The organism is Butyrivibrio sp. LC3010 (assembly GCF_000424385.1).
In the GTDB taxonomy this organism is placed as follows: domain Bacteria; phylum Bacillota; class Clostridia; order Lachnospirales; family Lachnospiraceae; genus Butyrivibrio.
In genome coordinates, this window is sequence record NZ_AUJU01000006.1 from 115,344 (window position 1) to 173,014 (window position 57,671).

At 39.8% G+C, this 57,671-nt stretch carries 41 protein-coding genes, 1 other RNA gene and 1 pseudogene (1 of these 43 only partly in view); 6 read left to right on the forward strand and 37 right to left on the reverse strand.

The annotated features are described in order from the left end of the window. Positions 1 to 55: 55 nt before the first annotated feature. The 7 genes from G622_RS0106445 to G622_RS21940 form a co-directional block, all read right to left on the reverse strand. Positions 56 to 1,195, reverse strand: a complete 1,140-nt coding sequence (locus G622_RS0106445) for a hypothetical protein (RefSeq protein WP_026510019.1) — start codon at positions 1,193 to 1,195, stop codon at positions 56 to 58. A 259-nt stretch (positions 1,196 to 1,454) separates the two neighbouring features. Further along, positions 1,455 to 1,901: a hypothetical protein gene (locus tag G622_RS0106450; RefSeq protein ID WP_026510020.1), complete on the reverse strand. Its 447-nt coding sequence runs from the start codon at positions 1,899 to 1,901 to the stop codon at positions 1,455 to 1,457. Between the two features lie 18 nt (positions 1,902 to 1,919). Next, positions 1,920 to 2,726, reverse strand: a complete 807-nt coding sequence (locus G622_RS21935) for a class B sortase (RefSeq protein ID WP_196814186.1) — start codon at positions 2,724 to 2,726, stop codon at positions 1,920 to 1,922. 65 nt (positions 2,727 to 2,791) lie between these two features. Next, entirely contained in the window at positions 2,792 to 3,961 is a 1,170-nt protein-coding gene (locus G622_RS0106460) for a pectin acetylesterase-family hydrolase (protein ID WP_026510021.1), read from the reverse strand. 19 nt (positions 3,962 to 3,980) lie between these two features. Further along, positions 3,981 to 4,700, reverse strand: coding sequence for a DUF6320 domain-containing protein (locus G622_RS0106465; RefSeq protein WP_026510022.1), 720 nt, complete (start codon positions 4,698 to 4,700; stop codon positions 3,981 to 3,983). After that, on the reverse strand, positions 4,700 to 6,001 hold the full coding sequence (locus G622_RS0106470; RefSeq protein ID WP_026510023.1) for a hypothetical protein: 1,302 nt from the start codon (positions 5,999 to 6,001) through the stop codon (positions 4,700 to 4,702). The genes G622_RS0106465 and G622_RS0106470 overlap by 1 nt, the downstream gene beginning before the upstream one ends. A gap of 19 nt (positions 6,002 to 6,020) precedes the next feature. Next, a complete protein-coding gene (locus G622_RS21940; RefSeq protein ID WP_081675205.1) occupies positions 6,021 to 8,705 on the reverse strand; it encodes a right-handed parallel beta-helix repeat-containing protein in 2,685 nt (894 codons plus the stop codon). A gap of 204 nt (positions 8,706 to 8,909) precedes the next feature. On the opposite strand from G622_RS21940, the gene G622_RS24435 reads away from it, so the two are divergent. Further along, positions 8,910 to 10,058, forward strand: coding sequence for a GGDEF domain-containing protein (locus G622_RS24435; RefSeq protein ID WP_049945722.1), 1,149 nt, complete (start codon positions 8,910 to 8,912; stop codon positions 10,056 to 10,058). Between the two features lie 524 nt (positions 10,059 to 10,582). On the opposite strand, the pseudogene G622_RS0106485 reads toward G622_RS24435, so the two are convergent. The 7 genes and pseudogenes from G622_RS0106485 to G622_RS0106515 form a co-directional block, all read right to left on the reverse strand. Next, positions 10,583 to 11,299 (reverse strand): annotated as a pseudogene (locus G622_RS0106485) (amino acid ABC transporter ATP-binding protein); the annotation flags it as partial. Further along, positions 11,292 to 13,616, reverse strand: coding sequence for an ABC transporter permease subunit (locus G622_RS0106490; protein ID WP_026510025.1), 2,325 nt, complete (start codon positions 13,614 to 13,616; stop codon positions 11,292 to 11,294). The pseudogene G622_RS0106485 and the gene G622_RS0106490, both read right to left, overlap by 8 nt. A 465-nt stretch (positions 13,617 to 14,081) precedes the next feature. Further along, on the reverse strand, positions 14,082 to 16,073 hold the full coding sequence (locus G622_RS24440) for a hypothetical protein (RefSeq protein WP_049945723.1): 1,992 nt from the start codon (positions 16,071 to 16,073) through the stop codon (positions 14,082 to 14,084). Between the two features lie 631 nt (positions 16,074 to 16,704). Further along, the gene (locus tag G622_RS0106500; RefSeq protein ID WP_026510026.1) at positions 16,705 to 16,977 is read right to left on the reverse strand and encodes a hypothetical protein; all 273 of its coding nucleotides are present in this window, start codon (positions 16,975 to 16,977) and stop codon (positions 16,705 to 16,707) included. 102 nt (positions 16,978 to 17,079) lie between these two features. Next, entirely contained in the window at positions 17,080 to 17,781 is a 702-nt protein-coding gene (locus G622_RS0106505; RefSeq protein WP_026510027.1) for a YggS family pyridoxal phosphate-dependent enzyme, read from the reverse strand. A 45-nt stretch (positions 17,782 to 17,826) separates the two neighbouring features. Next, positions 17,827 to 18,438 carry an NUDIX hydrolase gene (locus tag G622_RS0106510; protein ID WP_026510028.1) on the reverse strand — a complete coding sequence of 204 codons (612 nt, stop codon included), beginning with the start codon at positions 18,436 to 18,438 and terminating at the stop codon, positions 17,827 to 17,829. Continuing rightward, positions 18,425 to 18,604, reverse strand: a complete 180-nt coding sequence (locus G622_RS0106515; protein WP_026510029.1) for a hypothetical protein — start codon at positions 18,602 to 18,604, stop codon at positions 18,425 to 18,427. The genes G622_RS0106510 and G622_RS0106515 overlap by 14 nt, the downstream gene beginning before the upstream one ends. A 195-nt stretch (positions 18,605 to 18,799) precedes the next feature. On the opposite strand from G622_RS0106515, the gene G622_RS0106520 reads away from it, so the two are divergent. Continuing rightward, a complete protein-coding gene (locus G622_RS0106520; protein WP_026510030.1) occupies positions 18,800 to 19,909 on the forward strand; it encodes a cation diffusion facilitator family transporter in 1,110 nt (369 codons plus the stop codon). Positions 19,910 to 20,024: 115 nt separating this feature from the next. Here G622_RS0106520 and G622_RS0106525 read toward each other — a convergent pair whose 3' ends face one another. Next, positions 20,025 to 21,386, reverse strand: a complete 1,362-nt coding sequence (locus tag G622_RS0106525) for a sodium-dependent transporter (RefSeq protein ID WP_026510031.1) — start codon at positions 21,384 to 21,386, stop codon at positions 20,025 to 20,027. Positions 21,387 to 21,615: 229 nt separating this feature from the next. Between G622_RS0106525 and G622_RS0106530 the strand changes: the two genes are divergently transcribed. Beyond that, positions 21,616 to 22,368, forward strand: coding sequence for a helix-turn-helix domain-containing protein (locus G622_RS0106530; RefSeq protein WP_026510032.1), 753 nt, complete (start codon positions 21,616 to 21,618; stop codon positions 22,366 to 22,368). An 84-nt stretch (positions 22,369 to 22,452) separates the two neighbouring features. Here G622_RS0106530 and G622_RS0106535 read toward each other — a convergent pair whose 3' ends face one another. The 4 genes from G622_RS0106535 to G622_RS0106550 form a co-directional block, all read right to left on the reverse strand. Further along, positions 22,453 to 24,225 (reverse strand): MATE family efflux transporter, encoded by a 1,773-nt coding sequence (locus G622_RS0106535; RefSeq protein ID WP_026510033.1) that lies wholly within the window; start codon positions 24,223 to 24,225, stop codon positions 22,453 to 22,455. Between the two features lie 247 nt (positions 24,226 to 24,472). Next, positions 24,473 to 28,333, reverse strand: a complete 3,861-nt coding sequence (locus tag G622_RS24445) for a carbohydrate binding domain-containing protein (protein ID WP_049945724.1) — start codon at positions 28,331 to 28,333, stop codon at positions 24,473 to 24,475. Positions 28,334 to 28,578: 245 nt separating this feature from the next. Continuing rightward, on the reverse strand, positions 28,579 to 29,004 hold the full coding sequence (locus G622_RS24450) for a PepSY domain-containing protein (protein ID WP_026510034.1): 426 nt from the start codon (positions 29,002 to 29,004) through the stop codon (positions 28,579 to 28,581). Between the two features lie 210 nt (positions 29,005 to 29,214). Further along, entirely contained in the window at positions 29,215 to 30,324 is a 1,110-nt protein-coding gene (locus G622_RS0106550; protein ID WP_026510035.1) for a cation diffusion facilitator family transporter, read from the reverse strand. Between the two features lie 210 nt (positions 30,325 to 30,534). On the opposite strand from G622_RS0106550, the gene G622_RS0106555 reads away from it, so the two are divergent. Next, positions 30,535 to 31,215, forward strand: a complete 681-nt coding sequence (locus G622_RS0106555; RefSeq protein ID WP_026510036.1) for an NUDIX hydrolase — start codon at positions 30,535 to 30,537, stop codon at positions 31,213 to 31,215. A 3-nt stretch (positions 31,216 to 31,218) separates the two neighbouring features. On the opposite strand, the gene G622_RS0106560 is transcribed toward G622_RS0106555, so the two are convergent. From G622_RS0106560 to thrC, 13 genes are all read right to left on the reverse strand, one after another. Continuing rightward, positions 31,219 to 31,764 (reverse strand): hypothetical protein, encoded by a 546-nt coding sequence (locus G622_RS0106560; protein ID WP_026510037.1) that lies wholly within the window; start codon positions 31,762 to 31,764, stop codon positions 31,219 to 31,221. A gap of 226 nt (positions 31,765 to 31,990) precedes the next feature. Next, the gene (gene mnmA / locus G622_RS0106565; RefSeq protein WP_026510038.1) at positions 31,991 to 33,070 is read right to left on the reverse strand and encodes a tRNA 2-thiouridine(34) synthase MnmA; all 1,080 of its coding nucleotides are present in this window, start codon (positions 33,068 to 33,070) and stop codon (positions 31,991 to 31,993) included. A 74-nt stretch (positions 33,071 to 33,144) separates the two neighbouring features. Next, positions 33,145 to 33,522, reverse strand: a complete 378-nt coding sequence (locus tag G622_RS0106570) for a metal-sensitive transcriptional regulator (RefSeq protein WP_044914846.1) — start codon at positions 33,520 to 33,522, stop codon at positions 33,145 to 33,147. Between the two features lie 67 nt (positions 33,523 to 33,589). After that, complete coding sequence (locus G622_RS0106575; RefSeq protein WP_044957241.1) at positions 33,590 to 34,336, reverse strand: energy-coupling factor ABC transporter ATP-binding protein; 747 nt, start codon at positions 34,334 to 34,336, stop codon at positions 33,590 to 33,592. Between the two features lie 28 nt (positions 34,337 to 34,364). After that, a complete protein-coding gene (gene cbiQ / locus G622_RS0106580; protein ID WP_026510041.1) occupies positions 34,365 to 35,138 on the reverse strand; it encodes a cobalt ECF transporter T component CbiQ in 774 nt (257 codons plus the stop codon). 49 nt (positions 35,139 to 35,187) lie between these two features. Beyond that, the gene (locus G622_RS0106585) at positions 35,188 to 36,195 is read right to left on the reverse strand and encodes an energy-coupling factor ABC transporter permease (RefSeq protein WP_026510042.1); all 1,008 of its coding nucleotides are present in this window, start codon (positions 36,193 to 36,195) and stop codon (positions 35,188 to 35,190) included. Between the two features lie 538 nt (positions 36,196 to 36,733). Next, positions 36,734 to 38,722 carry a YgiQ family radical SAM protein gene (locus G622_RS21965; RefSeq protein WP_081675207.1) on the reverse strand — a complete coding sequence of 663 codons (1,989 nt, stop codon included), beginning with the start codon at positions 38,720 to 38,722 and terminating at the stop codon, positions 36,734 to 36,736. After that, a complete protein-coding gene (locus tag G622_RS0106595) occupies positions 38,719 to 40,020 on the reverse strand; it encodes an aminotransferase (protein WP_026510043.1) in 1,302 nt (433 codons plus the stop codon). The genes G622_RS21965 and G622_RS0106595 overlap by 4 nt, the downstream gene beginning before the upstream one ends. Before the next feature lie 189 nt (positions 40,021 to 40,209). Beyond that, complete coding sequence (locus tag G622_RS0106600; RefSeq protein WP_026510044.1) at positions 40,210 to 41,439, reverse strand: EAL and HDOD domain-containing protein; 1,230 nt, start codon at positions 41,437 to 41,439, stop codon at positions 40,210 to 40,212. A gap of 189 nt (positions 41,440 to 41,628) precedes the next feature. After that, positions 41,629 to 41,838, reverse strand: a non-coding RNA gene (gene ssrS / locus G622_RS25200) — 6S RNA. A 180-nt stretch (positions 41,839 to 42,018) separates the two neighbouring features. Next, positions 42,019 to 43,836, reverse strand: a complete 1,818-nt coding sequence (locus G622_RS0106605) for an aminopeptidase P family protein (RefSeq protein WP_026510045.1) — start codon at positions 43,834 to 43,836, stop codon at positions 42,019 to 42,021. A 74-nt stretch (positions 43,837 to 43,910) separates the two neighbouring features. Continuing rightward, positions 43,911 to 45,290, reverse strand: coding sequence for a citrate/2-methylcitrate synthase (locus G622_RS0106610; protein ID WP_044914853.1), 1,380 nt, complete (start codon positions 45,288 to 45,290; stop codon positions 43,911 to 43,913). Between the two features lie 163 nt (positions 45,291 to 45,453). Then, positions 45,454 to 46,938: a threonine synthase gene (gene thrC, locus G622_RS0106615; protein WP_026510047.1), complete on the reverse strand. Its 1,485-nt coding sequence runs from the start codon at positions 46,936 to 46,938 to the stop codon at positions 45,454 to 45,456. Positions 46,939 to 47,159: 221 nt separating this feature from the next. On the opposite strand from thrC, the gene G622_RS0106620 reads away from it, so the two are divergent. Both G622_RS0106620 and G622_RS0106625 read left to right on the forward strand, forming a co-directional pair. Then, positions 47,160 to 47,954, forward strand: coding sequence for a hypothetical protein (locus G622_RS0106620; protein WP_026510048.1), 795 nt, complete (start codon positions 47,160 to 47,162; stop codon positions 47,952 to 47,954). Continuing rightward, the gene (locus tag G622_RS0106625; RefSeq protein WP_049945725.1) at positions 47,951 to 49,066 is read left to right on the forward strand and encodes an FAD:protein FMN transferase; all 1,116 of its coding nucleotides are present in this window, start codon (positions 47,951 to 47,953) and stop codon (positions 49,064 to 49,066) included. The genes G622_RS0106620 and G622_RS0106625 overlap by 4 nt, the downstream gene beginning before the upstream one ends. On the opposite strand, the gene G622_RS0106630 is transcribed toward G622_RS0106625, so the two are convergent. The 5 genes from G622_RS0106630 to G622_RS0106650 form a co-directional block, all read right to left on the reverse strand. Further along, on the reverse strand, positions 49,063 to 49,722 hold the full coding sequence (locus G622_RS0106630; protein ID WP_196814187.1) for a flagellin: 660 nt from the start codon (positions 49,720 to 49,722) through the stop codon (positions 49,063 to 49,065). The genes G622_RS0106625 and G622_RS0106630 overlap by 4 nt on opposite strands. A gap of 251 nt (positions 49,723 to 49,973) precedes the next feature. After that, positions 49,974 to 52,001 carry a methyl-accepting chemotaxis protein gene (locus tag G622_RS21970; RefSeq protein ID WP_049945726.1) on the reverse strand — a complete coding sequence of 676 codons (2,028 nt, stop codon included), beginning with the start codon at positions 51,999 to 52,001 and terminating at the stop codon, positions 49,974 to 49,976. Positions 52,002 to 52,210: 209 nt separating this feature from the next. After that, positions 52,211 to 54,670: an EAL domain-containing protein gene (locus tag G622_RS24455; protein ID WP_155831428.1), complete on the reverse strand. Its 2,460-nt coding sequence runs from the start codon at positions 54,668 to 54,670 to the stop codon at positions 52,211 to 52,213. 299 nt (positions 54,671 to 54,969) lie between these two features. Further along, positions 54,970 to 57,282: a DUF6449 domain-containing protein gene (locus G622_RS0106645; RefSeq protein WP_026510051.1), complete on the reverse strand. Its 2,313-nt coding sequence runs from the start codon at positions 57,280 to 57,282 to the stop codon at positions 54,970 to 54,972. Then, positions 57,257 to 57,671: the end of an ABC transporter ATP-binding protein gene (locus G622_RS0106650; protein ID WP_026510052.1), read on the reverse strand. The gene runs 488 nt beyond the window's last position; 415 of the gene's 903 nt are visible here — the last part of the coding sequence; the start codon falls outside the window, past its right edge; its stop codon occupies positions 57,257 to 57,259. Before G622_RS0106650 ends, G622_RS0106645 begins: the two co-directional genes overlap by 26 nt.

Sequence of the window (57,671 nt, forward strand, 5' to 3'; positions counted from 1 at the left end):
CAGCCTCATCATATAAAACGCAGTCCAACAAATGTCCAACACATTTCAGAAAATTTCAGGAATTTTCATTTTCTGAATTAACACTTTCAATGAGCTCTCTCCTATCCCAGTATGAAAGGTTGTCCATTGTTCTAAAACCTCCTGCCATCTGGGATTCATCCTGTCCTACTAAGCTTTCTTCTTTTAGCTTTTCTATTTTTCCATCGAGCCTGCTGTAGTAAATATCTGATGAGTAAGGATCAATGTTTCTCGGAACATTCCTATCATCTTCCACATAAGCAAATAAACCGTAAAGTTCTGTTTTGGATGCTGATTCAGGATCAACCTCATTTACATTAACCTTGTAGAGACTTTCCTGCCCGTTTCCGGTGACATATACCTCCACTACAGGATTTACAGGATCATAATCATCCGGATACTTTGCCTTTAAATCATGTTCCTCGCCATTCTCTGACACGGTCGTCGTCTCATGGAAAAAGGCACTTCCATAATAATTTTGAGGAACATCTGACTTCTCTGATACAGTGCTGTCATCCTGTGGGAACATGTCCTGATTATTTTTATTCATTCTGTCAAAAGTACTAGAGCTACCAGGTACATAGCTGCCATCCTTTAAGCCATTCAGTTTTTGAAGGAAGGAGTCATAAAAGGCATTTTCTTTAGACACATAAGCCTTATTTGCAGATGTTATCTCCGAATTATTTCTCTCATATTTGGCTACATTAATTGCATCTATTGCAGAATCTACCGTGCCGCCAAGTATGTCCTGAACGCCTGATATGTTATTATCAGTCATCTTCGCGCTCTCTTTCATTTCTCCATAGAGACTGGTAGCGACTGATTCCTTATTGCCATCAACATATCCCAAGCCGTTATATCCGGTTTCTCTTGCAGCGTCTATCCAGGCGCTTTTTACAGCCTCTGAAGCATTAGGTGCAACCCTCTCCAATGCAGCTACATCTCCATCTATTCTTTGGAGCTTGCCTATTGCGGTATTCTTTTTTCTCTGAGCTTCCCACTCCGCCTTGGAATAATCTGATTGTGAGGTCTTTTGTGCAGTATTTGCAGCATTATTAAAACAGATTGCAAAATTATCGGTTCGTGTATTTTTTAAATCATTTATCTTTGCATTAACAGCCTTATATTTATTGGTGTAAATATCCTGCCCATGCTTAAGCTCTGTCAAATTCAGCATCCGCAATTCCCTCCTCTCCGTAAACCGGGATTCTCACTAGACTCGTTAATACCTCGTCAAGTGTTCACCCATGGCTCGCACTAAGCTCGAAAATACCTCGCTAAGTGCTCTGCTCAAAAAAAGCCTAATATCAGTAGATATCACTCCATTGATATTGGGCTTTTCTGTTATATCTGGTATATCGGATTGTTTTTACAGATACTTTATAGCAAAAATAATATTTTTAGCACAAAAATTCATTTTAATTATTTTATTGATTTTAGTCGCGTGTTTTACCTATCTTTTTCCCTGACATAAGTGCCAATAAGAATACTGAAAAGCTTGCAAGCATTCCTATAAATGTCATCGTTATACGATCGTCATCACCTGTCCTTGGCAGATCATTAGTCTGATCGGGTGTCGTTGCTGTATCTGTAGGAGTTGTAGGAGTAGCAGGCGTCACAGTCTGTACCGTAGATGCAGCGTTCGCAGCATCGGCAGCATTGGTAGCGCCTGCCGGTTCACTTGCCGCTGCGTTTGCATTATCGTTTGCAGGCGTCTGTTCATCCCCCTGATCTCCTCCGGAATTACTCTCTTCACCAAGTAGTCCTGCGTCATAATTATCATTTATATCGACTGTAACTGCACCTGCTGTGATAGATGTGGCAGGTGTAAATAAAAGCATCGCACATAAAGGCAACGCCAATAGAAATTTAAATTTTCTCATAATCCTGTCTCCTTCCTGTCAGCCGACCCTTTTGGCAACCACAAGCAGTCTTCCGTTTTTCATGGTGTAATCACAGGTCGATAGTGTCAAAAGCTGGTCTCCATAAGTTGCTGTAGCTGCAATCTTGTGCATGGATCTTGCTTTTAGATTGGCAACATATTTATCAAAGGATTCCTCATCACCTATATTTATGTAGTCTGCATAATTAAAGCCATTCTTTTCGCCATTCGCAGTTGTATCAACAACAGCTATTATTTCATAAAATCTCTGCTCTGACGGTGTATCCAGTTCAATAGCCTGATGCTTTCTAAGATAGTCATCCTCCTTGTAGTATTTAAGCGTTCCAAACAGTGCACCTGATTTCATGTTATGACCATGTATGAGCAGATGATTATCAGACATATCAAAACTGCATCTCTTATCCAAAACCAGAAGTCCGTTCCTATCTTCATTTCCAAAGAAATCGTGCTGAAGATAAAAATCATTATCTCCCTCTTTGTACATTATCGGATAGTCGATTTCTGAGCCATTAATCCTTAGCCAGCCGCTTAAATCTCTATTCTTTTTATAAAGGTATTCTATTTTCAGAGAAACAAGATTCGTAATCTGCTCTTCGGAAGATTTGCTTTTTTCCTCCATGACAGTCTTTGAATTTGAAACTGAGACTGCTGCCATGGCCTGAACTTTTCTCATATTAGAAGTGCTTCTATGCTCCTGGTATATCTCGATAGCAAAAATACCTGTCATTACCAGAAAGGTAATGCAGGATAACGTAAGGATAGTATTTCTTATTGTCTTTTTTAAATTCCCCCTACGCCTTCGCATAAGCAAAATTCCCCATACCATTTTAATAACTACAATACTTATATCGGCGAAAAACCTCTAAATGTTTATAGCAAATCCATCCCTATATCATATACATTGCCATTAACTGCATCATAAAGCCATCTTGCCATAGTCACATTATCCTGTGTGAATTTAGTAAAATATGGCTCTCTCACAGCCGTATGGACAGTTCCTCCTTTTGTAACTATAGGAAGGATCCAATTATCTATATACATTCCAAAGGATGGTGTCAGCTTTTTTAACTCCAAAACCATCTCCTTCAGCTGAAGATAATATGCATCCTGAACATCGGAATCAGTTTTATATTTCTTCTTGGTAATATCATTGTAATATGCAGTAAGAACATAGTCCCTCGTAGAACTTGAATAAAGATATCTGATTCTGTCGCCGTACTTTGCATAAAGATTTCTATACCAGGACAGCGTAATATTATCTGATTTTATGGCATCGCAGATAGAAGAAGGCGCCTTCCAGACTTCTCTGGCAGTGTATGCCCATTTCTCATATAATAGAAGCGCACTGTCAGAAAGAAGTGTTACATCTGCTGCCTCCGGATACCATTTTGACATTATTTCATCAGCAAGGGCAGGTACAGCAAAAGCACCAGCGCTATTACCTGCAATAAGGAGTTTTTCAGGATTCTCAAACAGCTCCTTTGATATTTTCATTGCTTCCAGGAAATTCCTGTAACCATGAAAGTGAAGAACATGCTGCTCTCCATCCTCTCCCTCATAGGGAAAATCATTATTCCCAATATGAAAATCTCCCGTAGCATAGGCTATATCAATAATACTCCAGTCCCTGAAAGGATTCTCCGCATCGCGAAGATTCATGATACCCATATCGATATTCATGATCTGTGTAAAAGGCCTTAGATTATTCCAGTAGTAATTAGGAAGATCCGCCGCCATTTTTCCACCAGTGATAGGCCTTGCCGCAGTATATTCATTATAGGCAACGCCGCCTCCTGAAAAGAAAATACACAGCTTCTTGGGATCCGCAATTTTCACATAAACATGATACTGTGATCCATCACCTGACATTCCTTCAGGAATAATGACCCTGTACCACTTTTTATTTTCAGGTTCCTCCGGAAGCTCAGGAGCAATAAGATCCATATCAACGATTGTCTTACCTATTGAGTTCTCTACAAAATCGCCAAACTGCTGCCCAAGCTTCATCTTGGCAAGTTTTCTTCTTTCCTTGTAACTCATACACCCCTCGTAAACTTTTTTATACGTTAAACATTCTCTGAGTAGCACTTCTCAGCTGCCTGAATCCAAACAGGAATGTTGCCACCAGTGCGATCGCAAATCCGGCCATAACAAATACCGCTGTATATGGAAATGTATTTTCTCTGGTCCAGATAAAGTATGCCTGTAAAAAGGCAAGTATGGCATCCAGCACAATATAAATTATGTATTCCTCGATTCTGAGCTTTATTGCTTTAGCAATGACCCAACATGTAACGGCATGCATAACCAGTGCCAAAGGTATCATCCACATGACGCTCCAGCCATAGAACCCCGTCACCTTATCAATGTAATAGGCTACTATATTGGTCAATAACATTTCTATAAAAAGAACCTTTAATACGTTATAGCGATATCTCATGATCGCCAGAATATCAAACCATAAAACCACACTGCCAAGCACTACCATTCCTACCCAGTTAACCGCATCTCCAAACAGGTACTTAATTGCAGTTCCCATTACGATGATAATTGCCAGAAGGAATGTGCATATCTTGACGAAGGTTACTCCATTGATCCTTCTCTCAGGAAGAGTCGGATAGGGCTCATCAATTTCATCCGAGAAATCATCGATATCATACATCTTTTCATCAATGCCGGTTCGCAAAATATCCTGCCGGCTAAGTATCTTACCTTCACATAAAGGACAGCAGGTTTTGTCTCCCCTTATAGTTATCTTACATTTTGGGCAATAGTACATTACTTACTCTCCTTACTCTTCTTTTCATGATGCTGTACATTAAAATCATTAGTGCTGATCTCTACGCCGATTCCCTCTGAAGTAAGTCTTCTGCATAAATTAAGCATCGTGGGATGTGAAGTGAACGCCGAGCATTCACCAAATACCATTTTATCCCTGAAGCTGCAGATGGTTATCTGTTCTTTAGATGCCGTCATAAATGCTGAAAATCTCTCAATAAAAGGAGTAACCTCTGCCGGCATCCTGATCATTCCCATGTTTGATATTGATGTGGTAACACCTTTCTTGGCAGCTGCGTCAAATTGTCCTACAACATAATCCTTTATAAAAAGCGGAACTACCTTAATTGCAATATTATGCTCAAGTGCCGCATATGAATTCATGGTCTCGTTTATTCGTGAAGGCTCCAGCTGTTCCCTGAAAGCATTATTCACAACCTTTATAATGCTTTCTAATGTGCTGTCAAAATCCATGGGATCAAATTTGATACTTATAACCCCAAAGAAATTCCTTGCGGTATATGACTGAAAGTACTGTCTCAAATTCACAGGGACACTGACTACGATAGGCTTTTTCTTCTGCGCAGTTGACATGGTATCTATTATCGCTGCAATATATACCGACGTGCTAAGTACTCCCACTGTAGAATTATACTTTTCAGCAAGCTTTTTGAACGCCTTGGCTGATACACATGCTTCAACAATATGAGATTCGTTATTACTGTCAACTTCACCGTGTAGCTGATATGCATCATTTGAAGACAGGCTCTTTAGCTGCTTAAGCCCCTTCTGATTTTGGTAAAAATGTTTGAATGAATCGTTATTCTTTTCCTGAAGAGATGCTATTTCAGCAGCAAAGAAATCGCTGTCCACATGAAAATCATGAGCAATTTCAAGGTATCTCGTGACAAGACGCCTGAAAAACATAAGTGCCCCCGTACCATCTGCCAAAACATGGAACATCTCAATACTAATTCTTCTTTTATAATAAAATACTCTGTAGAGAAGATTCTTTTTACCCGGAAGATACAGAGCACTGCAAGGAGGAAGATGTTCCTCCTCTACAATGCATTCCAGATTACTGTCCTCAAGGTAATACCAGAACAGACCTCTTCTCAAAATACAGTTAAAGAAAGGGTATTCGACGATGGATTCGTCAAGTGCCCTTTGTAGTATGACAGGATCTATTTCCTCCAATAGTTCGCAGGAAATACGGAATACTCTCGTATTAGCTCCGCGAACCGTTGAAGGAATAATCTTTGCCGCATTATCAAGTTTGTACCAATTAGAACTTCTTTCCATTACCTTGCATCATCTGCTGTCAGAGATTCTCTACTGTCTCTGTGACAGGCTCAATTGGTGATGTCTTTACCCTGTATATGACATCCTCAAGTGAGATGAACTTTTTCTCCTGTATAAATTTTAGATATTTAGGCGTAAGCCTCATTGTAATCCTGGGCTCAAGCGCTTTATTCACTCTCTCGCTTATGGTCTTGCAGGCATCGGTGGGATCATGCGACATACTCTTACTCAGAACACAAAGAAGTGTTCCTACAGTCTGCACAAGACCGCTCATATTCATATCTTTTCCTGCATCAACAGTCTGAAGAGAATTGACACTCCACTTTTTCTTTTCAGAGTATATGCCATATTCGCAGTCAACTTCAACAAGCTTCTGAGTTTTCAGATCACGAAGCCATGCTGTGTTACCGTTTACGAATATATCCTGCACCTGGAACAGTGTTCCATTGTAGGGAAATGAGATATTCTCACATCCGGTCATGGTGATATTAGCCTGTATCCTTGCAACTTCGTCAACCTTTTCAGAAGCTTCCCAGCTTCCCTCTCCCTCAGGACCGTTTACAAAGTCACCCCATTCCTCTGTCTCGCGAATCACTTCATCCGGCTCTCTTTGAGAAATGCGTTTTCGTGTTCTCCCCTCAAGGCGATGTTTCCTGTGATGATAAATCGCACGACTTCCCATAGAAGGCATTGCAACGGTAAATCTGTCAGCAGCACCTTCCTCAAAAGGTCCGCATAGCGGATGTATACTTCTTTTTCTTCCAAAATAGTCAGAATCCATGATGATCTCTGACCCGTCCCTGTTCTCAAAGCGCTGTTCAGGCTCAAATGCTTCTCCCAACACTACAGAGGATATCATACGTGTCATGCTTCTTGGAAGATATTCATAAAGATTGGTATGAAGTCTGAAATGACCATCCTCTTCTTCAACTATGATCTTTACGATATGATTTTTCTCTATATATGCTCCCATCTCAGAGTCACAGGGCTGTGCACCGTTAAAGTAAGCATTACCTCCGGTGTAAACAGGAAGATGATCATAATATTTATCATTATATCCCTCTTCCCGTATTGCTGATGGATCCGGCTGCAGCGAAGCAAAATATTTCTCCTTCGTAGGATAGCCGTCATAGGGCTTTGTTCCGCAGATAAAGTTAATGAGTGACAGGGCTTCCATTCCTGAGGAATGAGCATAATCCCTTAAATCCTGCCTGATCTCTTTCTGCACGAAAATATTATTATAAAATCTGGCATCGCCGTGAAGTATCGTCATAAAGCCGGCGATCTTCGTTGAATGCGGCACATGGTAAGGCGTATATCTGCAGCTTTGGAACTTTTTACCGCCGTTATCAGTTCCCTCACCAACAAATGTAAAGGATCCGTGTATCATATTGTGAACAAGCGCAATCCCCTGCGTACTTAATCTGCATGAAATATCTGACAGCAGCAGGTTATGGTCAATAAGTGTGGGACCGTGTGAAACCTCCACAAAAATATCCTCACCCAGTGAAAGCCCGCTGTCTATTTCACAGCCTTCCGGAGGAGTATTGTCGTGGAAAAAGTTCTGGGTAACCCTTGTTCCCTGTGCCTGCCAGTCAAGCCACAGTCCTCTCGTACAGTGGTGAATATGATTTCTTCTGATAACGGTATCTATAGCTGCATGAATCTTAATGCCGCCTATCTCGGCACCTGCAAGATTATGCTTATTGTTTATCCTGTAAATATGATTATCTTCAATGGTTGAAAAAACGGCGCCCAAATGCCCGACTATTCCGGTCTGGCCACAGTCGTGTATCTCACACCTCCTGATGATATGTGAGCCAATGTTTTCTTTGTCCCATCCTTCATTTACTGCCTGACAGATTGCATCTCTCTCAGTCTGCGTTCCATCCTTGATAAAGGTTTTGGTCCACTTGTTATTATTTGCAGGCTGTAGATATTTTCCAAGAGAAATACCGCTGCACTTTGACTCCGAGATTTCACAATCCTCAATGATCCATCCCTTTGCCCAATGAGGTCCAATAAGACCGTCCTGATAAGCTGTGGGCGGTGCCCACTGAGTTGCCGCCTGGCAAAGAAGAAAGCCTGATACGGTAATATAGTTTATTCCGTTAACAAGCGGCATAAAGCAGTTTCTTCTGACGCTTATCTCAACATTTTCCTCGTTGGGATTTTTGCCCTGGAAGTTGGCAAAAATAACAGTATCGTTCATTTCCTGAGCTGAAAACCAGGTATATACACTAAACTCCGGCTCCCAGGATGAACGCCTTATCTGAGGATTCTCAACCTCCTCCAGAGATCCTGCCTCATACATGGATTTGCCGTTTAAATACACATCCCCTGTATGACCTGTCTTACCGCCAAAATACCAGTCGCCTTCAATGTATGTAGTGAATGGATTGTAATCACCAAAAATATTATTTGGAACATTGACCTTCCATACATCACCTTTAAAAGGTTCCCACTCTTTAATCTGTTCAGCTCCCGTTATGGTAGCGCCCTGAGGCTCTGTGGAGCAATAAATAATCGGCTGTTCCTTTGTACCTCCATGGGCAGGATGCACGAACTCCCTGTAAATACCCGGTGCCACAATTACCACGTCACCGGGCTGCGCAATGTCAGCAGCTTCCTGAATAAAGCGGAATGGATGGTTTCTCGTTCCGTCGCCACTTCGAACTACGCTCTGTGAAACATAAATCTGCATGGCTTCACCCCCATTAAAAATTTATTTACTCTTAATTATAACACAATTAGAATAATTCTCTCACAATTCACCCTTATTTCACATTACAGAAATGAAATATAAAAAAAAAATAAAATTTCAATTCTGTTAGAATTAAGACTCCTAATCGTGATAAAATTAATTTCATCGCATCTGCGAAATCGTTTAATTACTGGGGAGGCTTTTGTGTCAGAAGTTTTTTACTATGCAGAAGCAAATGTTGCTTGCACATTCATTTTGGGACTTATTCTCCTGAAAATCAATCAAGGAATAGACAGACAGGCGTCAACAATTTTAATAAGACGTATGATATATATACTGATAGCTTATTTCCTGTCAGATGCGGTCTGGGCTTTATTTGAGGGCGGCATTTTCCCTTCCAACCACACCCTTATGTACATCGTGACAATTATTCCCTATGCCTGCATTTTAGGCAGTAGTTATTGCTGGTTCGTTTATTGTGAACTTCTTCAGCAAAATAGAAATGTCTTATACTCACCCGGAATGGTAAAGCGTTCCGTACCAATGGTAATAGCCATTATTTTACTATTTGTCGGTGCATTTACCGGACTGGTCTTCAATTTCGACGAAGAAGGAGCCATAGAGTATGACGCCTTATACGGAATATTTATGCTTGTTCCCATAGGCTATCTCGTATACTCCTCAATAAAGGGCTTCTACAAAGCTTATACCCAGGACAGATACATGGATCACAGTCTGTATTTTGTCATTGGTATTTTTCCGATACTCCCCCTTGCATGCGGAGTACTTCAGGTCATCTATTTAACAACACCAATTATGTGTTATGCCGCGACACTTTCTGTTTTGATGGTTTATCTGACCTCCATGGAAAATCTTATTTCCATGGACTCACTTACTCAGGTAAACAACCGCCATCAGATGCAGCGGTATCTACTTCGTAAAATGAAGACACAGACTCCCGGTCTTTCACTTTATCTTATGATCATCGATGTTGATCACTTTAAGGAAATAAATGACAATTATGGCCACATCGAAGGTGATAAGGCCCTGATACGTGTCGCCACCGCCATGAAGGAAGCATGTCAGGCACACAGAAACCGCTTTTTTGTATCAAGGTATGGCGGAGATGAATTTATAATCATAGCTGAAACAGAATATAAAGGAGAGGTCAACTGGCTTTCCGACAAAATTCGTTCCAGCGTAAAGCAGCTTAATGACAAAGCCGGTGCTCCATATGACTTAACTGTATGTGTTGGAATAGCAGAGTATGATTTCTCATCTCCTGTTCCCATTCCTTCACTCATTGCCAGAGCAGATACAGATCTTTACCATATGAAGCATGCTCGTGCATAGAAAGGTTTCAGGTAAAAAAATGTCCGGTTGGAAATGTTTGTTTTCGTCTGAGAACTGCACATTTCCAACCGGACACATTTTTTGCCTGATTGTTTATTATTAAAGAAACTGCTCTATTCATTTAGATAAGCAAGGTACCTGTGTCAGTCCTGATGTCTGATCCATATCTCCACGCAGTTTGGCTCCTCTTCATCACTGTTATAGCTGTACTCTATATCCTTGGAGGTATTTTTAAGCATTGTCAAAGATAATTCATTTTCCGTATCATTTATGTCGAATTTCTCTCCGGCATATGTGACCAGAATCTGGCATTCATGTTCTTTTAATGAATACTCTATTCGTACGCTTATTTGTGGCTTTTCATATTTGGGAAGTAAAATCTGCTGTACAAGTTCCTCCATGGCAAGACGAATACGATACTTATCCCCCGGCATAACATCATTTCTAAACAAATAACTGTCCAGTTCAGCTCCAAAGCTGATGAAATCGTATTGTTTACTGTCTATAACAGTTTCAAATATCTTTAGTTTTTGTATGAATTTACGTGTATTCTCTTTTTTGGGATTATCAAAAATCTCATCCGGTGTCCCCTCCTCATATATTCCACCTTCATCCATAAAAAACACGCGATTTGCTATAGCTCTTGCAAAGTTCATTTCATGCGTCACTATCATCATGGTCTTACCACTCTCTGCCAAATCCCGTATTACTGCCTGCACTTCTCCTACCATTGTGGGATCCAGTGCACTTGTGGGCTCATCCAGTAAAATAACATCCGGATCCATTGCCAGTGTTCGGGCAATAGCCACTCTCTGCTTTTGTCCACCTGAAAGCTGCTCAGGATATTGAAGTTCCCGTCCTGCAAGTCCTACCCGATCCAGAAGTTTTATTCCCAAATCATATGCCTCCTGCTTTGACTTTTTTAGAATATCAATCTGGGCCTGCATTATGTTCTCTATAACCGTAAGATGTCCAAAAAGATTAAATGACTGAAACACCATGCCCATGCGTCTTCTGGCCATGGTTACATCATACCCGGGTGCTGTGATATTCTCTCCGTCAAGTAATATCTGCCCTCCGGTTGGTTCTTCCAATAGATTAATGCATCTGATAAGTGTAGATTTTCCGGTGCCGGAAGGCCCTATTACAGATATCACATCTCCATCTTTGATAACAGCATTTACATCTTTCAAAGGTGTTGTTCTATTATATTTTTTTTCAAGATGCCTGAGTTCAATCATCCTTTTTTACCCCATTAAGAATAGTGTCCTTACTTCTAAGCCTCGGATTTATAAGAATTTCAATCCTGCCAATGATAAACTTCAGAATTCCCGCCAGTATGAAGTATACAATTGCTACTGCAATCAGAGGAAAGAATGCATCATAGGTTCTGCTTCTAACAATATCCCCCATCTTGGTAAGATCCTGCACAGCTACATAACCTACAATTGCGGTAGCCTTTATTGTTGAGGTAACTTCACCCTTAAATGCAGGCATAAAATGCGGCAGAGCCTGTGGAAGTATAATTTTGAAAAATGTTGCCCAGTCCGTATATCCAAGTGCATAAGCGGCTTCGGTCTGACCTGAATCGACAGCACCTACTCCACTTTTAAGCATCCCAAATACACTTGCACCGAACACCATAGTAAATCCTATTATTGATACTAAGGTTCCGGAAATAGTTGACTTGGCAAATATTATGTAATAAAGAATCATAAGCAGCACTACCATCGGCATGCCCTGTATCAGCCATATGCAGAATCGCGTAATATAATTAGCAAAAGGATTTCCGTTTCTACACAGTAAAAATACTATAAATCCAAGCACAGTCCCTAAAAAGATAGAGGATACAGAAATAAGCAAAGTTCTTAGAATTCCTTCGACAAAAAGTTTCCATCTCTGTTCTCGTATAAATGTTTTTTGGAAACTATCAATCAAGGATGTGAAAAAATCATCCTTATTTGCTTTTTCAAGCTCATCCTTGCTGACAACCAAAACAATACCACCGGCATAATAAGTGTCAGAGAATAAAACATTCTCTTTGCGTTCATCAGTTTTAGCTATGCAGCCGCCACTTATGTCACATTTCCCCGTCTGAACGCTAGACAGGATGGCATCAAAATTCATCTCCACAGGCTTCAGGGCATAGCCATTATCTTTACAAAATAGTGCTATTATCTCGGCTTCAAATCCGCACAACATATCCCCTCTCCATAATAGGAAGGGTGGAGTTTGAATTGAGCCAAAATTTATGGTTCCTTTTGTTGCAGGCAGTTTTCGATAATCCGTCATCTCAACATTCTCAACGTTTTGACCACTAAGCCATTTCTTTTCTAATTCATCTAATGTTCCATCATTTTTTATACTTTTTAGAAACTCATTAAATTCATTGCAAAGTTCCTGTCCCTTTTGATCTTTTGAAAAGATAAAGCCATAATCCAACGGCTCTAATTTCTTTGGATAAATTGTTATATCATCATTCATCGTCGTTGCATAGATTGCCACTGGCTCATCGAATACAACCACATCCACTTTTCCACCAATAACGGCATTTATCATATCCGCATCATTGTTAAAGTACATTAACTCCGCATCCGGGTACACTTTAAGTAAAGAATCCGAAAACATTGTTCCTGTCAAAATAGCTGCCTTGTCAACACGAAATGTATCAGCAATATCTTCCGAATCAGGAGCTTTCCCTGCAGATGTGCCGTTTGAACGAACCACCAGCGAAAAAGCAGCAGGATAGTAATCAATAAAGTCCACAGAATGTCTTCTCTCTTCAGTTGCTATGATTGAACCTGCTCCAACCGTAGCTTTTCCTGCCTGAACCGATGATAAAATCGCAGAAAACTCCATCCCATTGAAATTGATATGAACATCCAGTTCTTTTGCCATAAGGAGGAGCAATTCAATATCAAATCCTATTAGTTTCCCGTTATTTCCAACATAGCTCATGGGTTCAAGAGTATCTGCTACTGCTGCCTCCACAGTCCCGTTTTTCCCGGGCCAATCCTGCTCAGGAACAGACTTTATGCTGTCATCTGCCCCCGTCCATTTTTCCCATAACTTCTGTACTGTTTCTTTCGGAATACTATCATAAGCGGCCTGCCATTTTGAAAGTTCAGATGATCCTTTAGCAAAAGCAAAACCAAAGACCCCATCACTTAAATTCTCAGGAAAAAGTGCCAACTCAGGATTTCTATTAACAACAAGCATTGCAATGGCATTATTAGTCAAAAATGCATCTATTTTACCTGATTTTAAAGCAAGTACAAGGTCCGGCAGACTGTTATAATACGAAAACTCTGCAACACCCGGTGCCTTACTCCGAACAAGCTCTTCAAATGGTGCTCCCGTGAGCATGGCTACCTTTTTTCCATTCAGATCGTCGAAGGTTTTATATTCAGGATTACCTTTGCTCTCTGAAGCATTTTCGCCTATACCACTTTCGGATACCTCATTTCCGGCAGCTGTCGATTTTACCGGCACTAAAAATGCAGATAAAAGAAATGCCACTATTAGCATAAAGCAAAGGGCTCTATAAGCTTTCTTCATGATCAATTCTCCATTGTCCTTTATTATTATCTCAGTTCTATCGATGAAGCGAAGAACACATTCACCCAATAATACTTATCAAGGCCATTGAAGCTGCCTCAAAAATACTCACAAAGCTATATTCCAGACTTTGATAAGTGATAAGGTCTACAGTAATTGTACTAAGTAGTGTAGCCATACCTCCCACTACCGGACCACACATAATTGCCCAATGACCTCTATTGATGCATCGAGCCATATAGAATCGTCATTGGACAATATAACGACAAGATAATTTTTATTATAGCATCGCTAATGAAGGCCATAGGGGGAGTTCATAGAATTTTAATTGTATATTTAGAGCGTTATAATAATAAGAGCCTATCGTTTTTTTGATAGGCTCTTCGATCTGAAAGCTGTTTGATTACCGACTGATCTGGCAGAAGATACTACTTAATCATTAGAAGACAATGCGAGTAATCAAGGTTAATTATATTTTATTACCGCTCTGCTTCCCTTATGTCTTAAGATTTTGTAATTACAGCCTTGATTGATGGATTCTTTGATAAAGGTGTCGCGTACAGCTTTATAGCTGTGCTTTTCATTCTTCTCATAATGTGAGATAAGCATTGAAAACTCATCATTTTCATACTCTATATAAAGAACATCATCATCTTCCATTTTGATAAGAATATAAGTAATCTCATCATCTGCGATAATTTCTGTGTATTCGTAGTCCTCTTCCTGAAGGAACATCTTAATATCTTCTACAGGACCTACAATGGCATTTGTGGTCTTAACTATTTCCTCATTATCCTCGTCAAGAAGAATCTCTTCCTGCGGAATATTAAGCTCAGGTATTCCAAGATCAAGCTCAGGCATCTCTATCTGAGGTTCTTCTGCAGGCATATCTTCCACAGGTGCTTCTTCTACCGGTTGCTCTTCCAGCAGCACCTCTTCTGCAGGTATCTCTTCTACCAGTGCTTCTTCTACAGGCTGTTGCTCTACCAGTACTTCTTCTACAGGCTGCTCTTCCTCAAGCGGGATAATTGTTTCCTCGATTACAGGCATTTCTTCCGGCACAGGAATTTCTTCAGTAACAGGTGCCTCTTCCATTACAGGCGGTGCTTCTTCAACCGCAGGTGCAGGAGCTTCTTCTACTGCAGGCGGTGCCTCTTCTATTACAGGAGTTTCCTCCACTACCGGAGCAGCTGCCTCTTCCACTACTGGAGTTTCCTCTACTGCAGGCGCAGGAGCTTCTTCCATTACTGGCGGTGCTTCTTCTATTACCGGAGCTTCCTCCACTACCGGAGGTGCTTCTTCAATCGCAGGTTCAGGAACTTCTTCTACTGCAGGCGGTGCTTCTTCTATTACAGGAGCTTCCTCCACTACTGGAGCCACTTCCTCAACCACAGGCGCAGGAGCTTCTTCCATTACAGGCGGTGCCTCTTCTATTACCGGAGCTTCCTCCACTACCGGAGCAGCTGCCTCAACCACAGGCGAAGGAGCTTCTTCCATTACTGGCGGTGCCTCTTCTATTACAGGAGCTTCCTCCACTACCGGAGCAGCTGCCTCTTCCACTACTGGAGTTTCCTCTACTGCAGGTGCAGGAGCTTCTTCTACTGCAGGCGGTGCTTCTTCTATTACCGGAGCTTCCTCCACTACCGAAGGTGCTTCTTCAACCGCAGGTGCAGGAGCTTGTTCCATTACTGGCGGTGCCTCTTCTATTACCGGAGCTTCCTCCACTACCGGAGGTGCTTCTTCAACCGCAGGTGCAGGAGCTTCTTCTACTGCAGGCGGTGCTTCTTCTATTACCGGAGCTTCCTCTACTACTGGAGCCACTTCCTCAACCACAGGCGTAGGAGCTTCCTCTACTGCAGGCGGTGCTTCTTCTATTACCGGAGCTTCCTCCACTACTGGAGGTACCTCTTCAACCACTGGCGCAACAGCTTCTTCCATTACTGGCGGTACTTCCTCTATTACAGGAGCTTCCTCTACTATAGGAAGTGCTTCTTCTACTACAGGTGCAGGAGCTTCTTCAACCGCAGGTGCAGGGACTTCTTCTACTGCAGGCGGTGCTTCTTCTATTACCGGGGCTTCCTCCACTACCGGAGGTGCTTCCTCAACCACAGGCGTAGGAGCTTCCTCTACTGCAGGTGCAGGAGCTTCTTCCATTACAGGTGGTGCCTCTTCTATTACCGGAGCTTCTTCTACTACCGGAGGTGCTTCTTCTACTACAGGCGGTGCTGCCTCTGCTGCCGATGGTATTGCCATATTTGCTTCCGGAGAAGCTTCAAAAGCTGCCACCGCTTCGGCAAACGCCTTTTTATCAGGACTGCTATCCGCTTCAAGTGCTGCCTCTGCTTCCAGGGCTCCTGCCATCATCTCCTCAATCGAAGGTTCTGCTTCAGGTACAGGAGTTGTATCTGCAGCTTCTTCCAAAATCTGCTCAGTTTCCGGTAAATTTGTATTCTCCATGTTTATCTCCTCATCAATAAACAACTGTTTTATCTGACTCTATCCGATCGGATATGGATGAAAATGCAAGAGGACCTGCATAAACGATATCCCGTTTCTTTAAGAAGAGCCAAACAACCATTAATGATGTCAAAACATTCTGCACCATTAAACAATCCTACAAATATATTATCTTTTATAGTTAACAAAATTAAAAATTAACTTCTTATAAAATTACTAAATAATTTGTTATCTCTTAATCCAACGGAATTTCTTATATGATAAAAAAGCATGTTGCTTGCAACATGCTCGCGCCGAGCGCGGTTGCATTTATGCAACAATTACCATGCGCGCGAGTGCGCATCCATAGCGGAGCGTTTTTATATATTAGGGAATTACCCGGAATTTCCTAATATATAAAAAAAGGCCTGACTCTACGTCAGACCTGTAAGCACTTAGCTATTTAGTTGTATAGTAAATTTTGGCTACACTAGTGCTGCTGTCATTAAATACCTCGACTTTTTACGAAACATAAATTGTTCTTCTGCAAGGCAGAGGAATGAGTCGCACCGTGCGGTACGGCGATTGACGCCAACGCAGCTGAAGACAATTTAGACAAGTAATAAAGTCGACTTATTTGATGACAGTAGCACTAGGCTCCGTTAGCTACCGCCTTCAAAGCCTCAAACTCCGATTCGAAAACACCACCCATTTTTTCAAGCTCATCCCAATTGTACCAGGAACCGGAGAGCTGAATTCCATTAACAGAAACATCGGTAACAACTACCATGAAAGGTTTGTGATTGATTACTATGTATGCTGTCTTGTTAAGCCCAAGAGGCGCAATAAAAATATGCCCTGTATCTATCAGGTAGTTAATCTGCTCCAATGTTAGATTTTTGGTAAGTGGCATTGTTCTAAGCATGAGACAACTCCAATAAAATAGTCAGACAACAAAATCCTTTAATCCTATTCTAAAGTTCAATAGATTTATTATCAATAAAATGAATATGAAAAATTGCTAAACTCATTTATTATTTGAGTAATCTCTCTCACCAAATATACCGGTACCGACCCTGACAAAGGTTGCACCTTCCTCAATTGCCACTTCATAGTCTCCTGTCATTCCCATTGAAAGAGTATCCAGCTGAGTGCCTTCAATATTCTCTTCCTTAAGTAACCCCAGAAGCTCACGCAGTCCTCTGAAATAGACTCTGTTGGTCTCAGGATCATCTGTATACGGAGCTATAGTCATAAGTCCTCTTACACGTACGTGAGGGAATTTTGCAATTGTTCTCACAAATTCCGGTGTTTCCTCCGGTGTAAGTCCAAACTTCGTATCCTCACCTGCCATATTGACTTCACAAAGTACGTCCATGACAATATCATTTTTTTCAGCCTGTTTCTCAATTTCTTCTGCAAGACTGATCTTGTCAACCGAGTGGATCATATCAACCTTGCCGGGAAGATACTTAACCTTATTCGTCTGAAGATGACCGATCATATGCCAGTGAAGAGGCTCCTTTATCTCCTCAGTCTTATCGCGGATCTCCTGTACTTTGTTTTCACCATAAACAGTGATTCCACATTCCATACACTCTCTGATATCTGAGACAGGCTTTGTCTTACTTACCGCAATTAGAGTAACACTGTTTCTATCCCTGCCAGCTCTGTCACAGGCAGCCTGTATATTCTTTTCAACTATCTGCAGATTTTCTTTTATTGACATTTTTTCTCCTCCAAAACATTTTCTACCGGTATTCTCATGTATTACTTACTTTGCATTCAAAAACGCAAAGGGATCATCATCATAAAGAAAATGCTGAAGCTGATATGCTGCAAGAATTGCCACATGCTCTTCCTTAAGTATTCTTCTTACTTCATCCCTGTCAGCTATAACGACCTGGATTTCCTCGCTGTCTTCCTGATATTTATCTGTTATTTTTCCATCGGCATATCCAAATACCATAGCAACAGATTCATCAGTCATTCCCACTGATGAAAAACGGGGAAGTTCATACATTGAATCCACCGTAATAGGATGAAAAGTAAGGCCTGTTTCTTCATGGAGCTCCCTGACTGCTGCCTCCCTGTAATCCTCTCCGGGTTCACAAAGTCCTGCAGGGAATTCATAGATATAAGTATTTATCGGATAACGGTATTGCCTTACCAAAACCACCTTATCTTTATTCTCACCGCAAAGAGCATAGATTGAAACACCATCGGCTATGTTCTTCCCGGTGGTTATCATCAGATTATCCTTTGTCTTTGACCTTGATGCTACAAAATAATTAGAATGATGTCCCTTTTTATTCTCACCTTCAACATGAAAAAGATTAACAAATTTGTTCTCTGTGAGCTGTTCTACTGAATTAATGGTTGCCATATTTTACCTTCCTTATTCCTGCAAAAGTCCCTGCGATCAGGTTCTTTCTTTTTGGTGCCATGGTTGGATCTGCCATCGCGTTAGCTATTGACACAGAAAAAGCAACCATCGCAAGACCTATCCCCAAAAGGACTGAATTCCCAAACAACAATATTAAATTTGTCATAATAATCGCCTCTTAACGCTACTTATTTAGTTCGAATATAGATAACACAAATACCAAAAGACATACATAAGCGAAACCTAACCCTAAACAAGTTTTCAAAATAGCCTAATCGCCATTATACATTGATATAAATGCCACATCAACAATCGAAATAAATAATTCTCACGCATATACTACCTGTTGTATAATTACTCTATGGATACGAAAAAGAGCGAAATCAGAACTAAAAACATAATTAATACTTCCATTATCGGTATTGTTGTTAACATTTGTCTGGTCATCCTCAAATCCATTTTCGGGATGATAGCCGGATCTATTGCCATGCTTCTCGATGCCTTAAATAATCTGACAGATGTAACCAGTTCTGTTGTTACGATAATAGGTCTTAATTGGTCTAAAAAACAGCCTGATGAAGAACATCCCATGGGTCATGGACGAATAGAATATATAAGCGCGATCATAGTCTCAATTATCATCATCTATGCAGGAGCATCCGCCGGACTTGAGTCAATTAATAAAATCTTCAATCCCATGAACCCCGACTATAGAGGTTACACCATTATAATAGTAATTATTTCCATAATTACCAAATGTATCCTTGGAAGCTTTGTAAAAAAACGTGGAGAATTGAATAAATCGCCTGCTCTTATTGCTTCCGGCCAGGATGCAATAAACGATTGTTTTGTCTCTGTAGCGGTTCTCATATCTGCCCTCCTTTCAGTTTTTGCAGATATTCATATTGATGCTTTTATTGGTCTTCTTATATCACTTTGGATCATGAAATCCGGTTTTGAACTCTTCCTCGAAGACCTTAAGGACCTCCTTGGAAGACGTGCAGACAGAACCCTTGCAAAACAAATAAAAAGCTATATCAACAGTTTTGATGAAGTTGAGGATGTACATGACCTTGTGCTCCACAATTACGGACCTGACCGTTTTATTGGTTCAGTTGTAATTGATGTGGATGAAAATATGACCGCTACCAATATATACACACTATCCCACTATATTAAGGATGATGTTCTGGATGCTTACAATGTCATATTAAGTGCCATCGGAATTTGCGTGGTAAGTAGTACCACCAAGGATATGCGTGAGGAAATAATCAGAAGACTGGAGCATATAGACGGAATCCTCCAGGTACACGGAATTCACATTGATAATGAAAAGCACCTTATAGACCTTGATATTATTATCAGCTTTGACGATCCCTATCCGGATGCAACTCTTGACCACGCTTATATGCATATGGCTGAGAGCTTTCCTGAATATACAATAGACATTCACTCTGACAGGGATATATAAGTAAACACCATTTAGTTCGTAAAACTCCTTACATAATTCTGTTAAGAAAAAACAACGCCCAAATTGATGCTTATCATGCACCAGATTGGGCGTTTTTATAACCTGAGATGACCAATTAACTGACAAGTCCTTGTATCAATATTATGAGAATCAGTATCGGTAACACGAACTTAAAATAACTCTTGTATATAGCAGGCATCGTTTTTCCGCTTCCCGTATTTGTTTCCTCCAGATATTTGTCAAATCCCCATCCATATTTAGAAGTGCAGAATAATGTGAAGATAAGCGAGCCTAGAGGAAGAAGTATATTACTTACGATAAAATCTTCTGAATCAAGCACATCTCTGGCACCGATTATATGCAGATCACTCCACACATTATACCCAAGTACACAAGGAAAGCTTGCAATCAGAATGAAAGCTCCGTTTATAAGTATCGACTTTCCTCTGCTTAATCCAAAGCTGTCTGAAATGAATGCCACAAGATTCTCAAACACTGCAATAACCGTTGAGAAACTTGCAAATGTCATAAATATAAAAAATAATGTTCCCCATATTCTTCCCATGTTCATATTCATAAACACTTTAGGAAGTGTAATAAAAATAAGTGAAGGTCCCTGACTGGTTTCAACATTATAGCTAAAGCATGCAGGGAAAATGATTAGTCCTGAAATAATAGCAACAAAGGTATCAAGAGCACATATTCTTATAGCTTCTCCTGTGAGAGTATGCTCCTTTGACATATAACTTCCGAATATCTCAATAGCACCGATACCAAGGCTTAGCGTAAAGAATGCCTGATTCATCGCTGCGCTTATAACTTTGCCTAATCCCACATCCATCGCTCTTTTCCAGTCCGGGAGAAGATAGAATTTCACGCCCTCTGCAGCGCCGCTAAGAGTCAATGAATGTATCGCAAGAATGATTATCAAAGCCAAAAGCCCTGACATCATAATCTTATTCACTCTCTCAAGTCCATCAACAATTCCAAGACTAAGTACAGCAAATCCAAGAATCACCGTAAGAATCATAAATATGCCCATCTCTACCGGATCCGATATCATTTCCGCAAAAACATCGCCAACGCTTTCAGTATCAATTTTTGAAAAACTTCCGGAAGCAAACTTATAGAAATAGTCTACCATCCATCCGGATACCGTTGTGTAATACATCATCAGAAGATAACAGCCTATCATACTAAACCACCCATGAATATGCCAAGGCTGTCCCTTTTTCTCAAGCTTCTGATACCCCCTTACCACTGATTTACCACTGGCACGTCCAATTGCCAGCTCCATGGTCATTACCGGTATTCCCATAATAATAAGAAATATCAGATAAAATACTACAAAAATCCCACCGCCGTTTGCACCTGTTACATATGGAAACTTCCATACATTTCCTATTCCGATAGCGCAACCGGCACTTACCATAATAAAGCCAAGTCTTGAAGCAAAGCTCCCCCTCTCATTACTCATAAACTTTTTCCTTTCACTATTTAACCTTAATATATATATGATATTTTATCATATTTAAATCACAATTTTTCCCGGATAATTGAAGATTCTTCGCTGATTTTTTATGATGATTGGGGCAAAAACAGAATTAGCAAGCAAGAATCCTGACTCAAAAAATTATTTTCAATGTATAATAAGACATGTAGTTTTCTTTGCTACACCTACAATAAAAAATATCAAAAGGACTATTATGAATTTCGATAAAGATTGGGAAGAGACTGAAATTCAATTATCAGAAAATGAATTCACACACAGGCAGCAAAACGATGAATACATGTTCTATCAGTATGTTGCCAGTGGCAATACCGAAGCTGTTCAGGACAATATAGCTCACCACCGCTTTCTTGATTCCAGCGGAACAGGTACTCTGTCCAGAGATCCCCTGCAAAATTTAAAATACCATTTTGTAGTCAGCGTAGCTCTGATAACACGTATCTGTACAGAAAAAGGCATGGAGATGGAGCGCGCTTTCAGACTGAGTGATTTCTATATTCAAAAGCTTGATGATATAAAAACAATTGATTCTCTGTCTGACCTTCATTCAACAATGGTAATGGATTACACTCTCAGAATGCAGAATTTAAGGCAAAATGCAAATCTGTCCCGCACTACTAATGAGTGCCTTAATTACATATACTCCAATGTAAATGATCGCATAACAATCGAAGATCTGGCAGAATACACCCAAAACTCCACAAGCCATATATCCAGATTATTTAAAGATGAACTGGGTATTTCTCCAAGCGATTACATAAGAAACGTCAAACTGGACAAAGCTAAAAATCTTCTTAGATTCAGCGACTACTCAATAATTGATATTGCTAACTATCTTTCTTTTTCGTCACAGAGTCATTTCAGTAAGCTCTTTTTTGAAGATACAGGAATGACACCAAAAAAATATCGAGAAACCTATTACGGTACTACATGGAACAATCTTCATTAATAGTTTCCGCTAAGCCCGGTAAAAGATAGCTAAAAGCTCTGTAAAAAAGGCTGTGAAAAACACTCCATTTTCACAGCCTCAAAATTATAGTTTTACGGTAAGTACATTCAGTCCAAGGACGTTTTGATAATTAATTTCCTTTGCCAGTTTATAGATCATTCTTATGCCTATGTTCCTGGTAATGTCATCAGGATCAATAATGTCATTTCTTGTGGCAGGATCGAAAGCGATACAGTCATCCTTTATCCTAAGAATCATCTCATCATTTTTATAAATCGCTCTGATATCAACAGAATGCTTTTTCTTGTCTTTGGTAAAACCATGCTCAACAATATTGCCCGCCATTTCCTCCATAGATAGCCCTGCCAGGCTGGCTCTTCTATGATCAAAGCCTCTTTCTTCATAAAAACTCTGAATCTTCGCTGCTACATTCGTGACATCTTCCATTGAATTGACACTCACATTTACTACATCTTCATCTGCCACTCCGAATTCTACAGGGATAACCATTAACTCATCCATATTTTGTGGCAAATGCTTAACCCTGATAATAGAATATGCCAGTATTATAATGATACTCACTACCCCATTTAATACATTGGCTACATATATTGCATTCATTCCAAGAGGTCTAATTAAAATGGCAGAAAATACTGCTACACTTATAAGCCCATCAAAAGCTGATATCAGGTTTATAAGAACATTTTTCCCTGATGCCTGTGCATAACATGTAAAATGCATGCAGATAACTGTAAGCGGCATACATATAGGAAGAATCCTAAATCCCCACACTGTCATCATATAAACCGGCATAGAAGGATCTTTGTAAAAAATCCCGGTAAACGGAACACTAAGGATGATAACGAATAATGATATCAGACATTGCATTGGAAAATATCGTTTAAACATGCCCTGCATTACATTTGTAAGTGTTTTTCTATCCTCTTCACCAATTCCAATACTTATAAGCAGCCTGGATACAGCTGCCATTCCTCCGGGAACTGCCCAGAAGAATTGCATCAGATTATTAGCAGTAGCAAATGCAGATATACCAGCGCTCCCAATATAAGCAATTATAAGACCATTAACAATTATGCCTCTGAATGACTGATATATATATGCCAGAGCTCCCGGAAAGCCTTTAGCTATAATCTCTTTTACTTCATTGAACTGCATACTTCTAAAGCTAAAAGCTATGTAGGATTTGCCACTTATAAAATATAACGATTCCACCAGACAAAATACCCACATTCCAAGTGAAGATGCCAATGAAAGACCAAATGCCTGCATCTTTAAAACCTGCACGATAAGATAATTAAAAATGTAATTTGAAATTATAAATGCGACAGTCGCTATGATAGATAATTTCTGCCTGTTTTCAATGGATAAAAATACTGTAAGCTGATTTCCTATAATGAATGGAATTATACCAATAGCCTGTCCGATTATATACTGATTGAATAAGTGCCTTACAGTCTCATCATTTGTAAAAACGATTGTCAGATTGGACAAGACCATAAAAACAAGAATCAGTATAGTAATTACTGATAGTGCCATAGACAAAACAATGTCAACCGAAAAAGCTCCTCTGACTTTATCTTTGTCATTCTGTCCAATATATTTACCACATACAATTGCTGCGCCACCAACAAAGATTGTACTAAAAGCTGAAATCAGCATATTGACCGGACCATATAGACCAACGGCACTCATGGCATCAACTCCGACAAAATTAGTTGCAAAATAACTGGAAATTATCCCGTTGACTGACCCTACCGCTACAAAGAGAATCTGTATTGGCAATAATTTGAGCATTAAGCCGGCGATAGTTTTATAATTTCCATTCTGTCTATCCATATAAGCCCCTTTCGAAATTTACTAAATTGTAAACTAACCAAAAAGAACGATTTTTACGAAACTATCCTGTAGGATATTCAGATTAATTTTATCATATAAAAAATAATCATCTACGTTTTTCAGTATTATTTTATTAAAGCTTTAGATTTATCTGAAGTAGTTATAATTGTCTTCTTGCGTAGAAAAAATGAAAATCCCCCGCTGTTATAAGCGAGGGATTATGGATAAAACTTATAAGGGGATAGTTTTATTTGCGCACAAATGTTACATTTTTAAGTCCTGCTTTTTTAAAGAGCTTCACTATCTTTTCATATTCTTTATCACTCTTGGCATGTATGATAACCTTGAAGTCTTTATTAAGCTTGCAGCCCTTAAAAGCTGATTTGTAAATCTTCTTTAATTTATTACCTTTAACAGTTATCTTCTTAAGATTGTCGCATCCTGAGAATGCTTCCTTACTTATGGTAGTGATGTTCTTTCCAAGTGTAACGTTCTTAAGAGTCTTATTATTGCTGAAAGCACCCTCCGCTACCTTTGTTACTTTTACCTTGGTTCCGTCAACAACTACACTGGTTGGTATTGAATAAGTCTTTTTGAGATACCCCATATAGTTCATTCTAAAGCTTGCAGATTTCTTCCCGATAATTTCGTAAACGTTGTTTTCTGTAGCCTTTATTTCACCCTTTTCAGCTTTGCCGTTGTTGTTTATATTTGTCTCAATCAAAACCGGGCCGAAACGCATTTTCGGATCTACCTTCTCAATAAGTATTGGATTCTGTTCTGGGCTAAGTGCTCCGGAGCCTGGTGCAGTGTTGCTGCTGCCTGTCTGGGTTCCTGTATTGTTCTGCGAAGGAGTAACCACTGGTCCGGGAACCTGAGTACCTGTATTTTGCGCAGGTGTCTGTGAATCTGTGCCTGCATTTGAAGAAGGTGTCTGTGAAGGTGTTTCTGAAGGTTCATCTGTATTACCTGATCCGCCTTCGGGATTTTGAGCAGGTTCATCTGAAGGGTTCTCTGCAGGAGTCTCCTTTGGATCTTCAGTAGAAGGTTCATCTGTACTGCCGGATGGCTCTGTACCCGGTTCTTCAGCAGGCTCAGTAGAAGGATCTTTTGCAGGATCCGTTGTAGGATCTTCAATTTCTCCGCTGTTTATTTTGTCATACTGCTCCTTTGTTATTTCAATAAGCTCTATATCATCGATGAAAATATCATGCTGCTTTGTGATTCTCTCACCGCCGACAGATCCCATAGTGATATTGAATCTCGTTTTAGTGTCAGTCTTATTGGTCATCTGGAAAGCATGAGAAAACTTCTGCCATTCATTACCTATCTCAACCTCTCCTGTGCCACTGTAGTTTGCCCAGGCTCCTTCAAACTCCTGGAGGCAATACTTAATCTTTCTTTCAATACTTGATTTAGCTCTGAAAGCTACATAGTAATACTTGCCTTCCTCTATCGTAAGTCCATCCTGATTAAGCTGTACATACCACTCATTTGAAGCATCATCAGCAACAGTATCATCGATTGTTATGGCAAAAGTATTATCATTCCCATTCATATTGTCTATAACATATTTTGCACTAACAGAGTCATAAACATATGGTGAAAATCCTGCAAGTCCGGCATCAAATGAACCGTTTTTAAGTAAAGCGCTCTCTGCCAAAAATACATCATCGAGATAATATGTTCCTGGCTTTGTAAATGAGAACTCTACATTTGACTCTTCTCTTTCAAGATTTTTGTCAACATTTATCACCTTGCTAAAGCTCTGCTTTTCACCTGTAAGAGAAGGAGTATACTCATCACCTACAACCTTTACCGTAAGTCCGTCTGCTTCTCCGCCTTTATGATAAGCACTAAAGCTGATTTCATACTGTCCTTTATTTAAAGGTGCAAGGTCAGACTGTGAAATAGCTACGGGATTAGCTTCTGAAGCGCCTTCCGGAACCTCAACCTTAACCATCAGCTCTCTCTTGTTTTTTACATTGGTTACGGAAATACTTGCTGCATCATCCTCATCATATTCCCAGTACCCAAGTCTCTTCTCTCCCTGGTCGAAAGAACCATTATAAACATAGTTTCCATCAGGACGTATTTCCTTTGTATTCTCGTCCTTTATTTCTTCTCCTGATACATGAACAAGTTTCACATTTTTGATTGTTACAGGTGCTGTAGAGTTTTGTTTTCCAAGATTGAATTCAAGAGCACTATTGGCATCTGTTTTTTCATTCATGGTGAAGTTTAATGAGTAATGTTCCTCCTGTGTTCCAATCCTGCATATAGTGTCATTCATATATCTTGTCCAGCCATGATCAGGACCTTCCACATCAACAACAATGTCACGTTCCTCAGTAGAGGCTGCATCAAAGGAAAGTTCATACTCCCATCCCTTGTAAACAGGTATTCCAGCCTGTTTTAACTGAACACTGTGATTCTGACCTCCGATCGCTGAAGGAATAATTGTAACAGCATTATCCTTTACTCCAGCTGTTGAACCTGCAGCGTCTGATTCCAGATGAAGCACCCAGTTATCTGTAGCTTCGCCTTCTGCAGACAGGTCATTATCAAAATTGCCATTTACTACATAATTACCTTCGCCATCAGCCTCTCTGTAGCTTACAGGTGCTTTTTCAGGGCGTTTTGCTTCATTCTCGCCCTTAGTATATTCACTCTCATCCTTCTGATACACTCTGACATAATCGATTGCATATTCCTGACTGTTAATGTTATCGAGGTCTTCTGCTCCCGGATATCCAACCCAGCTGCCACCGATTGCAAGATTCAGAATAATATAAAAATCCTGATCAAAGGGTGCAGGATATGTAAGCTGGTTAGCATCATCAGTTCCCGTATACCAGTCACTTGTCTCATAAACCTGTTCATCATCTACATACCAGGTGATTTTCCCGGGCTCCCAGTCAGCTCGAAATACATGGTAATCATCAGCAAAGCTGCTGCCTTCAAGTACCTTTGATCCTTGGTTTTCCTTGTGTCCTGAACCTGAACTGTAACCATAGTGAATTGTGTGATAGGACTTATTTGTAGCCTGTCCCATTACTTCCATGATGTCTATCTCACCGCATTTAGGCCACTGTCCATATAAACCTTCATCTGAAGCCATAAGCCAGAAAGCCGGAAGAAATCCCTTTCCTGTAGGAACCTTTGCTCTTGCTTCAAAACGTCCATAAGTAAAATCATGCTTGCCCTGGGTTGTTATTCTGCCTGAAGTATATTGATCACCTGATGCTCCCTGACTGCTGCCGCCACTTACTTTTCCACTTCCTGCGATAACTGCTTTACTTCCGCCATACCAGTTCCATGTAGTATCAAGAATACCGATTTCAACTGCTCTGTTCACATCGGATATTGCATCCATTGCAAATGTATAACTATGTCCTGCAGTCAGCTTAACTCCGTTTAAGGTAAGCTGAACATGCCAGTTCTCTGTGCCGGAATTTTCGATCCTAACAACATATTTGTCGCCAAGTTTCTCCATCGAAGCTGATGCCTGACCACCGATGCTGAAATTCCATTCCTTCGCAGGCTGACCGGAAGATACCTCATCATTACTAAGAAGATTCTCTCCTGTTTCATTATCTGTAAAAGAAAGATTTGATAATACTACTTCTGCTGCGGCTTTTGCTGCTTCCTCATCAACATCTCCGATAAGACCAAAATTGACCTGAATCAGTGCGTTATCAACATCAGTTTCAGCGCCGGAATAATTTACATCAGCTGTTATATGCTGTGGTTCTGCCTGCAGAACCTCTAAAGACTCCTCCCCTTCCTGTGCATCTGCTGCTATGTATTTAGGAAGAATATGAAGTGCGCCATCCCTCACCTCAATATTTCCCTCATCCAGTGCAGTATACCTTTGAAGCTCAGAGTTAACCCATCCTGGCTCATGCTGCTCAACATTCCAGTCAGCAGTATTTAATGAATCACCATCAAATTCGTCCTGCCATACCAGATTGTAGCCATCGCCAGATTCAGTCTCATTTGGAACATTTTCATTTTCCTCTGCATGAACTGAAAACGGTATGCCTGTGGCTGTGACAGATGCTGCCATTGCCAGTGCGAGCATTCTTCCCCATTCCTTTTTTCTCATGTCCTTCTCCTCCATAAATCTAAACTGTAATTTCATCCTAGTTTTTTTTAGAAAAAGGTTATATCAAATTTATGCTTTTTTTATAATTTTCTTTCTCTTCCGCTCATATTCGTTCTATTTCTATAACTTCTTGAAAGAGAACAATGAAAATCGTTCGGAATGCCAGGAAATTAAGAAACCCCTTTTACCGGAAGTTGTCCAGTAAAAGGGGTACATATCAAATACAATATGAGGAAAACAATGTTTTAATCATCTACTTCATATTCAATTATTGTTCCTGTAGCAACATCAATGTCATAATCAAACTTGCTTACACCTACGTAAAATTCTACCTCATAGATTTCTTTTCCATCATCAAGATCTTTTTCTATTATTACTTCCTCTGCCTCTTCCTTCGTATATCCGCAGTGTTTAAGAGCAATCTGAAGTGCCACATCATCAGATTCTATGGGTAATGTTATCTCCGGCTCATTCTCATCTTCTTTAACTGCAGCATCAGAGGAATCAGATTCTTTTGCTGTAGCATCAAGAGTATCCGTTTCTTTGGCTGTAGTTATTTCCGTCTTGCCTTCGGCTGTCTTCTGTTCAGTTCCGGCTGCAAGTACAGGAGCTGACATCATAAGTATCATTGCTGCAGACATTATAATCAGTGAAATATTTCTCTTCTTCATAATCGCCGATCCTTTCTTTTACGGTGAAAGGTTATATTATGTTTCGAATTAATGATAACACCGGAAAAGTAGCAATTCTATCGTGCATAAACATGAAATAAAGACGATATGATTGTTGATTTTTTAGTTTTCTCTTTTCAGAAATTTAATAACTTCCTGAATGCCTCTTTACACTCAGGAAGTTAATTATTCTTCAACCGATATTTAAACTTAATCACTAAAATCTCTGTCAAGATTTATATTGTATTCATACTGAGGATGCATTGCCTTCAGCTCTGAGATTACCTCTTCTCTTAGCTTTTGTCTGTCCTTCTCATTAAAAGAGACTACCATATCAAATACAACCCTGCCATTAACTTCATCCAGATAGAATCCATGAATCTGCTTAACATTTTCATGCTTTCCTATTATATTTCTTGCAATCTCATTCCTGAGTCTTCCTGCCTGTGAGCCTTCTGAATTTTGTGAATAAATACTTATTCCTTCGATTGTGACTCCATGCTTTACATACACCTCAGTGGCAATTTCACGCTGCAGCTGATCAAGTCTGTAAATAGTAATATTCTCAGGAACCTCAATATGAACTGAACCAATGTATCTGTCAGGTCCGTAATTATGCAGCAGCAAATCATATGCACCCTGAACCTCAGGAAAAGAGGCTATCGTCTTTTTAATCTCACTTGAAAGCTCCAGATCAACCCTCTCCCCAAGTATAAGTGAGAGATTATCTCTTAGCATTTCAAGACCTGCCTTGATAATGACCAGAGAAATTATCGCACCAAGATAAGCTTCAAGACTAACTCCGCTGAATATGAAAATTATGGCAGCCGCCAGAGTTGACGCCGATATAATAGAATCAAGTTTTGCATCCTCCCCGGAAGCTATAAGAGATTCTGAATTAACCTTTACTCCCACATTTTTCACGTAGGTTCCAAGCACGATCTTTACAACAATGGCAACAGCTACGATAACAAGTGAAGCCGTCTGGTATGAAGGAGTGAGCGGTTTAACAATCTTTTTTATTGATTCAACAAGAGATGTGATACCTGCATACAAAACGATAACCGATATTACAGCTGCACTTAGATACTCTATTCTTCCATATCCGAGAGGATGCTTTTTATCCGGCTCCTTACCGGCAAGCTTTGTGCCTATAATAGTGATCACCGATGACAAAGCATCACTTAAGTTGTTCACGGCGTCAAGTACTATCGCTATGGATCCTGATATGATTCCGACAAAAGCCTTGAATCCGGCAAGCAGAATATTCGCAACAATTCCAATTATACTGGTTCTTATTATCGTTTTATTTCTTTCCATGATGTAAACTCCTTATGAATTGATAATAGTATAAGTATATCATCATCATACTTTTCTGTCTTTAATTAGCAACTGATAATAAATGACAGACAATAAGCTATCCAGGCCTCTGATATAACATTGCTACTCATTGGACAAAATTAACTGATTATCCAGTAAACTTTGGATTTTTATATTCTTTTACAAGGTTACGGTACTATAATAATTATTATGAAAACTAATGAAATCATTAAAAGAATTGAGAATATAGACTTTGAATCAAGAATCCCTGACAAAAGCTCTGCTGTGATAATTCCACTCTTAGAAATATCAGGTGAGATCAACATTCTTTTTGAACAACGCTCCGGGAAGCTTTCTTTCCAACCGGGTGAAGTATGCTTTCCCGGTGGCAGAATTGAAAAGGGCGAATCCCCCAGAAAAGCTGCCATTAGAGAGATCTGCGAAGAGCTGTTACTTCCCATAGAAACATTTAATGAGACTGCTCATATTTCGGGTGCTCAAAAAGATGACCGTAAAACACCAGCTGTAACTTCAGAAGATCAGGGCTCAAGAATTCTTACAGAGCTTTCTCCTATCATTGGTCCAACAGGTGCTCTTATTTATCCTTTTGTAGCCTTACTTCAGAATTACAACATGACCTTTTCTACTGATGAAGTGCAAAAGGTTTTTACATACCCGATTTCATTTCTCAAGGATCATCCACCTGTCAGATACAAAATGCAAAGAAAAACCATTCCTCCCGAAAACTTCCCTTACAGGCAAGTTACAGGAGGAATGGATTATTACGATTGGCATATACAACATTATGATATGTGGATCTATGAGGATACCAGTCCCGTGATCTGGGGCTTTACGGGAAGGCTTCTCCATAGTTTTCTTGAGCTTTTATGATGCTTATTCTGTTGCAAGAATGTCATATTCTACAATCCCATTCTTACAGGAAAAGAGTTGTTCCTCAGTATTTTCATCATTTAAGATATTTATGTAGACATCCATGCCATATTTCTTATAAAGCCCTGCCATAGTACCGCACAGCTGTCTCATTTCTTCAATAATGTAGTCCCAGGTGGCTTTATATGTAGTATCATTAGCTGCAATTTTAATTATTGCATTGACTCCGGTGTACCAAAGATCAATTACCACCTTATCATCTTCTACTGTAAACTTATAATTTCCGTTAGCATCGCCATCCGCATTTTCCTTAATTAAGCTCTCTGTGAAATCTATGAGTTCATCACGGCTCATGGCTTCAAGTTCAGGCTTTACTTCAGGATAGGTTTCCTCTACCACTGCGCCTGCCTCAGGTTCAGTAGCACTAACCTTCATACTCCCATCCGTTGAGGCAGTGGCAGCATTAACCTGGCAGATCGGTGCAAAAACTAAAGACATTATCATAACAAGAGACACAATGGAAGTTATAAATCTATTTGTCCTTACCATAGAAAATTCCTCCAATCCTTGGGTCTAAGGAGTACTGCTTGCGCTGGATTCCATAGGTCAGCCCAATATGTTCATATTTGTTTTGGCACTATCTAATGAATACACATTAGTACATTCATTATAATTTGAATTTCTCAGGTAAAGCCATAAACTCTCTATTAAATGCTTACTCCAATGATTTTATAAATCACTAATCCGAGAGTTTTATGAAATAAATTTACAATTTTTACTTTAAAACTATTATTCCTCCACCAAGCACAACATCGCCATCATAAAGTACTGCCGACTGCCCGGGAGTTATAGCTCTTTGCGGTTCATCAAATAATATCTTTGCAGTGCCGCCTTCACTTTCAGGAAGTGTCACAGTTGCAGGCTGCTCTTTGTGTTTGTATCTAATTTTAGCGCTGCATCTTATGTCGCCCTTTGGCATTTCACCGGTTATCCAGTGGAAATCCTTAACAGTAACTTCCCGCTTGAAGAGATCCTCATTATCAGACAGAACTACTTTGTTATTATCTACATCAAGTTCAGTAACATAAAGTCTTCTGTCTGCAGGAACTCCAAGGCCACGTCTCTGACCTATTGTGTAATTAATTATACCGTCATGATGTCCGAGAACTTTACCGTTTTTATCTACTATATCCCCACCCGGATACTCTTTATTTCTGTATCTCTTTATCATTCCTGCATAGTCGCCATCAGGCACAAAGCATATATCCTGGGAATCGCTCTTATGCGAAGTTACAAATTCATTGTCCTCCGCTATTTTTCTTGCCTCAGTCTTTTTAAACTCGCCTAAGGGGAACATGGTATGTGAAAGCTGCTCTTCTGTAAGGTCGTACAATACATAACTTTGATCCTTGCTAAGATCAGTAGCCTTTTTCAGATAAAAGTGTCCGTCCTTTTCCTCAATTCTTGCGTAATGACCTGTCACGATGTAGTCACAGGAAAGCTCCTTGGCTTTCTTGTAAAGAATATCAAACTTAAGATATTTATTGCATCTGATGCAGGGATTTGGTGTCTCACCCTTTTCATAACTGCAGACAAAAGGCTCAATTACATTGTCTATGAATTCTCTTTCATAGTGGAAAATATGATAAGGTATACCTATTTTCTCCGTAACGGCTCTGGCATCATCGGTATCTTTTTTACTGCAGCAGGTTCCAAAAAGATCCTCGCCTATCATGTCATTTTCATATAATCGCATGGTACAGCCTATGCAGGAGAAGCCTCTCTTTGCCATAAGCTCTGCCGCAACACTGCTATCTACTCCGCCACTCATGGCAATAAGTGCTGTTTTTTCCATAAAATCCTCATTTCTAACTAAACCGCTCTATTTAAAATCACATAAAGCTAAAAAAGCAATATTCTTTTCTGCAATCAGATGAATTTCTGAACAGCCTTTTGAAATTCTTCAACCGCAGTAGTATCTCCATCTTCTATTGCATGAATAATACAATGAGTCATATGTTCATTGATTATTTCTTTTCCCAGGCTTTTAAGCGCTGAATTAACTGCAGAAAGCTGCATAAGAACATCCGCGCAATCTTCATCATTTTCAATCATCGTCTTAACATGGCCAAGATGTCCTATTGCTTTGCTTAATCTGTTTATCTGCTTCTTCTTTTCAGCAGGTGAATGATAATGGGAGTGATTATGCAATCCTCCCTCATGGTGTTCATGAACATGACCACTTTCATGTTCAATTATATCTTCCTGATTTTCCAAATCAGAATGTTCATGTTTATCTTTATTCATAGAATCCTCACGTGCGATCAATTGGCACTTTTATTATTTATAGCACAAAATAATCGCATTTGTTATATCAAATATTCTGAAATCTGAGAGGAAGTTCCAATCCATGAGCTTCCAAAAGTTCTTTATCCTTTAGTATAACATCTGTGCTGTCATCAGCAATAATTCTTCCGTCATGTAAAAGAATAACTCTCTCACAGGTATCCATAATAAAATCCAGATCGTGTGAAGCTATGATCTTAAGGCACTTAAGTTCATTTAAAATACCGATAAGATTCCTTCTGTTTCTTGGATCAAGGGCAATTGAAGGCTCATCCATCAGTATTATATCAGGCTCCATGGATAAAATCGTAGCTATTGCAGACAGCTTCTTCTCACCACCTGAAAGCTTATAGTTCTGTTTTTTCCTGAGATTCTCTATATGAACCTTACTGAGTGCCTCTGATACCCTAAGCTCTACTTCTTCCTCTGAGAATCCATAGTTTCTGGGGCCAAAGGCTACATCGTCCTCAACTGTTGACATAAAAAGCTGACTGTCTGAGTCCTGAAAAACATATCCTATGTGTTCCCTTATATGATTAAGATTTTTCCGGTTTACTTCATGCCCAGCGACTTTGAGTTTGCCATCATAATCCAGGTACAAGCCCACAAGAAGCTTAAGGAAAGTAGATTTTCCTATTCCATTCGCACCTATAAGACCTATGTTCTCCCCGTCTTTAGCATGAAAATCTATATCTATAAGTACCGGATGTCCCTTCTCATAAGAAAAATTCAGTCTTTCAATTGAAAGCAGTTCTCCGCTAATACCGGTGTGCATATCATATCCTCTTTTTTTATCAGCAATATCAAAACAATTTCACGAATCTGATAATCATAAATGCAATAATCCAAAAAGCAGTATACATTATATCAAATAGCTTTGTCTTTTGTTTTCCTGTATCAAAATCCCCCTTAAAGCCTCTTAGAAGCATGCTCTCATACACTACTCCTGCCCTGTCCATGCTTCTTATAAGCCACATTCCCACAAGAGTTCCCCATGCACTGTAATGAATGCCCTTCTGTTTGGGTGCCCTGAGCTTATACGCAGTTACTATTCTGTCTGCCTCCTCGCCCATTATATAAAAATATCTCTCGATCAGCAGTATGACTATTACAATTATTTTAGGCACATGAATGGCCCTCAGGGCATAACATATCTTTTCAATGGATGTTGTTGCTATCAGAATATAAGCTGCAAGAACAGCGTAAAAGCCTTTGAGCATAAGGGTGATCATGGAAATCACTCCCCTTGTAATGCCTATCTGGCCTATCCTAAGTACGATATCCCTGTCAAAGAACGGATTAAATATGCCAACTATCAATACCAGTGGCAGAATAAGTCTCATTCTATATAACCCGGTCCTGATTGATAGCTCTCCTAATACAAACCCGAAAATAGGATATAAAGACATCAGAATAAGTGGTGCCACCGCATATTTGTCAAATGACACCACCGTAAATATGTATAAAACGCTAATAAGCAGCTTCCCCAAAGGATGAAGTTCATTCATCCAATGGGAACGCTGCCATAATTCCTGAAACTTTTGAAACTCGTGTAACCTTTGTTCTATTGAATCCATTTAACCTCTTTACAGCTATCTGTAACGCTGCATTGTGAAGGTCTTTAAGTCAGGCGACCTTCTCACCTGAAGATTTCTTCCTGAAAAATCTGAAGGCATAGCATGCACCAACAAGCACAGCTACTACAACCAATGAACCTACGATTCCGGAGAAGCTTGTACCTACAGCAGCTTCACTGTTTTTAAATGCATAATCAGGTAAAAGTGATGTTGCAGTCTGGATACTGTCAGCCACTTCATAAGCGCCGCCTGAAGCCTCTAACTCTGTAGTTCCTGCAACTTTCTCCATTGACCATTCCAAACCATCCGGGAATGCAGAAGCAAAAAGTGAAACGATACCACCACAGATTGCAGCTACTACACCAAGTGTAACAATAGTATTTCTAAGAGAAAGCTTTGCTTCCTTCTTCTCCTCTGAAACTCCCCAGAGAAGTTCAGGTCTTGCTTCGTTTACAAAAATAAGAACTGCAGCTGTTATAAGACCTTCTACCGCACCGATAGCAAGATGTATGGGCTGCATAGTTGATACAAATACTGCAAAAGGAAGCTCTGTTATTCCTGAAATCAATGTCTCAAGTGTTACAGAAAATGCTCCAAGCTGCAGAGTGAGCACACATCCTAAAATCGAAGCCACAATAATTTTTACTCTTGATGCACCTTTTCTCATAATAGGCTTCCATATAAGAAGCGCTCCAATAAAGCACCCGTAGAACGCCATATTCCATATATTACACCCTAGCGCCAACAGCCCTCCGTCAGCAAACAACAGGCATTGAATCAAAAGAACTCCTATCATAGTAAGGAATCCCGCATAGGGTCCAAGAAGAGCTGAAAGCATCATTCCACCACAAAGATGGCCTGATGAGCCTGTCCCGGGAATTGTAAAGTTTAGCATCTGTGTAGCAAAAACAAAAGCTCCCATAACTCCCATCACAGGAATCTTCTTAGGATCGTTTTCCTCTCTTACCTGCTTAATTGAATAAGCTGCTGCTCCTGTTGATAAAACATACATTGTACCCGCAACAGCAGGTGATACTAAGGCATCCGCCATGTGCATAATAATCATCCTCCAGCAAATCATTGTACCAAATTATATTTAATATAGAAACCAATATCAATACCAAGGTTCCTAAATGTTAGTATATGTTGGCATTATTTATGTCACAAGCCCCCCAGGGGGTTATATGTGATACATTTATTCAGTTTTCTTTAATGAGAATTGGAAACTAAATGAATTTAGATATGCAATAAGGACATCTGATTATATAAATCATATTCTGAGCTATAATTATCATTATTATGATAGTTTATGATTTTATAATATTTAATTCAAACTTTCGTTAGAAATCTTATGTTTCTTTTATGCTTCGTACATACTTTAGACAAACATTCTTTGTATTATAATCCTATCAGAAGTGAGAACTTCTGACTCCCCCAACAAAACTTTTTTCATACCAGAGCTGTCAGATTCCCCATCTGACAGCTCCTCCTCCCTAAAGAGATATTTTTGGTAAGTCAGCCTCAGAGCTGGCTTTTTTTGTACATAGCACTAGTTAGAGTCATACAAGTCCACTTAGCGAGGTTCTTTACGAGCTTTATCTTTTCTTTCTATTTCTGCCACGCTGCGAATTAGGCCCGCCTTTATGAGATGTATTCTTCTCACCTTTTGCATGGGATTTTTCGCCTTTTGCGTGCACTTTATCACCCTTTACATGTACATTGCCGCTCTTGGTAGGTGCTTTCCTGTCATTCTTATTATTAGCATTCTTTCCGAAAGCTTTATCAGTGGGCTTTCTCGGCGGTATCAAAAACTGAGGGCCAAATCCGATAAGGTCCTCTCTGTTTTCTCTTAAAAGTGCTTCCTTAACCAGTTCATAGTTCTCAGGTCTTCTGAACTGAATAAGTGCTCTCTGCATTGCCTTCTCATGTGGATCCCTTGCAACATATACCGGTTCCATGGTTATTGGATCTATTCCTGTGTAGTACATGCAGGTTGATACCGTTCCGGGTGTAGGATAAAAATCCTGCACCTGCTCAGGGCTTAATCTATGTTTGCATAGATATTCGGCAAGGGCTATTGCATCCTTAAGTGTACTTCCCGGATGGGATGACATCAGATATGGCACTGCGTATTGCTGTTTTCCTATCTGCTCATTTATGCGATCAAACTTCTCGATAAAGCGGTCATATACCTTAACTTTAGGCTTACCCATTTTATTCAGTACATTGTCCGAAATATGCTCGGGAGCGACACGAAGCTGTCCGCTTATGTGATGCATGCAAAGCTCTCTTAAAAATGAATCATCCTTATCCGCCAGAAGATAATCAAACCTTATGCCTGATCTGACAAATACTTTCTTAACTCCCGGGAGATTTCTGAGCTTTTTAAGAAGGCTTAGATAATCACTGTGGTCCACATCCATATTTCTGCACACCTCAGGATGAAGGCACTTCTTATCCGGACAGGCACCAAACTTCATCTGTTTTTTGCAGGCAGCCTTTCTAAACTGGGCAGTAGGACCTCCAACATCATGAATGTATCCTTTAAAATCCTTCTCCTCAGTAAAAATCCTGGCTTCACGAATTATTGATTCATGACTTCTTCCCTGCACAATTCTTCCCTGATGGAAAGTCAGTGCGCAAAAGTTACATTCACCAAAGCATCCTCTATTGGAAGTGAGCGAATATTTAATCTCATCAAATGCAGGAATACCTCCGGCTGCATCATACGAAGGATGCCATGCTCTTAAGTATTCTCTCTCATATACATCATCGAATTCCTGCTGTGTAAGAGGTCTTGATGGCGGATTCTGAACTACAAACAGGCTCCCATCATAGGTTTCATACAGACGTTTTCCGTTGAAAGGATCGGTATTTCTATACTGGATCCTGAAGCTCTCGGCATATTTTCTCTTATCACTTTTAATTTCTTCAAAGGACGGGAGTTTGATTGCTTCATAGATACTCTCTTCATCCCTGGTCTTATAAACAGTACCGTTTATATAGGTAATATCAGATACTGCCATTCCGGATGCGAGAGCATCAGCTATTTCCACAATACTTATCTCTCCCATACCATAGGAGATAATATCTGCTCCTGAATCAAGGAGAATTGAGCGCCTGACTTTATTGGACCAGTAATCATAATGCCCAAGTCTTCTCAGACTCGCTTCGATTCCTCCGATTATTATAGGTTCATGCTTATATACCTTACGGATCAGATTGCAATAAACTATTGTCGCATAATCCGGGCGTCTGCCCATCTCCCCTCCGGGGCTGTAAGCATCTGTTTTTCTGCGCTTACCGGCAACAGTATAGTGATTCACCATCGAGTCCATATTCCCGGCAGATACGAGGAATCCCAGTCTTGGCGTTCCAAGGACTGTTATACTGTTCTCATCTCTAAAATCAGGCTGACAAATAAGGCCCACGCTGTATCCGTGAGCCTCAAGTGTTCTGGTTATTATCGCGGCGCCAAAGCTTGAATGATCAACATATGCATCTCCGCACACGTAGACAAAATCAAGCTGATCTATCCCGCGTTCAATTAAATCGTCCCTACTGAATGGAGGAAACTTATTCATTCCTTACCCTCATCCATTTCTGCAAGAAGCTTGTTTGCATATACAAGCCTTACACAAACTGTAAATATTTCCATAGCTGTTCTGAGATCGCCAAGTGAAGGATATGTAGGTGCAATTCTGATGTTACTATCCTTAGGATCTTTCTTGTAAGGATATGTAGCACCTGCGCCTGTCATTGTAACTCCTGCCTTCTTAGCTCTGTCAACGATGGCCTTGGCACATCCCTCTGGAGCATCAAAGCTGATGAAATATCCTCCCTTCGGTCTTGTCCACTCACCAATGTTATAAGGAGCAAGATCTCTGTCAAGAATTTCTAAAACAGCTTCAAACTTAGGTCTGATAATATCAGCATGCTTTCTCATATGAGCCTTCATACCATCTATATCGCCAAAGAATCTCACATGGCGAAGCTGATTAACCTTGTCATGTCCGATAGTCTGATTAGTAAGCTGTGCCTTAATCTCTTCAAGGTTATTGAGAGATGTGGCAATAGCTGCTATACCACTTCCGGGGAATGTAATCTTGGATGTGGATGAGAATTTGTAAACCATATCAGGGCTTCCTGCCTTCTTACACTCCTCAAGAATCTCAATGAGGTAATCCTGATCATCATCATATAAGTGATGAATTCCATATGCATTATCCCAGAAAATGCGGAAATCTCTTGCTGCCGGGCGAAGTCTTGCAAATCTTCTAACGGTCTCATCAGAATATGAGTAACCCTGAGGATTTGAATACTTGGGAACGCACCAAATACCCTTGATCGCCTCATCCTCTGATACCAACTTCTCCACAACATCCATATCAGGTCCATCAGGAGTCATCTGAACAGGTATCATCTCTATTCCAAAATATTCAGTGATTGCAAAATGTCTGTCATATCCCGGAACAGGGCAAAGGAACTTAACCTTATCAAGCTTGCACCAGGGTGTATTACCCATAATTCCATGTGTATAAGCTCTTGATACGGTATCATACATAACATTCAGTGATGAATTACCATAAATAATGATATTCTCAGGCTTATTCTCCATCATTGCACCGATAAGTACCTTAGCCTCATGGATTCCGTCAAGCACACCATAATTACGGCAGTCTGTTCCATCCTCACAGGAAAGATCAGCTTCAGAATTAAGTGTATCCATCATTCCCATTGAAATATCAAGCTGCTCATGGCACGGCTTACCTCTTGCCATATTAAGTGTCAGATCCATGTCCTGAAATCTTTTGTATTCAGCCTTTAAATTAGCGAGCTCTTTTTCAAGCTCCTGCTTATTCATCTCCTTGTAATCCTTAATCATAATAGACTCCTCACTTCGCTTTAAACTGCAAAAATTATACAACATATTAATTAGAAATAAAAGTTCTCTATTTAAAGCATTTTGGAAAATTCAATATCAAAAAGAAAGCTGACGTATCACGCCAGCTTAAAATTTTGTTGTTATTTATAATATTTCCATAACGGATTCATAGAAAATGCAAATGCATTATTTTATTGGATCGATCAGGTCTCTATACCATCTAAGTGCATCCGTATATGCTTTATACACTTCGTTCATGTCGATGTTTTCCATAATCATGAGTCTTGAAACCTCCTGCCAGGAAGCATTCTCATATTCAAACATGAACTGTAATATGGGCCACAGATCACCCTTATGACCAATAAGTGCATCCTCGATTTTCTTAGACACATGAACCAGCTTAAGTGACTGTTCCATAGTCTGATCAAGCATTATGTCGAGAAGTGAAAACAGACCTGCAAGGAACAACTCTGCAGCAAATCCTTTAAGATCAAAACAAGCAGACAGATTCTCAGCAAATTTTGCTCTTACCATGGAAATTCGCATGATCTCACTGGGCTTATCAGCACAGAGTTCCTTGGTTACAGCTGTGTTGATCCATCTCTTCAATTCCTTCTGTCCAAGCATGGCAGCTGCATGTCTTACGGAAGTAATCTCTGAATTGATTGTAAGGTGATTAACCATCTCCAGCAATGAAATAACAAGCGCCGGGTCTTTTCCTATTACATCAGCAGCATCCTGAAGATCAAAGTCAGGATTGTTAACAACATTAAGAAGTTCAATATAAGTAACCTTCAGCGGTGTAACGGTTTTCTCTGAATCCTCAACAGGAACTCTGAAGAAATTACCTTCATAAAGGTCGTATGCACCATCAGAGGAAAGTCTTTCATAATCGTCCTTGCTGTCAACGCCAACAGCACAGAGCTTTAATTCAGGATAAGCTCTCTGGAAATAGATTCTCGCACTTCTGATATTGATCTTCCTGTGATCAAGAAGAATATAATCACACATCTCAAGGATAGGCTTGTAGGTTTCAAACTGATTCCCTGCAAGCTTCCTGATGGCTATCTTATAACCCTGTCCCTTTAAATCCCAAAGTCTTGTAAGATAAGGCTCCTCAGGTAAAACAGTACTATCGAGAAGAAGTACGATCATTTTTTGCGGAGCTTTACATTGTTCCTCTATATTAGCGAATAGTGAGATGTTATTGATTTCTACAAATACTTCCTTACCACCTGAAAGCACTGTCGGTCCGACACTATCAACAATATCAAGTCCTACAATATTGACCACATTGTCAAGGAAACCTGTTCCCATAAGATGCGGATTCATAAGATGATTATCTCTCTGTGCAAAAACAGAGTAAGCGCAAACTCTCATCTCATCATCAAAAAGTGGGATCAATGAAGCTAACATCTCATTACTCCTTTCGGACTACTTCGTATTTCGTGAATTTTTGTCTATTAATTTATTATATCATCAGAAAAAAGTATAAACAATTAAAGAAAATAAAATAACAATAAAATATAAAAAACGAGAAAGAAAAAAACAGCCATAAAGGCTGTAAAAAAACAATAATCCGCCCATAAAGGCGGATAAAAATCTAATAATCCCGAGAATGCCGGTTCCGGCTATTTGACTCCTAGCAAACGCCAGGTGGGTTACCGCAGCTTTGTCATTAGTCTTCCTCTCCCATAGCTTGTCTGCACATGTGCAGGGCCGGAGGCGTGACAGCCGAACACGCAATTTAGGTGTCCCGTTTAAAGTAACTGTAGGTTCAAATTACACCGGAGTTGTCGAACATCCCAGGCGAGCTCAATGCTCGATATAAACTGCTCTCTGGCAGTTCTTTAATTATATTATAACCTTGCTACACCCTAAATCAATAGATTTTCAGTGAAAAATTATTAATTATGTATGAAGAAAGCGCATGTAATCTGCATTACATGCGCCAAATTCTGAAACAATTCATCATTATGTGAAAATGAAGCTCTTTTATAAAGGCTTTGTTGCCTCTTTAAGCCATTCCTTGATCTCAGGTTCTTCAATGAGGGGTTCAATTGTCTCATAAACCATCTTGTGATAATCATCAATTGCTGCTATTTCTCTTGGCTGTAAATACTTTTTATCAATCGCATCACGGTCAAGGGGAACATAAGTGAGGTGTCTGAACTCAAGGAATTGTCCATCACTGTTCTTCTCACCGCTTACAACCTCAAGGATGTTTTCAATTCTTATTCCGTGCTCGCCCTCTTTATAAACACCGGGCTCATCAGACACGATCATACCTGCCTTCAGAGCAGCTTCATCCTCAGATGATCTTGACTTCCATCTGATGCTATGAGGTCCCTCATGAACATTTAAGATATAACCGATACCGTGACCTGTTCCGCACTTGTAATCGATACCGATATTCCAGAGTGGCTGTCTTGCAAGAATATCCAGGTTCCTTCCGTTACATCCCTCAAGAAAATGTGCATTTGCAAGCTGTAACATTCCAACAGCAGTAAGAGTATAGTGCTTCTTCTCATCCTCAGTAAGAGGTCCCAGCACTATAGTTCTTGTGACATCCGTTGTACCTCCCATATAGGTTCCGCCGGAATCCACAAGTAAAAAGCTCTTGGGCTCAAGTTTAGCATTTGAGCTTTCAGTTGCTTCATAATGCATCATTGCCGCATTGTCCTTGTAAGCACTGATCGTGGGGAATGAAAGCTCAATAAATCCTGGCAGCTGAGCTCTCATCTCATCAAGATGCATGGCAGCTGTGTATTCATTTAAATCCGCACCATTCTCAACTTCCTTCTTAACCCAATATATAAATCTGGTAAGAGCAGCTGAATCTCTGATATAGACCTCTCTTATATTTTTGAGCTCTGTATCATTTTTGCATGCCTTCATCATTTCTGTAGGATCATAGATATTTTTGATAGTCGCAGAATTATCTTCTGAATTATCCTTGATTGTTCTGTATACTGAATAGCTTACATTTCTCTCATCATAGAGAGTAACGCCGTCATATTCATATTCATCAAGCCAGTTGATAATTCTGTTGTAAGCAATAAGTTCGATTCCGTTTGCCTCACAGTAAGAACGAACCTCATCATTAAGCTCTTCAAACTGTACAAACATATTTACACTTTTCTTTGTTATGAAAAGGTAACTCAGAATAACAGGATTGCACTCAACATCGTTGCCTCTAAGATTTGTAAGCCAGCATATATCATCAAGTTTGCAGAGAAGGTATGCATTTGCATTTTCCTTTTCCATCTCTTTTCTTACATCTGCCAGCTTTTCGGCAAATGATTTTCCGCAAAGTTCATCCGGAAGAACATAAATAGGATTACAGGGAAGCTGAGGTCTGTCCTCCCAAACCTCTCCTGCAAGATCCTTGTCATACTTGATCTTAACCTGCTTTTTCTTAAGCTTCTTCTCGTAGGAAAGTCCTTCTCTTGCAGGCACTACCTTTCCATCAAATCCAAGAACCTGTCCGCTCTGCATGTTATCAGCAAGATACTCTGCGATAGTCGGAACCCCATCTTCTCCCATCTTAAAGAGAATAACACCGGTTCCCTTCATTTCTCTTTCAGCCTGTATAAAATATCTTCCATCAGTCCACATTCCTGCGAAATCCTTTGAAACAACCAGAGTTCCATTGGATCCTGTAAATCCACAGAAATACTCTCTTGCCTTGAAGAAATCTGCTGAATACTCAGAATTGTGATAGTCTGATGTCGGCATAAGATAATAATCTATGCCATTTGCTGCCATTTTTGCTCTGAGGGCAGAGAGTCTGTCCTGTATTATTTTATTCATTTAAATTTATATCCTCCTGAAGAACCCATAATCCGTCTAAATTTTCAGTTAGGATGTCAATCCCGGGGTTCTTTTTATCTGTCTTCCATCGGCACATACTCATGAGTATCGCTAACTGCCATATATGCCGGTCTTATTATCTTGCTGTTATTAGCAAGCTCTTCCATTCTGTGAGCGCTCCAGCCTACAATACGTGCAATTGCGAACATAGGAGTAAACAGCTCCTCAGGAAGCTCAAGCATTTTATAAACAAATCCGGAATAGAAGTCCACGTTTATGCTAACGCCCTTATACATCTTGCGCTCATTGCTGATGACCTCCGGAGCAAGCCTTTCAACTGTCTCATAAAGTGCCAGCTCTTTTTCCATTCCTTTTTCCTTCGCAAGCTTAATGGTGTATTCCTTAAGAAGGACTGCTCTTGGGTCAGATTTTGAATAGATAGCATGTCCAACACCATAAATAAGACCTGCTTTATCAAAAGCCTCTTTATGAAGAAGCTTTTTAAGGTATTCTTTTACTTCATCCTCATCGGTCCAATCCTTAAGTTCTTTCTCCATCTGGTCAAACATATGAATAACCTTTATGTTGGCACCACCGTGACGCGGTCCTTTAAGAGATCCAATGGCCGCAGCAATTACGGAATAAGTGTCAGTCATCGATGAGCTTACAACGTGAGTTGTAAAGGATGAGTTGTTACCTCCTCCATGCTCCATATGAAGGATCAGGCAAATATCCAAAAGCCTTGCTTCAAGTTCAGTATATTTACTGTCGGGCCTGAGCAAATAAAGGATATGCTCTGCTGTTGACAGCTCAGCCTTCGGCGGATGAATAAAAAGACTGTTCCCCTCATGGTAATGGTTATACGCCTGATATCCATATATTGCAAGAAGAGGGAAAAGACTTATCATCTGAAGACTCTGCCTTAGTACATTAGGCATTGAAACGTCATCTGCATGATCATCATAGGAATAAAGTGTAAGAACACTTCGCGACAAGGTATTCATCATGTCACGGCTCGGAGCCTTCATAATGATATCCCTTACAAAACCGGTAGGAAGAGACCTGTAAAAACCAAGGAGCTGCGTAAAACCACGGAGTTCCTCTTTATTCGGAAGCTTACCAAATAAAAGCAGATAAGCTGCTTCTTCAAAGCCGAATTTAGAATTACTGGCAGTTCCATGAACTATTTCTCTTACGTTAATTCCGCGATAGAATAACTCTCCATCTGCAGGAACTCTCTCCCCATTAACTTCCTTGGTTGCATTTATTGTGGAGATATTGGTTAGACCGGTCAGTACACCTTTACCATTTAAATCACGAAGCCCTCGCTTTACATCATATTTTGTAAAAAGCTCCGGATCTATTCGGTCTGCACCCTCAACAACCTTAGCGAGATCGACTAATTCCGGTGTGTTATCTGAGTAAATGTTTCTCTCGTTGTCTTTGTTTCCCATAATACCTCCTATATAATGCTATTTTTTTCTGTCTAAGTCCGGTCCGGATACTGATACCGTAAGCGCCCAAAGGACGTGCGCTAACTGTAAACATCTCCTGTATTTTCCCACTATCTGCCAGCACAGCTGACAGACAGTGTAAATATTTTTGTATTTTATCTCTTTACTTCAAAAACTCCCTTACAGCATCAGCAAGTGCATCCTTTGCTACAACCTTATCATGTCTTACAGCCGCATCACGAATTGATGTAACAGCCTCGGGAATCTCGACTCCGGATACCTCTGAAAGCTTATCCGCAAGCTGGAAATCATCAAGACTCTCATCGTCCTTAGAAAGAGCCTGCATAACACTTCTTGTAAACTTGTAGGGACTTGCCGTAGAAGCGATTACTGTAACAGTCTTATCCCCGGTTTCCTCTCTATATTTATTATACACGCAAGAAGCGACTGCGGTATGAGTATCTATAAGATATCCTGTTTTTTCGAACAAATCACGTATAGTCTTAGCTGTCTCATCTTCTGTAGCATAACCGCCATAAAAGCACTCAAGCGCATTTTTCATAGAGTCTGAAATTGCATACTTTCCATCCTCTGTAAGCTGCTTCATATAAGAAGCATCCTTCGCTGCATCATCACCTGCAATATGATAAATAAGACGCTCAAGGTTTGATGAGATAAGAATATCCATTGAAGGTGAGCTTGTAAGAATAAACTCACGATTTCTGTCGTATTCGCCTGTCTTAAAGAAGTCATACAGAACCTTGTTTGAATTGGATGCACAGATAAATGTCTTTATCGGAAGTCCCATCTTTCCTGCATAATAAGCGGCAAGAATATTACCAAAATTACCAGTGGGAACAACTACATTTATCACATCATTCTCAGCGATTCTTCCTTCCTTAAGAAGTCTTGTGTATGCATAAACATAATAAACAATCTGAGGAACAAGACGTCCGATATTTATGGAATTTGCAGATGAAAACTGGAATCCTTTTTCATCAAGCTCTTTTGCGAATTCAGGATCTGTAAAAATCTTCTTAACTCCGGTCTGAGCATCATCGAAGTTACCCTCGATACCTATAACGCAGGTGTTGTCACCTTCCTGAGTAACCATCTGCTTTTCCTGGATTGGTGATACACCGTTCTTGGGATAGAAAACCATGATTCTTGTTCCGGGAACATTTGCGAATCCTGCAAGTGCAGCCTTTCCTGTGTCACCGCTGGTAGCAGTAAGAATTACGATCTCATTTTTGATGTTGTTCTTCTTTGCTGCAGTTGTCATTAAATATGGAAGGATTGAAAGTGCCATATCCTTGAATGCAATTGTCTTTCCGTGATATAGCTCAAGATAAAATGCACCGTCAGCTTCAGTCATAGGTGCCATCTCTTCTGTATCGAATTTAGAGTCATATGCATGATCTATACAATATCTCAGCTCTTCTTCCGTAAAATCAGAAAGCAAAAGCTTCATAACCTGATAAGCTGTCTCACGATAGTCCATCTCCTTAAACTCTGAAAGGCTCTTGTCAAGCTTCGGAATACTATCAGGAACAAAAAGTCCTCCATCTGCTGCAAGTCCCTTCAAAATAGCCTGGGAAGCTGTTACCTTCTGCTTATCACCTCTGGTGCTTGAATACATAACGTTCATGTTGCTAGACTCCTCCGTTTTTTCTTATTTCCGCATTGCTGTTGATATGATAGAATAGTTATAAGACAACTCTTCACTGATGAGTAGTTTGATGTTTTTCTTATGATAAAAAACTATACTTTGAGTACAAAGTATACCACATAATTGCATATAAATACATAAATAATTATAAACACCGCTTTCGGAACTATTGATTTTAAGCTTATAGGGGTAAACTTAAAATGGCAAACAAAGTTGCGGGAGTGTATGAAACAAGTTTGAAGGATGGGACGAAGTCCTATAGGGCTTCAATTACTTTCAAGGGGAAACATATCGCACTGGGTTCCTTCTCTGATGCACAGCATGCCGGGGATGCATATTCGCAGGCGCAGGACATTCTTTCGGACAGTTCCTTTACCCTGTCATCCTATGAGAAGGAAAAATCGCTTTCTTTTGAAAAGTGCGTTGTCCTGATCAATTTCAGAGACAAGGGGCTGTATATTCCTACGCCGATCTATCTTGAAAAAAAGTACTTCTTTTACTATCTCTCACCAAACCACATGCTCATATTCGATATTGATGATCTGTTTTATTATTCATCACACAAGATTATGAAAAGGGGTTCTCATTTATTTGTGGCTGATTATGGTTCACAGATAAGTATCCTCAGCAGATATGGTATAAGAAGTTATGCGGTTGAGGGTCGTGACTACCGCTTTGCCAACGGCAATGCCAATGATCTTCGCTACGAAAATATTGAAGTATTAAACAGATATCACGGTGTCCGCCAATACGCAGAGCGCGGATTCCTGAAATATAAAACTGTCATTCATGTAAACGGTGATTACGTTGTAGGAAAATACAACACAGAGAATGAAGCAGCCATAGCCTACAACAAGGCTGCAGATATTCTAAAAAAGAATGGCATAGATAAAAACTACATGCTGAATTATATTGAGGATCTTACAGCTTCGCAGTACGCAGATCTTTACTCATGTATTAAGATTTCTCCTAAAATAATGAAGCTTACCGGATGATCTGTTTTCAGGGACATAATATGTATTCAATAAGAGCTTATGCCCGCAGTTATCTGTGGGCAATTATTATTTTAACTATAGTATTTTTATGCATACAGGTTTCAGGGTGCGCTGTCGCCTCTACAGAAGAGTCTAATCAGAAAGTAGGCTTTTATTTTGATACCGTTATCACGCTTACCGCCTACAATAAAGACTTTTTGTCCAATGATTCCCCATTTTTCACAAAAAATGCTGACGCTTCTGAAAGATGTCTGTCTTTTTTGGATGAGTGTCTTTTACAATGCGATCACTATGAAAAATTGTTCTCTACTCAAAAAAAGCATAGTGATATCTGGAATATCAACCATTCCTTTGGCAATTCAGTCGAAATAGACTATTCAACATATGATTTATTAAGCAAGGCGCTCTATTATGCAGAGCTGTCTAATGGCGCCTTCGATCCCACAATTGGTAAAATTACGGATCTTTGGGATTTTCATGCAGATTCAGGAAAACAGCTCCCTGACCATAACGTAGTTGAAAAGGATCTCCTTCATGTTGATTACAAAAATATAAAGCTTACGAAAGAAGACGGAAAATATTATGCCCGCCTTCTGGACCCTGAGTCAAAGATTGATCTTGGCGGTATTGCCAAGGGTTATATAGCAGACAAGTTAAAAGAATTCTATAAGGAAAAAGGAGTAAGAAACGGCATTATCAATTTAGGCGGAAATGTCCTGCTTGTAGGAGGAAAACCTGCTAACGGAGCGTCATATAATGTAGGCATACAAAGGCCTTTTGGCGAAGCTTCCGAATCCATGCTCACTTTATCTTTAAAGGATAAATCAGTGGTAACTTCCGGAATATATGATCGCTATTTTGAGAAGAACGGAATACTCTACCACCATATTCTAAACACTGCCACAGGGTTTCCTGTAAGGAACAACGTCTACAGTGCAACCATTGTCTCAGACTCGTCTGTTGACGGTGATGCTCTGTCTACAATCTGCCTGTCCCTTGGCGTAGAAAAAGGGATGGATCTCATAGATTCCATCCCTGATACTTACGTTCTGTTTATAACAGACAAATATGAAGTTGTTTATTCAGACGGATTCCCGGGACTTAACCCTTAAAGCATAAGGTTCATATTACTTCTCTGCTCTTCATCTTCCATCTGCTTATTCTGCATCTGCATACGATATGTATCAAGTAGCTGAGTCTTCTTGAGCTCAGTTATCTCCTGAGCAATATCTGTATCTGCTATGCTGCTCTGTGCACTTAAGAGATTCTCTTTTGCTATGGAATTGTAGCTCACATCAGCTTCAAGTCCATTTGTTACAGCGCCTACCTGGCCTCTTGCATCGTTAACGCTCTTTAATGCGCTGTCGATGGAGTCGATGTCATTAACATCGACATTATCAAGTCCAAGTGACTTCATCTGTGAAGAATTAAGTTGTTGGCCAATTCCCTTCATTAACTGAGAATTAGCATTGGAGATGTCGCCGCGCTCGCTATCTGACAAAGTGTCATTTTTAGCATATACAGCATTCTCACGCATGCTCTGCAGATAATCGGTTACTCCGTCAAGAACGCCGTCACTGATATTCTGTCTGTTGACGTTGTCCTGTCCGTTTCTGACCAAAACTCCAGCGGTCCTCTGCTCTTTTTCAAGCTTCTGACTTATAGCAAGCTCCGCTGCACCATCTGCAGCTCTCGGAAGCTTATTGCCACTGGCGATCTTCCCATAGGAATAATTATTAAAACTGTTACTTCCTATTCCTCCTATCATAATTGCGCTCCTTTCTTCCTCCGTGAATAAGGATAAATCCATTTTCGCGCCGCAGCCTAATCTCCGGTCCCCACCATTAATAGCTGCTGGCATGCCTTTTGTCTAAAAAGACACACTTAGGATCCTTCCTAAATCTCTGCCACTCAGAGCAGTATATTCTTATAGTTATCTTGACTATAACATTTTCAGTCAATTTTGTAAATAGTTAAAATTTTATGACTAGTCAGCTATTTAATTGTATAAAATAGACATCAAACCTTAAATCCACTAATAAGTGTCTCGATTTTGTCAGAAGAGTCTGAAACAGCTGTCGCACTGGTATCGACACCCTTTGAATTCTCAGCAACCAGCTCGGCACTTGATGTAAGGTGGGTTGTGGTTGCACTTACTTCCTGAGTACTTGCAGACTGTTCCTCAGAAATAGCCGCCATGGATGTAGCTATCTCATCAACATTTCCTACCTTGGCAATCATCTCACCTACAATATCACTGGTTTCATCCAGACTCTTAAATATCTCTTCAAAAGTCGCACCTGCTGTATTTACAGCATCCATATTAGCGCTTATCTCATTCATGTTTGCCTGGGACTTATCTGACAATTCTTTTATTTGTGCAGTAATATCCTTAATAATTGCAGCAATCTGAGTGGTAGACTCAGCACTGTTATTTGCAAGCTGTCCGATTTCAGTAGCAACAACAGCAAAGCCTTTACCTGCATCACCTGCTCTTGCTGCTTCAATTGAAGCATTCAGTGAAAGGAGGTTCGTTTGTGAAGCGATGGAGTTGATGATCTCTATTATGGAATTGATCTTATCAGCAGATTCTCCAACGTCTCCAACTACTCTGTTCATATCTTCCATGGAATTTGCAATACCGCTCATACCGGTCTGAACAACTTCCATATCTCTCTGTCCGTCTCTTGCCTTGGTAACAAGACTTTCCATAGTTTCTCTTGTCTGGTTACTCTTATCTGTAAGATTACTTACCTCCTGTGCAAGAGTTGTGGCCTGATTGGCAAGCTCTGTAACTGCATCAGCCATATCATCCATAGCACCCTGAATCTGCTGCATTGCCTTGCTCTGCTCATCTGCCTGTAAATTAAGATCACTGGATGCATTTTTAGAATTTGCAGCCTCATCTGCAAGCTGTTCCGTAACATTTCTAAGCTGGGTAAGCGTATCTCTCATCTGCTGAACATACTCGAACATATTAGAGTTCATTACGCCAATCTCGTTATCATTATCCTTACCCTTTTTAATATCAACAGTGAAGTCGCCCTGTGCAATTCTTGTAATATTGCTTGTAAGTGCACTTACCGGTTTTGTGATCATACTATTGATAACCTGAAGCATTACAACAGCCATTACCACGATCATGATAACTGCGATAATCGCACTTATTAATATGAAATTGTAAAGAGGAGCAAGAATATCGCCCTCAGCTACAAATGAAACAAGCTGCCATGTTGTTCCATCGACGGGATCAAAGGATACGTAATAAGTTTTTCCGTCAGTACCTTTAATATGCTGAATATCTGATGTTCCACCTGCCTCGACAATCTTAGCGACTTCCTGAATGAAACCATCATTTGAAAATTCACTTACATCTTTTCCAATCTGATCAGAAGAAGGTGAGCCAACCATTATTGAGCCATCAAACAGCATGGTTGAGCCTGTTCTCAAAGGCTTAAATGCGCTTGATTTTTCAGAAACACCGGACAGAACTATATCTGTGGACATAACGCCACTCATTCCATCAATCATATTTACAACACGGGAGCCACATACAACCATCTGACCCGTGGTCAAGTCAACTGAAGGAGGTCCGAGGACTACGGTTCTGGACGCTGATCCATTCTTATACCATGCTCGTGTTGTGGGATCATAATCAGCATCAGGTACCCAACCCCCACCATCAACGAATAGCTCTCTTCCAAATGCCAGATATACATCACTTACTTCATTTGGATACTTCTTCATTCCGGTTTCAAGAACTGCTTTGATTTCGGAGGCATCCTCATATTTTGATGATTCAATAACATCAGCAAGACCATCATAATAATTCTTGATTCCGTTCATGGTTGCTGCAATTTCTTCAGAATTTGCCTTAGCTTCCTGCGAAAGACCATTTGTCGCCTCATCTACTATTACGCTTTTTGCCCTGAATGCAATAAAAATCGTAATAAAAGCCAGTGCAACGACAATCATTGGAATAAGAACCAGTAAAAGCTGCGCACTAATATGTTTGATCTGTTTTTTTTCTGAACTTATATTGGCCATAAACTGATACCTCCTAATGATAACTAATTATCAAAATATCAATATAATGATATCATTATGGCATCGTTTATTGATTAAATAAGCATTTAATCTTTATAAGTTTTTTATAAAAAACAAAATCAAATTTTAATATTTTCTCTGTAATTATCTTAATCTCTTGCGAAAATCCGCTCAGATATGCTCAGTAGATTTCAGATAAATAATAAAACTTACAAATTACTGATCACAATCTCATATATTTTCTCATCAGTTACATTTTCATCAGACCTAAGCGCTGTAGCAATCTTTGCATTTATGGTAATGCTGTTGCCATCTATTTCAATTATCGTCTCTATTGCCTCTTTTATCTGTTTTGCAAGATAATCCAAAGCTTCTCTGGTCTTGATAAAAGTAAGAATACCAAAATAGCTCTCCTTAATTCTTCCAACTGCACAGTTGCGACCTACAACCTCTGTGATCTTCTGACACATTCTGACAAGGGATTTTTCGGCTGTATCTTTTCCGTAAGTACTTAAAACTCTGGAATAGCTGGCATTTCTTACGATTATCAGCCCATAGTTCTTTCCCTTATCAAGATACTCACCTGCATAGTCCAGAAGGCAAAGCATAAATGCCTTCGCATTCATTAGTTTTGTAAGAGGATCAATATTATTTGGTATTGCGATATTTTCAAGCCTGTATAATTCTTCTTCCTTATCCTGGAAAAATCCAATCAGACCTATAATCTCCCCATTTCTGTAAACAGGCATCTTCTGGCATACAATGTCGTGAACAACTCCTGACACAATACATTGTCCCTGAGCATCGATTATCATCTTACCTTCATTTAAGACATCCTCTTCATCGCTTTTATAAGACTCACCATCAATATGCCACCCCATATCCTCATCTGTCTTTCCGACAATTTCCTCTATGGATTTAAATCCGTAATAGTCCAGGAATGACTGGCTGGCTCCAAGAAATCTCCTGTTCTTATCCTTCCAGAAGAATTTAACAGAAGAAGCCCATATAATATTATCCCAAAGCTCTGAATAGGTAATTGCTCCGGAATCTGCAAGATATTTATCAACAAGTAACCTTGCCGATGCTGTAAGTCCATCCAGAACTCTGGATACCTCCATGGGAATCGACTTATAGCAAACCAGGAATTCGTTCCCACCGGTCCCCGGAACAGACATCACTATGACATTCTTTCTCCTGTAGGAACCATCTGATTGCTTTATTCTGAATATTTTTTCTATATATCCTTTGCTGCTCTCCTCAACCCTTTTGGGAAGTGTTGATAGATTCATGAAATCCGTAAAATCATTCTTTTCAGCCGAATAGACAACATCATTTGCAAAAATCTGAATAATTGATTTAAGGTCAGAATTTACATAAGAATCATTATTTATGTACTTAAATCTTCCAAGAAGAGGCGCAACGAGATTATCTCCGATATTGATCAGGTCAACCACTTCAAACAGAAGATTAAGATCCCTTAGTTTTGAATCCAGCATGTTACGCTCAGTATTATTCTGATCCATGGTTATGTTCATGATTGAGCCTTTGATAATCGCATGACCATTATGCTTAACCAGACACTTTGCCCTGAACCTCAGGTAATTCCCATTGTCCGTGTAATAGAAGGTTTCAATATTGGAACTGTTCTCAGTAATATTGGCGAACTCTCTGTATTTTTTAAGCAGCGGCGACGCAGTGTGATAGATGCGTCTGTCTATCTCACTGAGGTCAATATCATAGTCGTGAAGAACCTGCCTAATATATGCCCTGTTCATGAAAAGTGTATGAAAATTCTCCCCGTCATCTTCAATGATTTCAAGGGGAATATCGGTATCAATTACACTTGATCCGGCGACGTCATAAAAGTGCCGCCATTGTCTCATTTCGATATCGATTCTTTTTTCCTTAAGATGCTCAAGCATATCTTCGTATTTTTCAGGTCTTCCAAAATAGAAGCCCTGCAGCTGCTCACACCCAATGTTCTGCAAAAACTGGAACTGTTCAACAGTTTCAACACCTTCAGCCAGGGTCTTGATTCCGATTTCCTTAGCCATTGTTATGGTGGAACGCATAATAGCCTTGGACTTTTCAGTAAATGAAGTCAGAAAATTCATGTCCATTTTCAGCATGTCAAAATCGTAGTCTTTGAGAAGATTTAAGGTGGAGTATCCGCTTCCGAAATCATCCATCCAAATCTCATAGCCCACTCTTCTGAACTTATTTATAACGTCAAGTAAAAATCCCTCATCTGTGGCGAAGATACTTTCAGTAATTTCAATATGTATATAATCTCTTGGAATATCATATTTAGATGTCTCAGATTCAACCAGTTCAAAGATATCGCACTTTACAAAATCGAGACGGGAAAAATTAATAGATACAGGTACAATTGGATTCCCTTTTTTTAACTCGCGGTCCAGCGTACTGCAGACAATACTAACTATATGACAATCAAGCTTATAAATAAGCTGACTGTCCTCCAGCGGTTTTACAAATAATGCCGGCGGAAGCATCCCCCAATCGGGATCATTCCATCTTGCAAGAGCCTCCACACCGCATAATTTCTTCGTAAGAGCACGGACAACAGGCTGGAAAAATGCCTCTATCCAGCCTTGTTCGATCGCTCTATCTATATTGTTGATAATATAATTTTCCAAGGGTTCCATAAAATATATTTTAGCCGATTTATCGCTTAAAAGTGTTGACTTTACAGAATATTCGGAAAGTTTATATATTTTTAAGATATGACTTTTTGTGGGCAAAAGCGGAAATCGCCCACAAAAATCCTGCCTTCGGCAGGACACGCCCCTCGCTTCGCGAGGACCTGGTCCAATACGATTCCCGTTTTTCTGAGGAAAAACAGGAATCTATGACTTCTTGAACGCATTAAGAAAAATTGTTCAAGCATCCTGCCTTTCTGCAGGACACACCCCTCGCTTCGAAAGAGCCTGGTCCAAAACGATCATCAACCGTTTGAGACACATTTTATCCATCCGGATGCGCTTTCATTATAGCCAGCGTTTGATACCCCATCAGTTATGGCAGCATCACTATTTTTTTCAATATCATCGCTAAAACAGATAGCCTTTAATTTCTCCGGTAGATTGTCGGAATTCAAAAGATAAACATATTCCCCGCCGGACGTTGTCTTGCTATTATATGAAAAATATACGTTATCCCAGCCCTTTTGAGTAATATCAGCATAGTCATAAAGCCCTGTGGCATTAAACAATTCATCCGGAATACAGTTACTTGTCACAGCCTGAATTTCATTTCTATCATTACTGCTCCATTCTCCATGAATGTTCTGCTCTTTTTCCTCATCCCACTGATCAACCTCTATGGTGACTTTATCCATATCGTCGTTGCCATTCCACCAGGATGTCGGGATATTATGCTGTTCCAGAAAAGCTATAGTACCGGTAAATGATGGAAATACATAAAAATTGTACTTGTTGTAGTATTCATAGTACAGCTTATTACCTGTAGCCTTAGATCCATTGATCATTATCGTTGGCGTTTGCTTACTTAAATCATCCAAGGACTGGGCCATAAGTTCATTGGTGTAGATTTTAATGAATTCATCCATATCCTCTTTGCTTAACTTCTGCTCAAAACTACCACTGAGACTCTGTCCGTTTAATCCATCAATTTCACCCTCATTAATTCCGGTAACAGGGAACTTTCCAAGCTTATATTCCTCAGAATCATATAAATCTCTATATATCGCAAATAACTCCTGATCGTTCTTATTTAATTTATACTGTCGTCTTACCCTTTTACCGTTCTTTAAGTTCCACTGTACTGTAAAATATTCATATGAAGGACTATCAACAGTATCATCATATTCATTAAAATCATAGTAAATATAATCAGGGCTAAAGAGTCTGTACTTTATCGCATCTTTATGGCTTTTTTTAGCTTCTATTGCACCTTGTACTGTAAGCTTTTCCACCTTATCAAGGTCAGTAAGTTTCATATGGCTTAAAGCATATTCCATTCCTGAAGCAGTACTGTTGTAGAACGTTACGTTATCTACTCCATCAGTCACCTTTTCAGAGGGTGCTATGATGTTGGGATATGTAAAGTTTTCAGCGATAGCAACACTTTCAACCCTTGATGGCATAGGCTGCCATGTTTCGTATCCAAATATATCGAAAATGAAACCAATGAATATAAGTGATGAAATTACGGCACTTCCAAGAAGTGTTCCTCTGTGTTTAAGACACGCCTTAAAATCAAATTCGTATATGGTCTCTATCACAACATGGATTACGACAAGTCCGCAGATCATACCAAAGATCAGCATTCCAAAACTTCTTGAATAGCCTATAAAATAAATCATCAGTCCGGCTCCAATCGCGCCTACAACAGAAACGATGATTTTAAGTACCGGCTTTGTGATATTGAACGCCATAGCCTTACCTGCTGCCTCTGCAGGTCTCATTTTCACAAGAACCCTTGAGAGAACAAAACATCCGATCGCCAGAATGACAATCATTAACATACCGGGCGCGGCATCAAAGGTATAAAATGCAATCTCATGCTGAGAATCCCCATGGAATCTTTCTATTGTTCTCAGAACCAGAGTAATAGGAGTCCATCTTGTATACGCATCAATACTTGATGAGTCACTCCAGTAACTGGATAAAAAAGTATCCTTAAGTGTTTCGTATACTACCGAGCTTACCGGTCCAAAAAAGAAAAACATAGCGCATCCAAGTGCAGCTACAACTATGTGACCTGTCAAAACAGCCGCAAGGCAGCAGATTTCATAACACATAATAAACATGATAACTACCACAAGAGCGGACGCTGGATACAAAAGAATGGTATTCCAGGTAGCATATCCCTTCACCAGACCCATTATTACGGTAATCATGTTGCATATAAGATATGGAACAGCAAATATAAGAATTCCGCATAGGTTATTCACATCAAAAAGCTGCTGTCTTTTGACTGGCAGTGAGTAATAAAGATCCATCTGCCTGGAATCAAAAAGATATGAATACCCCTGAATTGCCAAAATAAATGCCAACACAAATAATATGAATATAACCGGTCCGTTTCCAAGACCTGCAACGTCATTGTAAAAGTTTATCCTGATGTCACTTAAGTTAGTTGACTCATTCTCAAGTCTCTGTTTGTAATGCCCGAAGATAATCATGGTATATACTATTTGAGCGAAGAAATTTGCTGCTATTGATAATGCTATCGGCCAAAGACGCCTCTTGGATTGCTCTTTAAGCAGATCAGCAAATAATTTTCTTGATGTCATATCCTTCTACCCCCGTTTCACTGATAAATATCTCTTCAAGAGACAATGGCAGTATTTCCATAAAGATCGGATTTTCTGCTCTCAGTGCATCGCCTATATCCTCCTCCTGACCGCGAATGGTCATAGTCACAAGTCTTCCGCGATTCTCTTTTGTCAGAACACAAAGCTTATCCTCAATTCTTTTCTGGCTCTCCTCATCCCTAAAGACACACTGAAGCTTGTGTATATCAGACTTTGCTTCATCAAGGTTCTTTGAAAGGAGTATTCCTCCTTTGTGAAGAAGTCCTACTGTATCGCATATATCCTCTAGTTCTCTAAGGTTGTGGGAGGCAATCACAGGTGTAAAATTCCTGGAGCTCATATCTCCTATAAAAAGACTCTTCACAGCC

Bases quoted from the DNA above. Each gene is read 5' to 3' on its own strand.
- G622_RS0106445 (WP_026510019.1), bottom strand. From the start codon at position 1,195: ATGCTGAATTTGACAGAGCTTAAGCATGGGCAGGATATTTACACCAAT.
- G622_RS0106450 (WP_026510020.1), bottom strand. From the start codon at position 1,901: ATGAGAAAATTTAAATTTCTATTGGCGTTGCCTTTATGTGCGATGCTT.
- G622_RS21935 (WP_196814186.1), bottom strand. From the start codon at position 2,726: ATGCGAAGGCGTAGGGGGAATTTAAAAAAGACAATAAGAAATACTATC.
- G622_RS0106460 (WP_026510021.1), bottom strand. From the start codon at position 3,961: ATGAGTTACAAGGAAAGAAGAAAACTTGCCAAGATGAAGCTTGGGCAG.
- G622_RS0106465 (WP_026510022.1), bottom strand. From the start codon at position 4,700: ATGTACTATTGCCCAAAATGTAAGATAACTATAAGGGGAGACAAAACC.
- G622_RS0106470 (WP_026510023.1), bottom strand. From the start codon at position 6,001: ATGGAAAGAAGTTCTAATTGGTACAAACTTGATAATGCGGCAAAGATT.
- G622_RS21940 (WP_081675205.1), bottom strand. From the start codon at position 8,705: ATGCAGATTTATGTTTCACAGAGCGTAGTTCGAAGTGGCGACGGAACG.
- G622_RS0106490 (WP_026510025.1), bottom strand. From the start codon at position 13,616: ATGAAGAAAGCTTATAGAGCCCTTTGCTTTATGCTAATAGTGGCATTT.
- G622_RS24440 (WP_049945723.1), bottom strand. From the start codon at position 16,073: ATGGAGAATACAAATTTACCGGAAACTGAGCAGATTTTGGAAGAAGCT.
- G622_RS0106500 (WP_026510026.1), bottom strand. From the start codon at position 16,977: ATGCTTAGAACAATGCCACTTACCAAAAATCTAACATTGGAGCAGATT.
- G622_RS0106505 (WP_026510027.1), bottom strand. From the start codon at position 17,781: ATGTCAATAAAAGAAAATCTGCAGATAGTTGAAAAGAATATACAGGCT.
- G622_RS0106510 (WP_026510028.1), bottom strand. From the start codon at position 18,438: ATGGCAACCATTAATTCAGTAGAACAGCTCACAGAGAACAAATTTGTT.
- G622_RS0106515 (WP_026510029.1), bottom strand. From the start codon at position 18,604: ATGACAAATTTAATATTGTTGTTTGGGAATTCAGTCCTTTTGGGGATA.
- G622_RS0106520 (WP_026510030.1), top strand. From the start codon at position 18,800: ATGGATACGAAAAAGAGCGAAATCAGAACTAAAAACATAATTAATACT.
- G622_RS0106525 (WP_026510031.1), bottom strand. From the start codon at position 21,386: ATGAGTAATGAGAGGGGGAGCTTTGCTTCAAGACTTGGCTTTATTATG.
- G622_RS0106530 (WP_026510032.1), top strand. From the start codon at position 21,616: ATGAATTTCGATAAAGATTGGGAAGAGACTGAAATTCAATTATCAGAA.
- G622_RS0106535 (WP_026510033.1), bottom strand. From the start codon at position 24,225: ATGGATAGACAGAATGGAAATTATAAAACTATCGCCGGCTTAATGCTC.
- G622_RS24445 (WP_049945724.1), bottom strand. From the start codon at position 28,333: ATGAGAAAAAAGGAATGGGGAAGAATGCTCGCACTGGCAATGGCAGCA.
- G622_RS24450 (WP_026510034.1), bottom strand. From the start codon at position 29,004: ATGAAGAAGAGAAATATTTCACTGATTATAATGTCTGCAGCAATGATA.
- G622_RS0106550 (WP_026510035.1), bottom strand. From the start codon at position 30,324: ATGGAAAGAAATAAAACGATAATAAGAACCAGTATAATTGGAATTGTT.
- G622_RS0106555 (WP_026510036.1), top strand. From the start codon at position 30,535: ATGAAAACTAATGAAATCATTAAAAGAATTGAGAATATAGACTTTGAA.
- G622_RS0106560 (WP_026510037.1), bottom strand. From the start codon at position 31,764: ATGGTAAGGACAAATAGATTTATAACTTCCATTGTGTCTCTTGTTATG.
- mnmA (WP_026510038.1), bottom strand. From the start codon at position 33,070: ATGGAAAAAACAGCACTTATTGCCATGAGTGGCGGAGTAGATAGCAGT.
- G622_RS0106570 (WP_044914846.1), bottom strand. From the start codon at position 33,522: ATGAATAAAGATAAACATGAACATTCTGATTTGGAAAATCAGGAAGAT.
- G622_RS0106575 (WP_044957241.1), bottom strand. From the start codon at position 34,336: ATGCACACCGGTATTAGCGGAGAACTGCTTTCAATTGAAAGACTGAAT.
- cbiQ (WP_026510041.1), bottom strand. From the start codon at position 35,138: ATGGATTCAATAGAACAAAGGTTACACGAGTTTCAAAAGTTTCAGGAA.
- G622_RS0106585 (WP_026510042.1), bottom strand. From the start codon at position 36,195: ATGCACATGGCGGATGCCTTAGTATCACCTGCTGTTGCGGGTACAATG.
- G622_RS21965 (WP_081675207.1), bottom strand. From the start codon at position 38,722: ATGAATAAGTTTCCTCCATTCAGTAGGGACGATTTAATTGAACGCGGG.
- G622_RS0106600 (WP_026510044.1), bottom strand. From the start codon at position 41,439: ATGTTAGCTTCATTGATCCCACTTTTTGATGATGAGATGAGAGTTTGC.
- G622_RS0106605 (WP_026510045.1), bottom strand. From the start codon at position 43,836: ATGAATAAAATAATACAGGACAGACTCTCTGCCCTCAGAGCAAAAATG.
- G622_RS0106610 (WP_044914853.1), bottom strand. From the start codon at position 45,290: ATGGGAAACAAAGACAACGAGAGAAACATTTACTCAGATAACACACCG.
- thrC (WP_026510047.1), bottom strand. From the start codon at position 46,938: ATGAACGTTATGTATTCAAGCACCAGAGGTGATAAGCAGAAGGTAACA.
- G622_RS0106620 (WP_026510048.1), top strand. From the start codon at position 47,160: ATGGCAAACAAAGTTGCGGGAGTGTATGAAACAAGTTTGAAGGATGGG.
- G622_RS0106625 (WP_049945725.1), top strand. From the start codon at position 47,951: ATGATCTGTTTTCAGGGACATAATATGTATTCAATAAGAGCTTATGCC.
- G622_RS0106630 (WP_196814187.1), bottom strand. From the start codon at position 49,722: ATGATAGGAGGAATAGGAAGTAACAGTTTTAATAATTATTCCTATGGG.
- G622_RS21970 (WP_049945726.1), bottom strand. From the start codon at position 52,001: ATGGCCAATATAAGTTCAGAAAAAAAACAGATCAAACATATTAGTGCG.
- G622_RS24455 (WP_155831428.1), bottom strand. From the start codon at position 54,670: ATGGAACCCTTGGAAAATTATATTATCAACAATATAGATAGAGCGATC.
- G622_RS0106645 (WP_026510051.1), bottom strand. From the start codon at position 57,282: ATGACATCAAGAAAATTATTTGCTGATCTGCTTAAAGAGCAATCCAAG.